Source organism: Pseudarthrobacter chlorophenolicus (assembly GCF_000962805.1).
GTDB lineage: Bacteria > Actinomycetota > Actinomycetes > Actinomycetales > Micrococcaceae > Arthrobacter > Arthrobacter chlorophenolicus_A.
The window spans coordinates 1-47,762 of record NZ_JZTW01000026.1 but is presented as its reverse complement, the minus strand read 5'-3'; the positions used below and the strand labels follow the sequence as shown (position 1 = coordinate 47,762).

The 47,762-nt window shown below is 67.0% G+C and carries 41 protein-coding genes and 1 pseudogene; 15 read left to right on the top strand and 27 right to left on the bottom strand.

The genetic code is table 11. The features are described from left to right. Positions 1-213 precede the first annotated feature (213 nt). The gene (locus tag UC32_RS18960; RefSeq protein ID WP_082072223.1) at positions 214-1,449 is read right to left on the bottom strand and encodes an MFS transporter; all 1,236 of its coding nucleotides are present in this window, start codon (positions 1,447-1,449) and stop codon (positions 214-216) included. A 105-nt stretch (positions 1,450-1,554) separates the two neighbouring features. Between UC32_RS18960 and UC32_RS18955 the strand changes: the two genes are divergently transcribed. Together UC32_RS18955 and UC32_RS18950 are read left to right on the top strand one after the other, a co-directional pair. Next, positions 1,555-2,130: a TetR/AcrR family transcriptional regulator gene (locus UC32_RS18955; RefSeq protein ID WP_045732723.1), complete on the top strand. Its 576-nt coding sequence runs from the start codon at positions 1,555-1,557 to the stop codon at positions 2,128-2,130. A 412-nt stretch (positions 2,131-2,542) separates the two neighbouring features. After that, positions 2,543-3,295 carry a lytic transglycosylase domain-containing protein gene (locus UC32_RS18950; RefSeq protein WP_045732722.1) on the top strand — a complete coding sequence of 251 codons (753 nt, stop codon included), beginning with the start codon at positions 2,543-2,545 and terminating at the stop codon, positions 3,293-3,295. A 40-nt stretch (positions 3,296-3,335) separates the two neighbouring features. Here UC32_RS18950 and UC32_RS18945 read toward each other — a convergent pair whose 3' ends face one another. From UC32_RS18945 to UC32_RS18920, 6 genes are all read right to left on the bottom strand, one after another. Continuing rightward, positions 3,336-4,913 carry an ATP-binding cassette domain-containing protein gene (locus UC32_RS18945; protein WP_045732721.1) on the bottom strand — a complete coding sequence of 526 codons (1,578 nt, stop codon included), beginning with the start codon at positions 4,911-4,913 and terminating at the stop codon, positions 3,336-3,338. Then, positions 4,906-5,742 carry an ABC transporter permease gene (locus tag UC32_RS18940; protein ID WP_045732720.1) on the bottom strand — a complete coding sequence of 279 codons (837 nt, stop codon included), beginning with the start codon at positions 5,740-5,742 and terminating at the stop codon, positions 4,906-4,908. The genes UC32_RS18945 and UC32_RS18940 overlap by 8 nt, the downstream gene beginning before the upstream one ends. Next, complete coding sequence (locus UC32_RS18935; RefSeq protein WP_045732719.1) at positions 5,735-6,676, bottom strand: ABC transporter permease; 942 nt, start codon at positions 6,674-6,676, stop codon at positions 5,735-5,737. The genes UC32_RS18940 and UC32_RS18935 overlap by 8 nt, the downstream gene beginning before the upstream one ends. A gap of 30 nt (positions 6,677-6,706) precedes the next feature. After that, on the bottom strand, positions 6,707-8,251 hold the full coding sequence (locus UC32_RS18930) for an ABC transporter substrate-binding protein (RefSeq protein WP_045732718.1): 1,545 nt from the start codon (positions 8,249-8,251) through the stop codon (positions 6,707-6,709). A 152-nt stretch (positions 8,252-8,403) separates the two neighbouring features. Continuing rightward, on the bottom strand, positions 8,404-9,375 hold the full coding sequence (locus UC32_RS18925; RefSeq protein ID WP_045732717.1) for a D-2-hydroxyacid dehydrogenase: 972 nt from the start codon (positions 9,373-9,375) through the stop codon (positions 8,404-8,406). 3 nt (positions 9,376-9,378) lie between these two features. Continuing rightward, entirely contained in the window at positions 9,379-10,053 is a 675-nt protein-coding gene (locus UC32_RS18920; RefSeq protein WP_045732716.1) for a haloacid dehalogenase type II, read from the bottom strand. 103 nt (positions 10,054-10,156) lie between these two features. Between UC32_RS18920 and UC32_RS18915 the strand changes: the two genes are divergently transcribed. Then, the gene (locus UC32_RS18915) at positions 10,157-10,459 is read left to right on the top strand and encodes a DUF4193 domain-containing protein (RefSeq protein WP_045732715.1); all 303 of its coding nucleotides are present in this window, start codon (positions 10,157-10,159) and stop codon (positions 10,457-10,459) included. A gap of 36 nt (positions 10,460-10,495) precedes the next feature. Here UC32_RS18915 and UC32_RS18910 read toward each other — a convergent pair whose 3' ends face one another. The 12 genes and pseudogenes from UC32_RS18910 to UC32_RS18855 all read right to left on the bottom strand — a co-directional run bounded on the left by UC32_RS18910 (position 10,496) and on the right by UC32_RS18855 (position 23,212). Continuing rightward, complete coding sequence (locus UC32_RS18910) at positions 10,496-11,821, bottom strand: flavin monoamine oxidase family protein (protein WP_045732714.1); 1,326 nt, start codon at positions 11,819-11,821, stop codon at positions 10,496-10,498. A 34-nt stretch (positions 11,822-11,855) separates the two neighbouring features. Further along, positions 11,856-12,122 (bottom strand): annotated as a pseudogene (locus UC32_RS20645) (universal stress protein); the annotation flags it as partial. Further along, positions 12,118-12,978, bottom strand: coding sequence for a substrate-binding periplasmic protein (locus tag UC32_RS18900; RefSeq protein ID WP_412178036.1), 861 nt, complete (start codon positions 12,976-12,978; stop codon positions 12,118-12,120). The gene UC32_RS18900 and the pseudogene UC32_RS20645, both read right to left, overlap by 5 nt. A gap of 78 nt (positions 12,979-13,056) precedes the next feature. Further along, the gene (locus tag UC32_RS18895) at positions 13,057-13,719 is read right to left on the bottom strand and encodes an amino acid ABC transporter permease (RefSeq protein WP_045732712.1); all 663 of its coding nucleotides are present in this window, start codon (positions 13,717-13,719) and stop codon (positions 13,057-13,059) included. Beyond that, on the bottom strand, positions 13,719-14,366 hold the full coding sequence (locus UC32_RS18890) for an amino acid ABC transporter permease (RefSeq protein ID WP_045732711.1): 648 nt from the start codon (positions 14,364-14,366) through the stop codon (positions 13,719-13,721). Before UC32_RS18890 ends, UC32_RS18895 begins: the two co-directional genes overlap by 1 nt. Positions 14,367-14,373: 7 nt before the next feature. Beyond that, positions 14,374-15,165 (bottom strand): amino acid ABC transporter ATP-binding protein, encoded by a 792-nt coding sequence (locus UC32_RS18885; RefSeq protein ID WP_045732710.1) that lies wholly within the window; start codon positions 15,163-15,165, stop codon positions 14,374-14,376. Between the two features lie 356 nt (positions 15,166-15,521). Continuing rightward, complete coding sequence (locus UC32_RS18880) at positions 15,522-17,591, bottom strand: acyltransferase family protein (RefSeq protein ID WP_045732709.1); 2,070 nt, start codon at positions 17,589-17,591, stop codon at positions 15,522-15,524. A gap of 102 nt (positions 17,592-17,693) precedes the next feature. Continuing rightward, on the bottom strand, positions 17,694-17,936 hold the full coding sequence (locus tag UC32_RS18875) for a hypothetical protein (RefSeq protein WP_015936959.1): 243 nt from the start codon (positions 17,934-17,936) through the stop codon (positions 17,694-17,696). A 7-nt stretch (positions 17,937-17,943) separates the two neighbouring features. Next, entirely contained in the window at positions 17,944-19,386 is a 1,443-nt protein-coding gene (locus UC32_RS18870) for a flotillin family protein (protein ID WP_045732708.1), read from the bottom strand. A gap of 317 nt (positions 19,387-19,703) precedes the next feature. Next, positions 19,704-21,203, bottom strand: a complete 1,500-nt coding sequence (locus UC32_RS18865; RefSeq protein WP_045732707.1) for an FAD-binding oxidoreductase — start codon at positions 21,201-21,203, stop codon at positions 19,704-19,706. A gap of 106 nt (positions 21,204-21,309) precedes the next feature. Beyond that, positions 21,310-22,530, bottom strand: a complete 1,221-nt coding sequence (locus tag UC32_RS18860) for a cation:proton antiporter (protein ID WP_045732706.1) — start codon at positions 22,528-22,530, stop codon at positions 21,310-21,312. Positions 22,531-22,540: 10 nt separating this feature from the next. Further along, positions 22,541-23,212 carry a DedA family protein gene (locus tag UC32_RS18855; RefSeq protein WP_045732705.1) on the bottom strand — a complete coding sequence of 224 codons (672 nt, stop codon included), beginning with the start codon at positions 23,210-23,212 and terminating at the stop codon, positions 22,541-22,543. Positions 23,213-23,371: 159 nt separating this feature from the next. Between UC32_RS18855 and UC32_RS18850 the strand changes: the two genes are divergently transcribed. Beyond that, positions 23,372-24,196 carry a DUF1206 domain-containing protein gene (locus UC32_RS18850; protein ID WP_045732704.1) on the top strand — a complete coding sequence of 275 codons (825 nt, stop codon included), beginning with the start codon at positions 23,372-23,374 and terminating at the stop codon, positions 24,194-24,196. Between the two features lie 33 nt (positions 24,197-24,229). Here the strand turns inward: UC32_RS18850 and UC32_RS18845 are convergent, their stop codons facing one another. Next, complete coding sequence (locus UC32_RS18845) at positions 24,230-24,847, bottom strand: TetR family transcriptional regulator (RefSeq protein ID WP_045732703.1); 618 nt, start codon at positions 24,845-24,847, stop codon at positions 24,230-24,232. Positions 24,848-24,993: 146 nt separating this feature from the next. Between UC32_RS18845 and UC32_RS18840 the strand changes: the two genes are divergently transcribed. The 4 genes from UC32_RS18840 to UC32_RS18825 all read left to right on the top strand — a co-directional run bounded on the left by UC32_RS18840 (position 24,994) and on the right by UC32_RS18825 (position 30,394). Continuing rightward, complete coding sequence (locus tag UC32_RS18840; protein ID WP_045732702.1) at positions 24,994-25,734, top strand: SDR family NAD(P)-dependent oxidoreductase; 741 nt, start codon at positions 24,994-24,996, stop codon at positions 25,732-25,734. Positions 25,735-25,792: 58 nt separating this feature from the next. Further along, on the top strand, positions 25,793-26,839 hold the full coding sequence (locus UC32_RS18835; RefSeq protein WP_045732701.1) for an NAD(P)-dependent alcohol dehydrogenase: 1,047 nt from the start codon (positions 25,793-25,795) through the stop codon (positions 26,837-26,839). A 134-nt stretch (positions 26,840-26,973) separates the two neighbouring features. After that, a complete protein-coding gene (locus UC32_RS18830; RefSeq protein WP_045732700.1) occupies positions 26,974-28,362 on the top strand; it encodes a sigma 54-interacting transcriptional regulator in 1,389 nt (462 codons plus the stop codon). A gap of 31 nt (positions 28,363-28,393) precedes the next feature. Further along, positions 28,394-30,394 carry a vWA domain-containing protein gene (locus UC32_RS18825; protein ID WP_045732699.1) on the top strand — a complete coding sequence of 667 codons (2,001 nt, stop codon included), beginning with the start codon at positions 28,394-28,396 and terminating at the stop codon, positions 30,392-30,394. Here the strand turns inward: UC32_RS18825 and UC32_RS18820 are convergent. Continuing rightward, positions 30,391-32,547, bottom strand: coding sequence for an amylo-alpha-1,6-glucosidase (locus tag UC32_RS18820; protein ID WP_045732698.1), 2,157 nt, complete (start codon positions 32,545-32,547; stop codon positions 30,391-30,393). The two genes, UC32_RS18825 and UC32_RS18820, sit on opposite strands and share 4 nt — an antisense overlap. 150 nt (positions 32,548-32,697) lie before the next feature. Between UC32_RS18820 and UC32_RS18815 the strand changes: the two genes are divergently transcribed. The 3 genes from UC32_RS18815 to UC32_RS18805 all read left to right on the top strand — a co-directional run bounded on the left by UC32_RS18815 (position 32,698) and on the right by UC32_RS18805 (position 36,365). Next, on the top strand, positions 32,698-33,327 hold the full coding sequence (locus UC32_RS18815; protein ID WP_045732697.1) for a dihydrofolate reductase family protein: 630 nt from the start codon (positions 32,698-32,700) through the stop codon (positions 33,325-33,327). 121 nt (positions 33,328-33,448) lie between these two features. After that, positions 33,449-35,353 carry a GTP cyclohydrolase II RibA gene (gene ribA / locus UC32_RS18810; RefSeq protein ID WP_045732696.1) on the top strand — a complete coding sequence of 635 codons (1,905 nt, stop codon included), beginning with the start codon at positions 33,449-33,451 and terminating at the stop codon, positions 35,351-35,353. A 64-nt stretch (positions 35,354-35,417) separates the two neighbouring features. Next, the gene (locus tag UC32_RS18805) at positions 35,418-36,365 is read left to right on the top strand and encodes a 5'-3' exonuclease (protein WP_200896418.1); all 948 of its coding nucleotides are present in this window, start codon (positions 35,418-35,420) and stop codon (positions 36,363-36,365) included. A gap of 30 nt (positions 36,366-36,395) precedes the next feature. Here the strand turns inward: UC32_RS18805 and UC32_RS18800 are convergent, their stop codons facing one another. The 6 genes from UC32_RS18800 to UC32_RS18775 are packed head-to-tail and all read right to left on the bottom strand — an operon-like array spanning position 36,396 to position 44,281. Beyond that, positions 36,396-37,607 (bottom strand): aminotransferase-like domain-containing protein, encoded by a 1,212-nt coding sequence (locus UC32_RS18800; protein ID WP_045732694.1) that lies wholly within the window; start codon positions 37,605-37,607, stop codon positions 36,396-36,398. Further along, positions 37,604-39,367: a dipeptide ABC transporter ATP-binding protein gene (locus UC32_RS18795; RefSeq protein WP_045732693.1), complete on the bottom strand. Its 1,764-nt coding sequence runs from the start codon at positions 39,365-39,367 to the stop codon at positions 37,604-37,606. Before UC32_RS18795 ends, UC32_RS18800 begins: the two co-directional genes overlap by 4 nt. Further along, complete coding sequence (locus UC32_RS18790; protein WP_152642666.1) at positions 39,364-40,215, bottom strand: ABC transporter permease; 852 nt, start codon at positions 40,213-40,215, stop codon at positions 39,364-39,366. Before UC32_RS18790 ends, UC32_RS18795 begins: the two co-directional genes overlap by 4 nt. Next, positions 40,212-41,165, bottom strand: coding sequence for an ABC transporter permease (locus tag UC32_RS18785; RefSeq protein ID WP_045732692.1), 954 nt, complete (start codon positions 41,163-41,165; stop codon positions 40,212-40,214). The genes UC32_RS18790 and UC32_RS18785 overlap by 4 nt, the downstream gene beginning before the upstream one ends. Continuing rightward, positions 41,162-42,805, bottom strand: coding sequence for an ABC transporter substrate-binding protein (locus tag UC32_RS18780; RefSeq protein ID WP_045732691.1), 1,644 nt, complete (start codon positions 42,803-42,805; stop codon positions 41,162-41,164). The genes UC32_RS18785 and UC32_RS18780 overlap by 4 nt, the downstream gene beginning before the upstream one ends. A 39-nt stretch (positions 42,806-42,844) precedes the next feature. Continuing rightward, a complete protein-coding gene (locus UC32_RS18775; RefSeq protein ID WP_045732690.1) occupies positions 42,845-44,281 on the bottom strand; it encodes an FAD-binding oxidoreductase in 1,437 nt (478 codons plus the stop codon). A gap of 347 nt (positions 44,282-44,628) precedes the next feature. Between UC32_RS18775 and UC32_RS18770 the strand changes: the two genes are divergently transcribed. From UC32_RS18770 to UC32_RS18755, 4 genes are all read left to right on the top strand, one after another. Then, positions 44,629-45,141 (top strand): flavin reductase family protein, encoded by a 513-nt coding sequence (locus UC32_RS18770; RefSeq protein ID WP_045732689.1) that lies wholly within the window; start codon positions 44,629-44,631, stop codon positions 45,139-45,141. 166 nt (positions 45,142-45,307) lie between these two features. Then, entirely contained in the window at positions 45,308-45,649 is a 342-nt protein-coding gene (locus UC32_RS18765; RefSeq protein WP_045732688.1) for a hypothetical protein, read from the top strand. Next, a complete protein-coding gene (locus UC32_RS18760) occupies positions 45,639-46,271 on the top strand; it encodes a hypothetical protein (protein ID WP_045732687.1) in 633 nt (210 codons plus the stop codon). Before UC32_RS18765 ends, UC32_RS18760 begins: the two co-directional genes overlap by 11 nt. Positions 46,272-46,340: 69 nt before the next feature. Further along, the coding region (locus tag UC32_RS18755) for a helicase-related protein (protein ID WP_045732724.1) at positions 46,341-47,762 on the top strand (1,422 nt) is incomplete at its 3' end.

The following is a 47,762-nucleotide window of genomic DNA, read 5'->3' as shown; positions in this document are numbered from 1 at the left end:
TCATCGGCACGGGCCGGGGCAACACCCCCGAGCACCTCATCTTCCCCGCCGACCTTCAGGTCCGGCAATCCTGCGGCTGTCGCCGGGAATGATCCCGCCGGTCGGGAGGTTCCGGAACGTCATGACCCACGCCTCCGAAAACCTGGGCGCGCGGACGCGGACCCTTCCGCCGCCGTCGTGCGTTCTCTTCCAGGCATCCTGGCCAGGCAATCGCTACAGGCTGTGGTTCGACTGCCCTGCCGGTTGGGGCTCCTCATCGCGCGCGCTCCGGCCGTGCGGCCGGCCTGCATCCGTTGCGCGCCCCACGCGGGGAGCAACCAGTGCGGCGGCGACGACAAACACGAGGGGGATAATCAGCGCGTTCCGCAGGCCGTGCTCCTCGCCCACGAGTCCAAGGACTGGCGGTCCAACGAGGAATGCGACGTATCCCATTGTTGCCACGAATGCCACCCTGGCGCTGGCATCCGGGTGGTCGCCGCCCGCCGCGGAGATTGCCAACGGGAAGCCCATTGATGCGCCGAACCCCCACAGCAGCACGGCGGCCGCCGCCACAATCTGGCTGTCACTGAAGGCAACCAGCCCCAGTCCGGCAGCTCCGAAGAGTGCGCTGGCTGTGAGGACCTTGGCCTGGCCGAATCGGTTGACGAAGCTTCCGCCCAGGAACCGGCCGGCGGTCATGGCCGCGGCGAAGGCGGCAAAAACGGCCGAGCCAAACGCCGGATCAAGGCCGTGACCGTCAACCATCACGAGGGGCAGCCAGTCGTTCGCCGTTCCTTCGGCCAGTGCCATGGCGAGGATAACGATTCCGATAGGCAGCAGTGACCTGTCGAGCCCGGCCCATCTCCGGCGGGTCCCTGCACTGGCTGTGGGTTGGCGGATGCCTGTTCCCCTGGCGACGTGCGGCATCGCCAACGCCCAGGCGAGGATGGATACCGCTCCGATAATGATCAAGTGCCACAGGACGGGGAAGTCCGTCGCGGTGAAGGCGATGCCCGCCAGCGCCCCCACTACCGTGCCCAGGCTGAAGAACCCGTGCAGGAGGGGGAGGAACGATCGTCCCAGAAGTTGCTCAACCTCGGCACCTTCGATGTTCATGGCCACTTCGCTTGAGCCCATGCCAACGCCGAACAGGAACAGCCCTGCCGCCACCAATACAGCGCTGCCCAGGGCCGCTCCCACCCCAATGGTCGGCATGCTGGCAATAACCCCGCCGATGCCCGCGAAGATGACAGGCCGGGTACTGAAACGGGCCACGAGGGTCCCGGAGGCCAGGATGCCGATCATCGAACCGACGGAGAGGCCAAACAGGACCAGGCCCATCTGGGCCGTGGTGGCATCGACCAAGTCGCGGATGGCAGGGGTCCGCGTGACCCAGGACGCAATCGTGAGGCCGGGGAGGAAGAACAGAAGTCCAAGGGCGAACCGTCGTCTATTCACGGGAATCGTCACGGGATTGTCTCCAAAATGCTTCCAGCCTCATTCATGTACATATGTACATGACTACTTCAACTAGGCTACACGGTTGTTGACCATTGCCTATCAGGGAGGCATCCCGTGGGAAAGCCCGCGTCGCGCAGCGAATCAGGCCGCAGGGAAGCGATAGTTGTTGCTGCCCTTGACGTCATCCTTGAACATGGCACCCATCAGACGACGCACCGCCTCATCGCCGAACGCGCCGGGGTGCCGCTGGGGTCGCTGACTTACTACTTCGACGGGCTGACCCGGATCATCGAGGAAGCCTTCGAGCTGCTTTCGGGAAGAATGGCCGCCCTTTACCGCGACAAGGTGCAGGCCGTCAGTACCCGCGAAGGTGCCATTGATGCAGTGGTGGACCTCATTTGCGGAGGCAACTACGCCGCGCCCCGGGACATCACAGGCCTTTTCGAGATGTACGCGTTCGGCAATCACAACGCCAAGGTGTGGAATCTGTGCCGGGATTGGCTTGCCACAAGCCGGGAGAGCCTTTCCCTCCACTTCCAGGAATCCACCACACTGGCCCTTGATGCACTGATCGAGGGTTGGCCCATGCACCAGGCCTGGGAAGCCCGCGCCGCCGACCCGCAACTCGTCAGAACGGTTGTCTCCGCCATCGTCGATCGGCTGGAACCGCCGGAACCTGGCCGGCCCTAGCTGCGCCCGGCGCAACAAGCGAAACCTATTGCGTTGCGGAACGGCCGGAAGGCCGGAGCGCACCGTCCATAGCCTTCTTGCGGGTGGACCGTGGGCCGGCCCCCAATTCTGGTACCGGCCCACGGCGGGGGCCGCTACTGCCTTGGGCCACCCTCACCTGTTACCGCATCCTCGGTGCAACAGGTGGTCCTTAGCCCGATTCCGGGGCAAACCTGCGGAGGGGAGCGTGGTGGACCGCTGAACCTTTGGTGGTTGGCGTAGAACTCACGGGGGCTCCCTTGCGCGCACTGTGCGGGCTGGCTGCTCAACCACGAGTAGGTACAAGATACCCCACCCGACGCCCTCAGGCCACGGTGACGCCACCGCCATGCAGAGGTGAACTGATCGGGGCGGTGAGTGGTTTGATTGGTCAGTGCTCCGTATTCGACGTTATGTGGTCCTCTGCCTGTTCCTGATCTGCGTGGGCACCGCATTCTCGTTCTGGATTGCCGGGCAGTCCGGTGCGGAGGGCAGCGGCAAGCTCCTCCCGCCACCTCCGTTGGCGGGCGTGAAACTCGATGCAGGGCGTACCGGCATGTCAACCGCTGTGAACGTCACGGCCAGCCCGGATGCCCGGTGGCTCACGGATGCAGCCGCGCAGACCGGCATCCCCTCCAGGGCCCTGCGCGCCTACGTTGCCGCATCCTCCTCAGCCAATGCGTCGTCCCCGGCCTGCGGGATCGGCTGGAACACGCTGGCGGCCATTGGTTTTGTGGAATCGGGGAACGGGACCCACGGCGGCGGCAGCCTGGACGCAGCAGGGCAGGCGGGTGGAGCCATTGTGGGGCCCAGCCTCAACGGTCAAGGATTCGCCGCCATTCCGGACACCGACGGCGGCGCGCTGGACGGAGATGCGCAGTGGGACCGGGCCGTCGGCCCCATGCAGTTTATCCCTTCTACCTGGCGGCTGGTGGGCCGCGACGGCAACGGTGATGGAACGGCGGACCCCTTCAATATCGACGATGCCGCCCTCAGTGCTGCCACCTACCTCTGCCTCCACGGCCGTGACCTTCGAACCGCCCAGGGGTGGACGCAGGCCATCTACTCGTACAACCAGTCCGATGCCTACCTCCGCCGGGTCAAGGACAAAGCGGTAACGTACGCCACGGTGACCGGCAGCCTCTGAGCGGATGGGGCTGGCCCGGACGCTGCCCCTGCCGCGCGGGTCAGGCTGAAGCTGCCCTCATCCGCTTCAGGTGCAGTCCGCGGCAGGGGATGGCGGCTGATACGAGGTCCTGGCTGTGCGGATGCCGGGGGTCCGCGAAGAACCGGTGGGTGTCCGTGAGTTCAACGAGACGCCCCTGGAAGAGGACCGCCACGCGCTGGCACATATGCCGCACCACATCCATGTCATGGGTAATGACCATCAGGGACAGCCCCCGTTTGCGGTTGAGCCGCTGCAGCAGGTCCAGGATGGTCCGCTGCGTCAACGCGTCCAGCGCCGACGTCGCTTCGTCGCAGATGAGCACCTCGGGTTCCATCAGCAGGGCCCTCGCGATTGTGACGCGTTGCAGCTGTCCGCCTGAACAGTCGGCGGGGCGCCGGTCCAGCAAGGCCGGATCAAGCTCGACGTCCTCCATTGCCTCCCTAAGCCGGCGGCTGCGCTCCGAGGGATCCAGCCAGCGCCGCAGAGGCGCCTCAAGACTCGCCCGGAGGGTCATCCTCGGATCAAAGGAGTCATGCGGTTCCTGGAACACCATTTGAACGGCTGTAGGTGCTTCGCCGGCGCCAGGCGATAGCTTTCGGGCCATGGTTCCGCTGCTGATGGTTTCGAGCCCCACGATGGCCCGGGCAAGCGTGCTTTTCCCGGAGCCCGACTGGCCCAGCACGCCAAGGATCTCGCCGCGCTTCAGGGTGAGCGAGACATCGTCCAGGGCCGGACGGCCGCGGCGCCGCCCTGTCCCGAATTGCTTACAGACATTGGCCAGGGTCAGCACGTCGCTCTGGCCGGCGGCGGTGTCCAACGTGCCGGACGGTGCCAAGTTGGATGCCTCCAGGAGTTCGCGGGTATAGCCGGTCCGGGGGTTTCGCAGGACGGACTCCGTAGTTCCTGACTCCACGATCTTCCCGTCCTGCATCACCAGGACCCTATCTGCGAAAGCCGCCACCGAGGCGAGGTTATGGGTGATGTAGAGGATTCCCAGTCCGCGCTGCGTCCTCTCCCGGTCGAGCAGTTCCAGGATCTGCTGCTCCAGGACTTTGTCCAGGGCCGACGTCGGCTCATCTGCCAGGAGGATCTCCGGCTGGCCGGCAAGGGCCATGGCGGTCATGGCCCGCTGGGCCATGCCACCCGAGAGCTGGTGGGGGTAGGCGCGGGCGCCCCAGTCCGGGTTTTCGAAGCCGACCTCCGCCAGGAGCTCCAGGACTTTCGCCTCGGCCACCCTGCCGCGAAGTCCGCCATGAAGTTTCAGGGGCTCCAGGAGATGCTTGCGGATGGTCCTGTTCGGGTTGAACATTTTCTTGGGCTGTTGGAAGAGCATTCCCAACCGACCCCCACGGACGCTGTTCAGCTCCGTCTCGGACGCCGTCGTGATCTCCAGCGTGCCGAGCCGTACGGTGCCGTGCTGCACGCTCAGGGCTGGCGGCAGCAGCTGAAGTACTGATCGGGCTGTCATGGTCTTGCCGGAACCCGATCCGCCCACCAGCGCCACGAATTCACCTGGCCTGACGGTCAGGCTGACACCGGACAGCACTGTGCGTCCGGGACCTCCAACTGACAGGTCCTCGATGACAAGCTCAGGCATGCTGGCCCTCCGTCACGATTGCGTCGATGGGGTCTGCTGCCCGGCGGGCGGCTCGCTGCCCAATGAGGGTAACGCACAGGGCGATGACGAAGATGGCGAGGCCGGGTGCCAGGATTCCCCAAGGGGCACGTTCCGCATACGGCTGGGCAGCTGCCAGCATGGAGCCCCAGTCGGACTGCGGCGGCTGCACGCCAAGCCCCAGGTAGGACAGCGCACCGACGCTGATGAGCAGCTGCCCGAACCGAAGCGTCGCCTGCCCCAGCATGGGAGCAGCCAGGTGGGGGAGGACATGGCGGAAGATAATGAACGACGGCGGGCAGCCCACCACGCGTGCGGCTTCAACGAAGCCCCGTGCCGACACGTCGTAGGCCAGGGTGCGGGCCAGCCGGGCGAACGGCGTCCACCCGGTCACCGTCAGGGCCACCAGCAGAGACATAAAGCCAGTACCCATGGCAGCCACGATGAACAGTGCCACCACCATTTCCGGGAGGGCGAGGAGCACGTCGTTGGTGCGGGTAAAGAACTCATCCAGCCAGCCTTTGCGCCGCGCGCTGAGGACGCCGATGGTCAGTCCGATGACTCCGGTGAGCACCGTGGCCAGCGCCGCCACCAGCATGGAGAAGCGCCCGCCGTCGAGCAGCCTGCTCAGTGTGTCCCGCCCCAGGTGGTCAGTTCCCAGGAGGTGGGCGCCGCCAGGAGGGGCCAGCCGTGCGGCCAGGTTCTGCTCGTCGGGGGGAAAGGGCGCCAGCCAGGGGGCCGCCGCCACTGCAGCGACCGCGAGGATGAGGATCACGACGGCGGCAGCGTCTGTCGCAGGCCATTTACGCAAGGGTGCCTCCCACCTTGGGGCTGAGGATCCGGTGCAGGAAATCGGCGAGGGTGGTGATGGCCACGGCAAGTCCCACCACCACCACTACGCCGCCCTGCGCCAGGGGGATGTCGCTGTTGATGACTGCGTCGTAGAGCAACCGCCCCATGCCGGGGATGGCAAAGATGACCTCAACAATGACTGAACCGCCCAGGAGCCCGGCAAACCAGACGGCAAAAAGCGTGGACAGCGGGACGAGCCCGTTGGGCACCACGTGGTGGAGGATGGTCTGCGTCCGGCTCAGGCCACGGGCCCTGGCGGCCGGAATGTGGTCGGCCTCAAGGGCGTCGATCACCCCGGCACGCACGGCCGACGTGAAGAAGCTGATGGGCCGCAGCGCCAAGGTGGCCGCCGGCAGCACCATCGAGGCAGGCGTACTCCAGCCTGCAGACGGAAGCAGCGATAGCTTCAGTGCAAAGACGAGGACCAGGAGCGGCGCCAGCCAGTACTCCGGCATGGCAATGAAGGACTGGGTGATGGTGGTGATCAACTTGTCCGTCCTGCCACCCTGCCTGAGCGCTGCGGTGATTCCCAGCGGCAGCGAGACCACCACGGCCGTGCCCAGCGCAACGATCACCAGGCTGAGGGTGATGCCCAATGCGGGAATGACCTGGTCCGCAACGGGCGTGCGGCTGACATGGGACAGGCCCATGTCACCGGTGAAGAAGTCACCGAGCCACCGAAGGTATTGGACGGGCAACGGATCCTGGAGCCCCAGGCTTTCGCCCAGGGCCTTGACGGTGGAATCATCCACCACGTCCCCGGCGACGCGGGAACGGATGATCTTCCGGACCGGATCGCCAGGGGTCACATACGGGATAAGGAAGACGGCGTAGGACGACAGCAGGACGGCGGCCACGAGGGTCGCCGTCCGCTTAGCGAGAAAGGTGAGCATGCTGCTGGTCCGAAAGTTTGTGACCGGGCCTCAGGACCCGGACTTCGCGGTCTGGGCGGTCAGCACGTACCGGGACAGGGGATCCTGAACGTAGTTCATGACGCTGCTGCGCAAGGCGTCGGTTGCCTGCTCGTTGACCAGCCAGAGGTTGACCGCCTCCGCGTCCAGGATTTTACCGGCCTTTGCGTACAGCTTGTAGCGGTCTTCGGTGCTTGATGTCCGTGCCGCCTGCGCGATGACGTCGTCGTACTCCTGGTTGCAGAAGTGGCTCAGGTTGTAGGTGCCTTTGCACGTGTAGTCGGCGGTGAGGAAGCCAATGGGATCGGCAATATCGATCAGCCGGTTCCGCTGGCTGAGGATCATGTCGTAGTTGCCGGCCAGGACGTCAGGCTCCGCGGAAGCGTATTCCTTGGCCTGGATGCTGACCGGGACGCCGATCGCTTTGAGGTTGTCCTGGATGACGGTGGCGACGTCCGCGAATTCGGCCCGTTCCACGATGGCGATGATCTCCAGTGGCCGGTCTGCCGTGTAGCCCGCGGACTGGAGCAGTTTCTTGGCCTCCTCGACATTTTGCTGTGGTGCACTGGCCGTGCCTGCCCAGGGCTCGGACGGCGCGAAGGGGCCGGCGGCGGGCAGCGCGGCGCCTTCGTAGACACTGGCTGCCAGGGCCTCAAGGTCCAGGGCGGACCGGAGTGCCTTGCGGAAGCCGACGTTGTTGAATGGGGCTCTGCCGTTGTTCATGTAGAGCGTGGCAGTCCGTGGAGAGTCCGCCTTGAGGACTGATACGTCGGGGGCGTTTTCCAGGGATGACAGTGCTGACGCCGGGATGGACAGGGAGATGTCCGCCTCACCGGTCTGGACCTGGGTAGCCCTGGTGGCGCCGTTGGTGATGAAGCGTACTTCGGCGCCTGCCAGCTGGACGTCCCCGCCCCAGTAGTCGCTGTTGCGGTCAAGCGTCAGCGATTGTTTTGCTTTCTCGGATACCGGAGTGAAGGGGCCGGTGCAGTGCCCAAACGGGTCAACGGTGGCTCCTTGGTAGGCGGCGGGAGCAAGGACGCCGGTGTTGACGCTCGCCAGGCGGTACGGCACCAGCGGGCTCTCCGCGGGGGTGGTGACCCGTACGGTGCGGGCGTCCGTAGCTTCCACCTTGCTGACGATGCTGGGGTTGAACGCCCGGGCAGGTACTTTCGCCTTGAGGACGGAAGTGAGAGCCGCCGCCACCGATTCGGCTGTGAAGTCCGTGCCGTCCTGGAATTTGACCCCTTCGCGGATGGTGAAGTCCCACTCCAGGGGAGAGGCCTGCTTCCACTCCGTGGCCAGGAAGGGAACAACCTTTCCCTGGGCGGAGTCGTACTTCGTGAGTGTCTCCAGGCAGCCCGAGAGGGAGAGGATGTAGGCGGCGTCCGACTCCAGCGCCCAGTTGGCCACGGGCGCCCGGAAGTTATCCACCACGATCCGCTGGTTGGGGTCGGCCGCCTTGCTGGCTGCACTGGTCCCGCCGCCGCTGAGTCCGCAGCCCGTAAGGGCCGTAAGGGCGGCAAGCCCTATCGCTGAAAGTTGGCCGAGTTTACGCACTGGAACCGCCTGAAGATGTGCCCGAACGGGTTGGGCAGAAGAAACTAAGACGGTTTAGGTTAGCCTAACCTTTCGCGCGGAAGGAAACCGGCGTCCCTGATGGGAGTAACACTGCAGGGAGTTGCAGGCTTTAGTGCCGCAGGGAAAACCCGTCAGCGGACGAAGCCCAGCGACTTGTCCACGATATTGACCAGGGGTTCGCCTTGGACGAACCGTTGCAGGTTATGGACGAACAGTTCTGCCAACTCGTCCAGGTACGACTCGGTGTCTCCGCTCATATGCGGCGTCAGGACCACATTCCGCATGCTCCACAGCGGATGTCCCAAGGAGAGTGGCTCCGGATGGACCACGTCGAGGGCGGCGCCGGCGATGTCCCCGCCGGTCAGGGCGTGCACCAGGGCGTCCGTCTGGATGAGTTCGCCGCGTCCGACGTTGATGACATGGGCCGAAGGCTTCATCGCGGCGAATACCTCCGCACCGATCATCCCGCGGGTGTCTGGGGTCAGCGGGGCGGCAAGCACCACGAAATCGAAGCTGCCCACCACACCCGCCAGGTCTGCGGAGCTGTGGATATCGGTGAAATCCGCATCGCCGGGGCGGCTGGTGCGCCCGGCCCCGCTCACGTCCATCCCCACGGCCCTGAAGAGCCTGGCGATCTCGCGGCCGATGGAACCGGTGCCCACCACCAGCACGCGCCTGCCGTGAATTCTCCGGGTGACCCGGTGCTGCCATTGCTGCTGCTGTTGCAGCAGGAACGAACCCTGCGCATCCTTGGCGATGTCCAGGACGAAGCCCAGGGCAAACTCTGCGATGGCGCGGCTGAGCACCCCCCTGGAATTCGTCAGGACGACGTCGCTGTGAGCCAGTTCCGCAAACAGCAGCTTGTCCACGCCGGCGGCGGAAACATGGATCCATTGCAGGGAGGACGCTGCGTGCCAGTTGTCCCGCAGCGCCGGTGCGAACGAGTGCCACTGGTACAGGACGTCAGCTCCCGCTAAGGCGCCGGCCAGATTTTCCGCCGTCACGGGGCGGACCTCGGCCAACCGTTCAATGTCCCGGAGCCGGGGCGGAAGCTCCTCCCGGTACAGGACGGCAACGACCGGCCGTTCGCGGTTGCCGGACACTGCCTACAGGCCCAGCTGCCGGTTGAGCTCATCCAGCGAGCGGACGGTGGCGTAGTTGTAACCGGGGCTGTGCGGGTCGTAGCCGCGGTCCAGGTAGACCGTGCTGGTGAAGCCGAGGTCGTGGGCGGGCATCAGGTCATACCGGGTATGGGAGGAGATGTGCAGGAAGTCCTCCGGTGAGGCGGCCAGCGAGTCAAGCATGTACTCGAATGCCTGGTATCTGGGCTTGTAGGCGCCGGCCTGTTCTGCGGAATACACCGCGTGGAAGGTGGCACCCAGGCGCGGAACGCTGGTTTCGAGGAAACTTTGATCGGCGTTGGAGAGGATGACCAGGGGGTAGTTCCGGCCCATGATCTCAAGGGGGCCGGGAACGTCCCCGTGCGCGCCCCAGCTTCGAACGGCGTCGCCGAACTCTGCGCCGGCCCCCTCTGTGGCCGCCAGCCCCCACCTCCTGCAGACGCGGTTGAAGGCATCCTCCAGGACCTGCTGGTACGCGTAGTACTCCCCGCAGACCTGGTCATACCGGTAAGCCCGGAACATCGCCTTGAAGGCGGGCCACTGCTCTTCCGTAAGGCGGCCGGCGAGGAGGCGCCGGGTGGTTGCATCGAGTTGGAAGTTGATCAGGGTGCCGTAGCAGTCAAAGGAGATGTACTGCGGACGGAAATTCGTGGAAGGCATGACTTGAACTCTAGGTGTCTTGGCCTGTCCGGGAACAATGGCGCAACGGCGCACGTTGGAGACACGTCAAGAGAGCAGCCGGCAAGAGAAATGAGATGCACCCGTGGCAACCGATTATGACGAGGTCCGCTCCGACGTTAAGGAGTCGCAGGACCGTTCCCTGGAGGCGCTGCAATCCGCCAACGCCCCCGACGCCCGCAGCGTTGTCACCCAGCTGGACGAGGCGGACGCACTGGATGAAGGCCTCACCCCGGGCGGAGAAATTGTCTCCGAGGAACTGACGGTGCAGGTCATTCCCCAGGGCGCTGACGAATTCACCTGCTACTCGTGCTTCCTGGTCCGGCACCGGTCCCAGCTGGCGCGCGAAAGCAACGGCCACGCATACTGCCGTGAGTGCGAGGGTTAGAAGCAGTGTGAGCAGGCCTGGCCCGCCCTGGCACCACTAGCAATCAGGCTTCAGGGCAGCCCGGATCTGCGCCGCCACCCGCTCCGCCTCGGCGTAAGCTCCATGCGTTCCGGCGGTCTCCGACGTGTAGTCGCCGGCGAAATGCAGTGAGCCGATGGAACGCTGGAGTTCGGGCAGGGCTCCGGCCCGCTCCGGGCTGAGCAGGGCAAAGCAATGTTGCCAGGTTTGGGCATGCACGCCGATTACCCGGCCGCGGAGCTCAGGGGCCACCGTGTAGACGTGCTCCATCCATTCGGCGATCCTTTCCCGGTCGTCACCGAAGCCTGGCAGGTAGCCCGAGGAATTGCCGTAGCAAGTGAGCTGGAGGATGTTCTTTTCGGAGCCGCCGTCGCCGCCTGGCACGGGGTTGATGATGGCGTCGAATGGCATCCCGACTGTCACCACGAAAGCCCAGTCCCGGAATTCGGGGAGCCCCTCTATGTTGGCCACAATGTTCAGGGTGGTGCTCCCCGGGCAGGCCACCCTTTCCAGTGCAGCCACCTTCCATTCCGGCAAATTCCCGACGACGTGGGGCACCACCGGGGCGGGCACGGCCAGAACCACGTGTTTGGCAGTCAGTTCCTGCCCACCGGCCCCGCCCGCAACGGACACTGCGTAACCGTCCCGGTCCTGGAGCGGAGCCACGCCCGTTACCCGTGCATCGCAACGGACCGTGCCGGCGGGCAGTTGGCGAAGCATCGCCCGTGGAATCTCCTGCATTCCTTTTACCGCGTACAGGCGGTTGTCCCTTTCCCTGGCCAGGTAGCTGGCAAAGTAGCGCATCGCGTATTTTGCCGACAGATTCGCGGGGTCGCCCACGGCGCCGCCCCGGATGGCCGTGGCGATGATGTCGCGGACAGCCGGCAGGAGTCCGGCAATTCTTTCGGCCACCGTCTCATCCGAAAGACGGTGGAGCTCGCTGGGGGTGGTCCGGTCACTGACATAGTCCTGGTACTCGGTGAGGGAGTCATCGATGAACTTCGTCAGCTCGGTTTTTTCCGGGCCGGTGAGGTTCAGGCCGGCCACCACATCCTCATTGGTGCGGGACACAACGGTCTTGCCGTTGACGTGGATACCGTACGTTGTGGGGAGGAACGGAACAGTTTCGATGCCCAGCTCATGGACCAGCTTTTCTGAGTTCGTCCCCTTGTACACGAACATCGCCCCGGAATTTGCCGGTGTTCCCGAGAGCTGGACGGTGTGGGACCGTCCGCCGATATCCTGCCCGGACTCAAGGACCAGGACGTCCAGGCCCGAGTCCCGGAGGTAGTACGCGGTTCCGAGCCCGGCGGCGCCGGCGCCAACAATGATTACGTCGTGCAAGGTTCGCTCCTTCTGGGAAATTCAGTGGTCCACATCAGACGGCTTCGTAGGTATTGGCGATGTAGACGTCGCAGGGGGCATTGCGGGCCACGCTGTTGGCGACGCTTCCGAGGACGCGTCCGATGCCGTGCATCCTGCGGTTGCCCACCACGATGGGCCGGGCTTCCTTGCTGACCGCTTCACGGATCAGCGCATCTGCGGGCCGGCCCCGGACCGGGGACCTTTTGGGCCCCGGGATAGCGGCAGTGCGGCGCCGGACAGGTTGGCCGGCGCCGCACTGAGGGATAACGACGGCGTCAGAGCTCGCTGGGTGCGCCCGGTTCACCCACTGAGGGGTCAATTCCGTATTTGTCCAGGATCTTCTTGATGGTGCCGTTCTCGCGGAGCGTCTGGATGTCTTCGTCCAGGGCCTTTCCGAGCGCGTCGTTCTCAAGGCTGGACGGCAGCATTACCTGGCCCACGGCAGCGAACTGGGGAACGTTGGCGTTGGGTTTGACGTCGATGACCTTGGCGCCTTCGATGGGTGCGTCCTTGAAACGGTATTTGGCGGATGCCGACGATGCCACCAGGGCATCGATCCGGCCGGCCTTGAGGTCGGAGTAGATGGACTCGTCATCCTGGTAGATCTTGAACTTGTCGCCCAGCCATTTGCTCATGCTGTCGTTCCAGAGGTTGCCGGCCACCGAGCCGACCATCTTGCCCTCCAGGTCGTCGCTGGTGATGCCCGTGGTCGAAACAATCGCCTGCGGGTCACTCCACAGCGGGGTGCTCATGTAGACGATCTTGGTCCGTTCCTTGGTGCGCAGCCAGTTGCCCGAACCGATGTCCACACGCTTGGTCTGCACTGACGGGATCACCGCACCGGCGCCGCCTGAGGTGCTGACAGTGACTTTGAGGCATTCGAGCTTGGCGATCTCGGCGATCAGGTCGCCCTCCATGCCGGTGACACTGTCACCGTCGAGGATCGTGGCCGGTGCGTAGTCGTAGCTTGCAACCGTGAGCTCGCCGTCGTTGAGGGTCTTGAGCTCGTGGGCCGGCTTGCAGTCGGAGCTGCCGCCGGCTGATTCAGTACCGCCACAGGCGCTGAGCGAAATGGCGAGCAGGCCGGCGGCGGTGCCCGCCGAAAGTGCGCGCACGAGGGTACGGGATGGTCGCATCATGGTTTTCCTTTGTTATGGGACGGGGCTGGTGGCCCGGGGTGTGTGGTGAAGCGGGATGGTTTTTGCGCGGTTGGGTCAGTTGCGTTGCAGGTGGCGTCCGAGTCGCCATTCGAGCACCCGGACGAGTGCGAGGAAGACGAGGGTGATGGATCCGTAGACCACTGCGGTGAGGACATAGACGCTGAGGTATTCGAAGGTGATGGATCCGATTTCGAAGGCCTTTGACATAAGTTCCGGCACAGCGATCACGAAGGCGAGGGCGCTGCCCTGGAAGACCAGGACGGCGAGCCCGGCCAGGGGCGGGGTGGAGATGCGCAGTGCCTGCGGCAGGATGATGAGCCGGAATCCCGACCAGCCACGGAGCCCGGAGGTTAGCGCCGCTTCCTTTTGGCCCAGCGGGACGGCAGCAAGTCCGGCGCGGAAGTACTCCGAGGCGTAGGCGCCGGTGTTCCAGGTCAAGGCGATGATCGCCGTCATCAGCGAGGTCAGCGTGATTCCGGCGTCGGGGAGGCTGAAGTACAGCAGGTACAGCAGCACCAGTGCGGGCAGGCCGCGGCCGATCTCCACGAACAGGAACGAGATCCACTGCAGCGGTGCAAGTTTCGATGCCGCCATGACGGCGAACAGCAACCCGAGGGGGAAGCCGAAGAGCAGGGAAAGGCCGGTCAGTTGGAGGCTGACGCCCAGTCCGGGAGCGAGGTCCGGCAGCCAGCCGAGCCATTGTGTGAGCAGGTCCATCACGCCACTCCGATCTTCCGGCGCAGCGTCAGGTCAACCCGGCGCGAAACCAGGGCCACCGCGAGGCTGATCACGATGTAGAGGAGCCCGGCAACCACGAACGACAGGAGGCCTTCGTGGGTTTGCTTGGCGCATTGCTGGGCGTAATAAGTGATTTCGCGGACGCCGATGGTGGAGGCCAGGGCTGAATCCTTCAACAGGCCGATGCCATAGGTGGCGATGGCCGGCAACGCCACCCGGAATGCCTGCGGGGTAATGATGTGCCCCACCGTGGTGACTGTGCTGAGCCCCAGCGCATGGGCGGCTTCACGCTGGCCATCAGGGATGCTCAACAGCCCCGAGCGGTAGATCTCGGCCATGAACGCCGAGGCGATGATGGAAAAGCCGATGATGGCGGCCTGGATGGTAGTGAGCCTCAGTGCGAACTGGGGGAGGCCGAAGTAGATGAGGAACAGCCAGGTGATCGGCGGGATCACCCTGACGATGTTGATGTACAGGGTGGCGATGCTGCGGATGATGGCGATGGGGGAGCGGGCGGCGCCGACCAGGACCAGGCCGATCACGCCGCCGATGATCAGGGAGGCGGCCGTAACGTACAGGGTGAGTCCGACGCCCTGGGCAATCGAGGACAGTAGTTGGGTGATCATCGACGCCTCACCGGTCCAGTACGGCCTTGAGAAACTGGCGGGTGCGTTCGTTCTGCGGCTGGGACATGACCTGTTCGCTGGGCCCGATCTCCAGAACGCCCCCGTTGCCCATCACCATGATCCGGTCCGATACGTCCCGGGCGAAGTGCATTTCGTGGGTGACCACCAGCATGGTCATACCTTCGTCTGCGAGGTCGCGCATGACTGCCAGGACCTCGAGGCCGATCTCGGGATCGAGGGCTGAGGTGGGCTCGTCGAACAGCATGACCTTTGGGGAGAGCGCCAGGGCCCGGGCAATGGCGATGCGCTGTTGCTGTCCTCCGGAGAGGCGGGCGGGATAGGCCTTGGCCTTGTCCGGAAGTCCAACACGCTTGAGCAACCGTTCGGCAACCGCCTGCGCCTGTTCCTTGCTGGATCCGAGGACCTTGCGTTGCGGCAGGGTGATGTTCTCCATCACAGTCAGGTGCGGGAACAGGTTGAAGCTCTGGAAGACCATGCCGGTCACGCGCCGGAGGTGGTCGAGGCTCGCCTTGTCCGGCAGCTTCCCGCCGGCCACCACATGGGCGCCGCCGATGGAGATCTTGCCCTCAGTTGGCACCTCAAGGTAGTTGAGGCACCGCAGGAAAGTGCTCTTGCCCGCACCGGACGGTCCGATGATCGAGACAACTTCGCCCTCATTCATTGCAAGATTCACGTCCGACAACACGCGGGCGGCGCCGTAACTCTTACCGAGACCGGTAACAACCACCTCACCGGAGAGCGCGGTTGGAGGAGCTTTTGTGCCGAAGCTTAGGCCCATTGTTTCTTCCTTTTGCTAGCGGACGCATCCGCCCTGGGGGCGCGTACAGCGTTGGCTGTGACGCGGAGGAGATGCGGGATTGCTTGATGCCGGCACCGGCTGCGGGGTGATTCGCGCCATGTGCTGCACGTCACTTTAGTAAGCAAATCAAGCGCTGTCTAGATATGTGATCACAGATCACGAAATTATTTTTTTGATGACGCCCACTACCGGGAAACCAAAGACGCGGGCTGGGGAAGGAGTCGGGTTCGCGAGGAGTATTCCCTCCGGACGGTCCCGATGACGTCCAGACGTGGCTGGGCGCAACCATCGTCGATGAAGGCGACCAGGGGGACTGGCCTGCCGGCTTCCGGGCCTTAGCCCAGGCGCAGTGCAACGGCGAGGTCCGGGGCCAGCGACTTCGCGAACGTGTTCGTCATGTGGTTGTCGCGGTAGACAAGGACGTTGCCGATAACCACCGGGCAGACGCCGTCGCGGCAGAAATGGCGGGACAGGTCGATGGTTTCAACCCCGGGAACTTTGCCGGCGGCGGCCACCAGGGTGTCCGTTCCGGCGAGGGCCTCTGCGGCGGCCGTTGCGCATTGATCCTGTTTGCTGCGCTTCTGCAGGCATTCCACTGGATTTCCGCCGGGGTACGGCGGATCGGCGATCACGGCGACGCGCAGGCCTGCCCCGCGCAGCCGTGACAGGGACTGGACGTACCCGTCAACCAGCGGGGACTCCGGAGCCCAGTGCCAGCCGAGCGCCTTGCGGTAGCCGTCCTCGCGCATCCCCGCCACCAGGACCAGATCCGGCTTCTGCGCGATAATCTTCTCCGCCGTTACGGCGTTCTGCGCCGAGCAATTGGCATACACGGTGTCCGCGGAGCGGGGCGGAGTCAGCGCGAACGGGCATCCGTTGCGCACCATCGCATGGATCCGGAGCGGAATCTTCTTCGACACCGCAACGAGCGGATCCACGAACTGGCCGGCGTGCGAATCGCCCACCACAACCACCACCGGGGCCTCCTGGTCCTGTGACCCGAACCAGCAGTCAGTATCAGGCACGGAGGCAGGATCGTAGACACCGCACGCGCCGGCACTCGTGGCCGGAACGTCCTGCATCGCCACGGACGGATCCGGGCGGACGGGCAGGCCCGCGGGTACGGCGGCGGGACGCTCGGACCACGCCTGGGCGCCGGGGTAGTCCCGGTCCGACAGTGCAGTGGACAGTTGGGCCCGCTTGACCTCTACCACCTGCCACGGTGCCCACGCCGCCACGGTCACCAGCACAGCGCTGCACATGGCAAGGACATACACCTTCCGGTGGCCGCCCCACCCGGTGTTCCGGCTGGAAGGGTGCCGGAAGCGCTGCTCCACCCAGTAGTAGGATGCGGCAGCCAGCGCAAGGCTCAGCACGGCCAAAAGGATGGCCTCCCGGATCCGTGGCGCGCGGCCCAGCAGGGCGACGGCGAACACGATGACTGGCCAGTGCCACAAATAGAGCGAGTAGGACACGTCGCCGATGAAGGTCAGCGGCCGGAGGCTGAGCACCCTGGACGCTGACCACGGAACGGCTGCCGCCGCACTGCCGGACCTCAGGAGCAGCGCCGTGCCGAGTACGGGTATGGCGGCGATGCTGCCGGGGAACGGCATATCGGTGGTCAGGAAGAAGACGGGGATGACGACGGCGGCGACGCCCACCCAGCCGGCAAGGGCGGCGCGGCGCCCTGTGAGGATGCCCATGGTCGGGACCAGGGCCGCCAGCCCGCCGACAGCCAACTCCCACACGCGGGTGCCTGTCACGAAGTAGGCCAGGGTGTGTTCGTGGTTGCTGAGGTAGACGCTGTAGGCAAAGGAGGCCAGTGCCACCGCAGACAGTGCGGGGACGATAAACCTGTCTGGCGCCCGGTTCATCCGGCGGGCGGCAAGCACAAGGCCCAGGAAGAAGAACGGGATCACCAGGTAGAACTGCTCCTCGACGGCGAGGGACCAGAAGTGTTGCAGCGGTGAGACTTCCCCGGTGGCTCCCGCGTAGGACACCGCGGACAACGCCTGATGCCAGTTCTGGACTTGTAGGAGCGAAAAAAGCACATCGGCCGAGATGCCCTGCCAGCGGCTCTGCGGAAGCAGCAGCACGGTGCCCAGCAGGACCGTCACCAGGACGGCTGCAGACGCCGGAAAAAGCCTGCGGATCCGCCTGGCATAGAAGGCGGGGACGGAGATCGACGAGTGCTTGGCAGCTTCCCGTGCAAGGGAGCCAATGATCAGGAAGCCTGAGATGACGAAGAAGACGTCTACTCCGATGAACCCGCCCGCCAGGGCTTCGGGCCGGAGGTGGTAGATGACTACGAGGCCGACGGCCAGCGCGCGGAGCCCCTGGATGTCGAGCCGCGGGGTGTGCCCGGTTCCGTTGTTGGCGCGCTTGACCGCGGAGGCATGCCTCATTGCGTCCCCTCTGTGTACTTCTTCAGTCCCGCGCCGTGCGCAGGGAAAATCCGGGGCGAGCGGAGGCTCGCCGACAGGAGATTCTATCGGATGCCGGGTGGGTTACTCCGCGTGCCGGAGCACGTCCGGGAGTTCCTCGACGTACACCGTTTGGGGCGGTTCAAAGTAGATCACCAGCACTTCCTCGCCCACTGCGAATCCGCTGGCCTTGTCGAAGGGGTGGGCATGGAAGGCCATGGTCCCGCCGAGGTAGGGCAACATGACCTCGCCGATGGTGCCGGGCCCGATCCGTCCCGTTACCCGTGCAATCTTGCCTGTCAGGCTGCGGTCGGCATTCCTGTGCATGGCCGTCCTAGGCGCCGGGAGCCGTTGGTGTCCGCGTGGCGTCCTTGGCGTCCTTGCCGTTGCGGAGCGCGGTGCGCAATGCCGGCAGGTAGTCGCCGGCCTGGGCGAGGATCCCGCCCAGCATCTTGTTGACGCCCTCGCCACCGTTCAGGACTGTCATTTGGCCCACGTGCGAGAAGGGTTCGGCGGCTGCTGCGATGATGGCGGGCATGTTTTCGGCCAGCTGCTGGGAAATCACCGCATCCTGGTTGCTGGCCAAAGCTTCGGCACGCGCCTTGATGCCGTCCGCCTCGGCCAGGGCCTTGGCCTTGATGGCGGAGGCGGCAGCGTCGCCCTTGGCCTTGGTTGCCGCCGCCTCGGCCTCACCGGTCACCTTGGTGGCGCCCGCGGCGGCAGCCGCTGCGGTGGCGTTGGCCTGTGCCGTCACTTCCGTCCGGCGGGCGTTGGCCTGGGCTTCGAGTTCGGTGCGCCGCGCCAAAGCTTCTGCGGCGCTGATGTCCGCGGCTTTTTGGCCCTCTGCATCGGTGCGCTTGGCGTAGGCCTTGGCGTCCGCGGGTTTGCGGATGGTTGTCTGGAGCTTTTGTTCCTCACGGTCCGCCTCGAGTTTGGCGACTTCGGTTTCCTGGACCACCACCTGCTGGCGTGCCGTGGCTTCCGCCAACGGACCGGCCTGGGCGGCGTTGGCCCGGGCACGTTCCGCGTTGGCCTGCGCCACCGACTGCCGGATGGCGGAAACGCTTTGGGCGTCGGCGATGAGGGCTGCCGCTTCGGCTTCCTTTTCGGCCGCCTCCCGGTTGCGGGTGGCCTCGGCGATCCGGGCTTCCATCTTCACCTGGGCAATGTGCGGCTTCGCGATGTTCTGGATGTACCCCGTGGGATCCTGCAGGTCCTTGATCTGCAGCGAATCCACTACGAGGCCGAGTTTCTCCATTTCCACACCGCTGGCGCTGCGGACCTGCGAGGCGAGCTTGTCCCGTTCCCGGATGATTTCCTCGACCGTCATGCTGCCAATGATGGAGCGGAGATGGCCCTCGAAAACGTTATAGACCTGGCTTTCCATCTTGGGCTGCTGGCCGAGGAACCGGCGGGCGGCATTGGCAATAAACGGCGGTGCATCCCCGATCTTGTAAATGACCACGCCTTCCACCACTACCTGGATGCCCTGCGAGGTGACGCAGGAAACTTTGAGTTCGGTTTCGTTCAGGGTGAGTGAGAGCGGGCGCACAGTCTGCAGCCCGGGAAGTACCAGCGCCCCCTTGCCCGTCACGATCTTGAAGTCCATGCCGGCACGGGTATCCAGGGTGCCCCGGGTCAGCCCGGAAATGATCAGTGCCTCGTTGGGTTCTGCCACTTTCCACATCAGTTTCGTGGCTACCCACATGAAGCCAACGGCAAAAAGTACTCCCAGGATGATCGCAATGAGCGGGAAGAATGGTGAGAAGTCCGGCATGATCAGGTCCTTTCACGGGTTCGGAACCCGCCTCGGATAACGCGCCAATAATGCAGCTGCCCGTTCCCGGCCGATCAATTGTGCCCGTAACTGCCCATCCGCTGGCCAACTGTTGTAGCAAGTCTGATTGCGGCCTGCCGAAGAGTCCATAGCCCGGCGCCCGCTATTTGCCCGCGGCAACAAAACAGCGCACGACGGCGGCATCCGCGCCACGCAGGCAGGCCCGCCCCGCCACCGTGGCGGCACGGCGGGCCTGGTTCCCACCCGGCCGAGGACGCACCCCGGACCCGGGCCGGTGGCAACGGCCTTCCAGGTGTTCAGGATGCCGAAGTGGTTTCCGGAGGTGCAGCGTCGGAGCCTGCCCCGGGCTGCAGGTCAGCTGCCTCCCGCTGCAGGGATGCCGGTGCTTGGGCCGCAGGGGCTCCAGCAGCGGCGCCCCGGGCCGGTGCCGGCACGATGTTCTGGTTGATGTGGAAGAAGTTATCGGGATCGTACTTGGCCTTGAGTTCGGCAAGCCGCGCGTAGTTCGAACCCAGCGTCTCCTCGATGCGCGATTGGTCGTCCGAGTCCTGGAAGTTGAGGTAGCCGCCAGGTTCGGAGAACTCATGCAAGGCGTTCCAGTAGCCGCGGACCCACGCGATGTTCCCCTCGTTCTCGGAGGCATCAGGCCACTGTGCCGCGATCACCGGGGCAAAATTGACGTTCCTGTACGCGAAGGCCGTGGCTTCGGGTGCCACCCGCTGCACAGCCCCGTCTATGGGGTAGAAGTGGTTGGCTGTGTGGATGCTCGGAATGCCGGGCGAATTTTCGACCGCGACGCGCAGCGCATCATCGCTGAGGGTGCGCAGGAAGTCGGCTTTCCAGTAGCCCTGGAGTCCGGGAACATTCAGTCCGTCAAACATCATGTTGAGTGCGGGGTAGGGCATCGGCGCGAAGAAGCTGCCCAAGGGCTCTCCTGCATCCAGCATTGGCTGCCAATGGGCCGGCCCCGCGTCGGTATCGCCGGTCCACATGCCCACAATGACGGCAACGGGCCGTCCGTGCCATTCCTCGGGCAGGAACGGGACCGGCGGCCCCTGATGGAAGGCCAGGAACGCGCCCATTTCCTCGGGTTCGGCTGCAATCCAGTCGCGGTAGGCGGCCCCCACACTGGCACCGGTGGACGCATCAAAGAAGATGATGCCCACATGGACCATGTCCACAGGGTGCAGCCGGAACTCAAGGGAGGTGACCACGCCGAAGTTGCCGCTGCCGCCGCGCAAGGCCCAGAACAGGTCGACGTTCTCGGCGTCGCTGGCTGTCAGGAACGAACCGTCCGCCAGCACGACGTCGGCCCCGATGAGGTTGTCGCAGGACAGGCCGTACTTGCGGGCGAGGTAGCCGATGCCGCCGCCCAGGGTCAGTCCACTGACCCCTGTGGTGCCGACGATGCCGCCCGTACTGGCCAGCCCGAAGGCGTGCGTGGCGTGGTTGTAGTCTGCCCAGGTGGCACCGGCTTCGACCCGGGCTGTCCTTGCCGCCGGGTCGACCCGCACGCCGCGGCGCGCCGAGAAATCCAGGACCAGGCCGTCGTCGACCGTTCCGAATCCTGGGGCGCTGTGCCCGCCTCCGCGCACCGCGACGTCAATGCCGAGGCCGCGGGCGAAGCGCACGGCGGCCATGACGTCTGCCGCCTGGGAGACCTGCAGTACCGCGGCCGGCCTGCGGTCGATCATGCCGTTGTAGACGTGCCGCGCTTCCTCGTAACCGGCGTCCCCCTCTTCGAGGACCTGACCGCGGACCTGTTCGCGGAGCACGTCGAAACGATCGCTACCCATGACAACTCCAGATGTGTACCAAGACCAGGGGGCAGCCGGCCCCATACGGGGCCCAGCGGGGGCCAGCGCGCTGACCATTTCGGTATACGCCCGGCCACCACCGCCGTCAAGGCTCAGGGACCCGCCCGTGCCCCCTGTGTTCCGCCGCTGTGGAACCCTTCGATTTGCGGGGCAATTGTCGCAGCGCCAGAAGGGGAAAGACGAGGACCGAGAGCATGCCCGCGCCCACCAAAGCCGCCGAAACGGCACTGGAAATCAGCTCATGGTCCCTGCCGATGGACGTCACCGCCACGATTATCGGCAGGCCTGTGGCGCCGAAGAGCATAATGGCCCGCTTGGTTGCTGAGGAAGACCGCGGGGGAACGGCCAGCAGCGACGGCAGTCCCCGGATCACCAGCAACAGGACCAGGAACAGGGGAACGAGGGCCAGGGCAGCCGGCGAGTCAGTGAGCGCGTGCAGCTCGTAGTCGATACCGGTGTCAATGAAGAAGACCGGCACCAGGAAACCAAACGCAACGGCATCGATCTTCGCCTCGATCACCGTGCGGTCCCGTTCCGGCGCACGGGCGATGGCAACCTTCCACAGGACTCCGGCGGCGAAAGCCCCCAGCAGCATGTCCAGTCCCAGCACCATGCTCAGCACCACCAGCACCGTGAGGATGAACATGATGGACCGCACCGCGAACTGTCCGCTGGTGTGGAGGGTCCTGGTGACCTGGGAATGCAGCAGGGTATGCCTGGCACGTGAAGCCAGGAAGACCGCCAGGGCCGCGAGGAGCACAAATCCGAGCAGCACCGCCGTGGCGGGGCCCAGCTGCCTCCCGCTGAAAAACAGCGAGATGGCGATGAGCGGGCCGAATTCGCCGGCGGCTCCCAACGCGGTCACGGCCACGCCCGCGGCGGAGCGTGACTCGCCGGCGTCGCGCAGGATGGGCAGCAGGGTGCCCAACGCGGTGGAGCTCAGGGCCACGCCGATGATGATGGCCGACGTGGGCGTGGGAGCCAGCAGGAAACCTGCGCCTACACCGGCAGCCAGGGAGATCAGCCAGCCGCCACTGGCACGCAGCACCGGCCGCCCCCGGATCAGGGCAAAGTCGATTTCGTTACCGGCAACGAAGAAGAGCATGGCCAGCCCGAAGTCCGCCAAAGTGTCCGTAAAGTCCGTGGACTGGATCCACCCCAGGACGCTGGGGCCAAGTGCCATGCCGAGGACGATTTCGAAGACGACGATCGGGATCTTCACCACCCGCTCCAGGGAGCGCGCCGCAAGGGGTGCCGCGATCGCCAGGAAGGCGATCAGGACCAGCGATATGGACAGCTCCTGCATCGGCGGTGCCTCACTTTTCGGCTGGCGGCGGCCCGGACGGCTGCCGCTTCCTGTTGCGGGCACGCCGCACCCGCCAGATCACCAGGGCAGCGAGGCCAATGACCACGACGGCGGCAGTCACGTCCTCGCCCGCCGCCTTGGCTACGGCGCCGTAGGAGTTGCCGGCCAGGTAGCCGAGCAGCACGAAGCCGGCACCCCAGATGAGTCCGCCCGCGGCGTTGAAGGCCAAAAAGCGCGGGTAGTGCATGCCGGAGACACCGGCCAGGGCCGGCATCAGGGCCCGGAACAGCGCCACGAATCTGCCGAGGAAGACCGCCGACCCGCCGCGGCGCCGCAGGAAGTCCTGGGTCTTGGCGAGGTTGTCGCTGTGCCGGAGCAGGAACCGGTTCTCCAGCAGCCTGGGGCCCATGTGCTTGCCCACCTCGTATCCCACACTGTCGCCGATGATGGCGGCCAGCACCACCACGGCCATCATGACGCCCAACTGCACTTCGCCGCGGCTGGCCACCACCCCGCCCAGCACGGCGGCCGTCTCGCCGGGGATGACGAAGCCGATGAACAATGCGTCCTCAGCGAAGACAAGCAGGGCCACCAGCGTGTAGGCGAGCGCCGGGCTGACGCTGAGGATCCCGTCCACCAGGCCGCTCACGGGGGCTCCGCCGTCACGGCCTGCTGCCCTCATTGATCTCCATGATTGCCATTGTGTACCCGCGCCGGCGGAACCCGGCAGGGTGGGTACTGTCCGCACGGCATTTACGGCTCTACACTGAAGCATTCCCACCGCGGCCAGGGCACGGACGCTGCGGAACAGATGATCAGCGTCAGATCGAAAGGGCCGGCCATGGGCAACGCCTCGGAGAAGGCAAACCGTGCAGTTTCCGGAGCGGCGTCCGCGAGCCGGAGCCCCGCGCTGCGGGTGCTGGCCCGCGGCGGCTTCGTCTTCATTGGGCTGCTCCACATCCTGATTGGCGTGATTGCCCTGCAAATCGCCGGCGGGCAGGGCGGCGAGGCCGACCAGACCGGCGCCATCGGGGCGGTGGCCTCAAAACCCGGCGGCGTCTTCCTGCTGTGGGCGGGTGCTGTCGCCTGCGCCGCGCTCGCCCTGTGGATGGTCAGCGAGGCCGTTTTTGAGGCGCGATCCCAATCAGAGTCCAAGAAGAAGCTGCAAAAGGCCGGCACCGCCGGTGGGAAGGCGCTGGTGTTCGGGGTCCTTGCCTTCACGTTCGCGGTGTTTGCCACCGGCGGAAGCAAGAGTTCGAGCCAGTCCGCCACCGACTTCACCGCGAAACTGATGGCGGCTCCTGCCGGCGTTGTGCTTTTGGTTGCCGTGGGGCTCGCCATCATCGGCGCCGGCGGGTACTACGCCTACAAGGGCTTCACCCGGAACTTCATGGAAGACCTGCAGGACCCCGGCAACGCCCGGACCGCGGTTGAATGGACCGGCAGCGTCGGGTATGTGGCCAAGGGCGTGGTGCTTGCCGTCGTCGGCGTCCTGGTGATCGCCGCCGCCGTCACCGCCGATCCGTCAAAGTCCACCGGCCTGGACGGGGGGCTGAAGACGCTCGGCTCGCAGCCCTACGGCACCGTCCTGCTGGCTGTCATCGCGGTGGGGCTGGCCTGCTACGGGGTCTACTCGATGGCGCGGGCGCGGTACGGACGCTTCTAGCCCCCTGGTGGCCGCCCGGGGGGCGATGCATGCTCAGCCGATCGGCCACCATTCGGGAAGCAGTTCACGGAGGTCCGCCAGGAATTCGTCTACGGGGCGGGGCGAGGCCTCCACCAGGCGGGACTCCAAGGCCCCCACCACTCCGTAGGCGATGAACCGGGCCACCATGGGTGGCGGGACTTCCCGGCCGTCCGGTGCCGGTACTGCGATGGCACGGCGCTCAAGCAGTTGGCGGACGGAAACCTCGAAGTGTGCTCCGAGCATGGCATGCAGGCCGCCGGTGCCCGGCTCGGTGACCAGTCCCCGGCGGTAGATGGCGCGGTGCCGGTCCAGGTGCCGGACCACGCCGGCCGTTACCGCGCCGATGGCCGGGCCGATGTCGCCGCCGGCCGCGCTGAGGTGTTCCGTGCGGAGCACGTCCAGTTCGTCGGAAAGGACCTTCCGCAGCAGGGCCGCAGGGGAGGCGGCGTGCTGGTAGAAGGTGGACCTGTTGACCCCGGCGGCGGCCGCGACCTGCCCTGCAGCGAGTGCTCCGGCGTCGTGCTCCCCGGCGAGGTCCAGGATGGCCGCGGCCAGCTTTTCACGGCTGCGAACGGCCCGCGGGTCGCGAAGCGCAGGTGCTTCGGGGTCCTGCTTCGGTTGCGATGTCATGCAGGTCACACTCCCGGGTGATCTTGGCCGCCGGCGGTGGATAAACCGCCACGTCGAGCGTACCGTTCTAACTATCCAACAAATGTCGGATAAATGTTTTGGGCCGCTTCGTTGACAACCCGGCCCGCTGTGGAAAGGAAGCACCCATGTCCCGTTTTGACGGACGAGTCGCCATCATCACCGGAGGAGCCAGCGGCATTGGTCGGGCAACTGCTGTCCGCTTTGCCGGCGAAGGCGGGTCCGTAGTCGTTGCGGACATCCAGGACGAACTCGCCGCCCAGGTGGCCGCAGAGATCGGCGCCGCCGGGGGCCATGCGCGGGCCTTCCACCTGGACGTGACCAGCGAGACCGGCTGGGCCGGCGTCGTGGCCTTCGCCCTCGAGGAATTCGGCCGGCTGGACGTACTGGTCAACAACGCGGGCATCGGCGACAACCAGTCCATCGAGGACACCAGCGTTGAGACCTACACCAAGGTGGTGGCCGTGACGCAGACCAGCGTGTTCCTCGGCGAAAAGGCCGCAGCGGCCGCCCTGAAGGAGTCCGGCAACGGCGCCGTGGTCAACGTGTCCTCCATGTTCGGCATCGTGGGTGGCTTCGGGACCTCGCCCGCTTACGCAGCGGCCAAGGGTGCCGTCCGCACCCTGACCAAGAACACCGCACTCGGCTGGGCCACCCAGGGAATCCGCGTGAACTCCGTCCACCCCGGCTTCATCGACACCCCCATCCTCGGAGACACGGACCGGAGGCTCCTGACGGACACCACGCCCATGGCCCGGCTGGGCCGGCCCGAAGACGTTGCCGCAGTCATTCTCTTCGCCGCCAGCGACGACGCCGCGTTCATGACCGGGTCCGAGCTGGTAGTCGACGGCGGCTACACCGCACGCTGACCGGACCACCTCCGGGCAGCCAACCGAACATAATTCAGCACAACAGGAAGGGCATCGCATGCGCGCGATCGTATTCAAGGAATGGCAGCAGTTTCCCGCACTCGAGGACGTGGACCGGCCAACTCCGGGTCCGGGCGAGGTGCTGCTGAAGGTGGCCGGTGCCGGAGCCTGCCACTCTGACGTCAGCATCTTCGAGGACTTCACGGCCGAAGTCCCCGGGAACATGACCAAGGGCTTCGTGCTGGGCCACGAGAACTCGGGGTGGGTGGAGGAACTGGGCGCGGGCGTGGAAGGCATCGAGGTGGGAGCCGCCTACCTGGTCTACGGTCCCATCGGCTGCGGCCATTGCAAGGCCTGCTCCCGCGGGCAGGACACCTACTGCGAAAACGCAGCAACCAACCCCTACCTGGGCATCGGCCTGGGCCGTGACGGCGGCATGGCGGAGTACGTCACCGTCCCCGTCCGCAACCTGATCCCGCTCGGGGATGCGGATCCCATCGCGGCGGCACCGCTGGCCGACGCCGCCCTGACTCCGTACCACGCCATCAAGACGGCCCTGCCGAACCTGAACGGCGGTGGTCGCTATGCGCTGGTGGTGGGGCTCGGCGGCCTGGGACAGATTGCCGTCCAGATCCTCAAGGCACTGACCGGAGCCACCGTCATTGCAACGGACATGAAGCCCGAGGCGATGGCCAAGGCAGAAGCCGCAGGGGCCATCACGGTTCCCGGCGGCCCGGACCAGGTGGCACGGATCCGGGAAATCACCGGCGGCCGCGGCGTGGACGCCGCGTTCGACTTCGTCGGCGTCACCCCGACAATCGCCACCGCCACCGGTTCGATGGCCGTGGGTGGGCGGCTGACCGTCGTCGGCATTGCAGGCGGCGTCCACGAATGGACGTTCTTCAACACCCCCTACGAGTCCACCATCACCAACACCTACTGGGGAACCATTGAGGAACTCCACGAGGTGGTGGACATGTACCGGGCAGGGCAGATCCTCCCGGAGATTGAAACCTTTTCCCTAACGGACGGACTCACCGCCTACCGGAAGCTGGCAAGCGGGCAGCTGAGCGCCCGCGCCGTGGTGGTTCCGCACCAGGCATAAGCTGTGGTGGCCCGGCTGGGCGGCCCGGCCACCCCTTCAGCCGGGGCCGTGCCGTGCATGTCCCGGCGCGTTCCCTGGCGGGGAATATGGTGGAATCCCTCGATTAGGGGGAGGACGGGGATTACCGTAGAGGGGTGACTGACCGTCCCGAAATCTCCACTGTTGGCGAACTGCGTGCTGCGGGTCATGTCCTGAAGGACCTGCGGCACGAAATCCGAGACAACCTGCTGGCCGCGCTCGCGGACGGGCGGGATCCCTGGCCCGGGCTTTACGGGTTTGGACGGACCGTCCTGCCCCAGTTGGAGCGGGCGCTGATCGCCGGGCATGACCTGGTGCTGCTGGGCGAGCGGGGACAGGGCAAGACCCGGGTGCTGCGTACGCTGGCCGGGCTGCTCGACGAATGGTCGCCGGTCATCGAGGGCTCGGAGCTGAACGAACACCCCTATGAACCCATTACGGAAGCCACTCGGGCCCTGGCCGCCTCGGAGGGGGACCGTCTGCGCGTTGCCTGGCGGCACCGTTCGGAGCGGTACGTGGAAAAGCTCGCCACTCCAGACACCTCCGTGGCGGACCTCATCGGCGACGTCGACCCCATGCGCGTGGCCGAGGGCCGACGACTTGGGGACCCCGAAACCATCCATTACGGACTGATTCCGCGCTCCAACCGCGGCATCGTCGCCATCAACGAACTTCCGGACCTTGCCGAGCGGATCCAGGTGGCCATGCTCAACGTGATGGAGGAACGGGACATCCAGATCCGCGGCTACGTGCTGCGGCTGCCGCTGGACGTCCTGGTGGTGGCATCGGCGAACCCCGAGGACTACACCAACCGCGGCCGGATCATCACCCCGCTGAAGGACCGCTTCGGAGCCGAGATCCGTACCCATTACCCCATCGAGCTGGAAGACGAGGTTGCCGTCATCCGGCAGGAAGGGCGGCTTGTGGCGGACGTGCCCGCCGTCATCCTGGAGATCCTCGCCCGGTACACACGAGCCTTGCGGCATTCGCCGGCCATTAACCAGACATCCGGGGTCTCTGCGCGGTTCGCCATTGCCGGCGCGGAAACGGTGGCCGCCGCGGCCCTGCGCAGGGCCAGCCTCCGCGGCGAAGACGAGGCCGTGGCCCGGATCATCGACCTGGAACCGGCAGTGGAAGTCCTCAGCGGCAAGCTGGAATTTGAATCCGGAGAGGAAGGCCGCGAACAGGGCATCCTTGACCACCTCCTGCGCACCGCCACCGCAGAAGCCGTCAGGGCCCATTTCCAGGGCATCGACATGGGGCCGCTCGTGGCAGCCTTCGACGGCCACAGGACAGTTACCACCGGCGGGCAGGTCACGGCGAAGGAGTTCCTTGACAACCTCCCCTCGCTGAACGGATCAGGTTTGTACGACCTGATTGGCAAGCGCATGGGTGCGCAGAACGACGGACAGCGCGCCGCCGCCGTCGAACTTGCCCTCGAAGGGCTCTACCTCGGCCGGCGGATCTCCAAAGAGGCCGACGACGACGAAACGGTCTACGGCTGAGCGCACGCCTGCAGCCATAACAGGAGGCAGCATGACCCTTCACGACAGGTCACGGTACGGCCGGTACTCCGGCGGACCGGACCCGCTCGCCCCGCCCGTTGACCTCGCCGAGGCACTCGACGCCGTGGCTGAAGACGTGATGGACGGCTACTCGCCCCGCCACGCCCTGCAGGAGTTCCTCCGGCGCGGCGGCCGGAACCGGGACGGCCTGGACAACCTGGCCCGGCGCGTGCGGGAACGGCGCAAGGACCTGCTGAGCCGGCACCGGCTGGATGGCACCCTCGATTACGTCCGCAAACTGCTGGACACGGCAGTGCTGGAAGAGCGCAAGCAGCTGGCCAGGGACGCCATGATGGACAACACTGACCGTGCCTTCCGCGAGATGCAGCTACAGAACCTGCCGCCGTCCACGGCAGCAGCGGTCAACGAGCTCGCCTCTTACGACTGGCAGTCGGGCACCGCCAGGGAAGCCTACGAACGCATCAAGGACCTCCTGGGACGCGAAGTCCTGGACCAGAGGTTCGCCGGCATGAAACAGGCTTTGGAGAACGCCACCGACGAGGACCGCGAAGCCGTCAGCGACATGCTCCGCGACCTGAACGGACTCCTGGGCAAGCACCGCCGGGGCGAGGACACTGACGCCGACTTCCAGGAGTTCATGGCCAAGCACGGGCAGCACTTTCCCGAAAACCCGCAGTCGGTCGAAGAGCTGGTGGACGCGCTGGCCAAACGGTCCGCCGCCGCGCAGCGGCTCCTGCAGTCCATGTCGCCGGAACAGCGCGAGGAGCTGATGCGCCTGTCCGCCCAGGCGTTCGGCTCGCCCGGGCTGATGGACCAGCTCAGCGAGCTCGACGGGAACCTGCAGGCGCTGCGGCCCGGCGAAGACTGGAACGGGTCGGAGGCGTTCGACGGGCAGGACGGCCTGGGCCTGGGTGACGGCACGGGGGTCCTGCAGGACCTGGCCGAGCTGGATGAATTGTCGGAGCAGCTTTCGCAGTCCTACAACGGCTCGCGCCTGGACGACCTCGACCTCGACGCCCTCAGCCGCCAGCTGGGCCCGGACGCCGCCGTCAGCGCCCGCACCCTGGCCGAGATCGAGCGGGCCATGGAGGACGGCGGCTACTTGCGCCGGGGGCCCGACGGTGACCTCCGCCTGTCCCCGCAGGCTATGCGGCGCCTTGGCAAGTCCCTGCTGCAGGACACCGCACGGCAGCTGTCCGGGCGGCAGGGGCAGCGGGACACCCGACTGGCCGGCGCGGCCGGAGAGCAGACCGGCTCCAGCCGTCCCTGGGAGTTCGGGGACGCGGAACCCTGGGACGTTACCCGCGCCATGACGAACGCTATCCGGCGCACCATGGCCGACGGCGGTGCTCCCGGCCGGGGACTCCGGCTCACCCCGGAAGACATCGAGGTGGCCGAAACCGAAGCCCGTACCCAGGCCGCCGTTGTCCTCCTCGTTGACGTGTCCTTTTCCATGGCCGCCGAGGGGCGGTGGGTGCCGATGAAACGGACCGCGCTGGCGCTGCACCACCTCGTCTCCACCCGTTTCCGCGGCGACCGCCTGCAGCTGGTCACGTTTGGCCGCTATGCGCAGTCCATGGACATCGGTGAACTCACCGCCCTGCCGGCGCTGCGGGAGCAGGGGACCAACCTGCATCACGGGCTGCTGCTGGCCGGGCGGTTCTTCCGCCGGCACCCGTCCATGCAGCATGTCCTGCTGATGGTGACCGATGGCGAGCCCACCGCGCACCTGCTCCCGGACGGCGACTCCTGGTTCAACTGGCCGCCGGACACCGAAACCATCCGTGTCACCGTGGCCGAGCTGGACCGGCTGGGGCGCTCCGGCGTGCAGGCCACGTTCTTCCGGCTCGGTGACGACCCGGGGCTGGAGCGCTTCGTTCAGCGGATGGCCCGCCGGATCGACGCGCGGGTGGTGGCGCCGGACGTCGGTGGCCTGGGGGCCGCGGTGGTGGGGGAGTACCTCCGCGCCCACGTCCGCAGCTCCTACAGCGACACCGACTGGGACCTCTAGCCCACGTCCCGGTCGCCGCGGGTATCCAGGCCCGCCTCCGAGATGAGCTCGGTCAGCCAGGGGCGGTGCTCGCGGTGGAACGTGAGGCCCTCCGGCAATCCCTGGACGGTGGGCTCGGAGCCCGTGATGTCGATGGTGATCCGGCTGCCGGCCAGGGGCGCGTTGGTGATGTGCAGGTTTCCGTAGGACTCCGGCAGGGCAGGGTCCATCCAGAAACCGCCGCGGGAGACGTGGGCGTCATACCGCATGAGGCTGGTGATGAGCATGATCGGCGTGGTGGCAGCCCACGCCTGCGGCGAGCAGGCGGTGGGGTACGGAACCGGCTCGGCCACCTGCTCCCGGCTGAAGCCGCAGAACAGCTCCGGGAGCCGCCCGCCGGAAAACTCCGCCGCTTCGAGCAGGGCCGTAGCGATCCGCTGGGCCTCCGCTACGAAGCCGTAGCGCATCAGGCCCGCGGCGATGATGGCATTGTCGTGCGGCCAGACGGAACCGTTGTGGTAGCTGGCGGGGTTGTAGGCGCCCATGTCCGTGCCCAGCGTGCGGACGCCCCAGCCGCTGAACATCTCCGGGGACATTAGCCGCTCTGCCACCAACGGCACCTTGTCGTCGTCCACGATGCCGTGCCACAGGCACTGACCCATGTTGGATGCGCAGGCATCGACCGGACGCTTCTGCCCGTCCAGGGCGATGGCGAAGTAGCCCCGCTCCGGGAGCCAGAAATCCTCGTTGAACTTTTTCTTCAGCCGCGCCGCCTCTGCGGTGAGCTGCGCCGCCAGCGGCGCGTCCCCGGCGTCGTACGCCATCCATGCCCGCGACAGGAACGCGCTGTACACCAGGGCCTGGACCTCGCACAGGGCGATAGGCGGCTCCGCGAGGGTCCCGTCGGCGAAATTGATGCCGTCCCAGGAGTCCTTCCAGCCCTGGTTGATCAGGCCCTGGTCATTGAGCCGTGAGTACTCGACGAAGCCGTCGCCGTCCTTGTCGCCGTAGGTCCGGACCCAGTCCAGCGCCCGGTCAGCGTGCGGCAGAAGGGAGGCGATGGTGTCCCTGGCGACGCCCCAGCGGCTCACCGAACCCAGGGTCATGACGAACTGCGGGGTGGCGTCCACGCTGCCGTAGTACACCGACTTGCCGCCCAGGGCCAGGCCGCTGGAGACACCCAGCCGGACCTCGTGCAGGATCTTCCCGGGCTCCTCCTCGCTCATAAGGTCCACCACTTTGCCCTGGCGCTCGGCCAGGGTCTGCAGGGTGCCCAGGGCCAGCGACGGGTCAACGGGCAGGGCCATTTCAGATGCCCACAGGGAGTCGCGCCCGAACAGGGTCATGAACCAGGGCGCTCCGGCTGCCACCACGATCCGTTCCGGATGGTCAGGGTCCGTGATCCGGAGTGCGCCGAGATCGTCATAGCTGCGCCGGAGGGTCCGTTCGATGGAGCGGTTGGTCATCTGCAGCCTGGGAATCCGCGAAACCCATTCCTGATGCCGAAGGTCGCTCGGCGACGGTCCGTGCCCGGCCGGCCGCCGGATGTCCTGCCTGCCGGTGGGGGCAACACTCAGCCGGGTGGTCCAGAGGCCGTGGCCCGGGACCACAAGCTGGTACGTCAGACCGCCTTCGGTGGCTGTGCCGCCGCGCCCCCGCACCAGGACCGCCTTCCGGAGGTCCTGCCAGGCAGCGCTGATGATGAGGGAATCGCCGTCGGCCCCGCGCGCCTCCTGCCACCGCCGCTGGACCCTTGCTTCCTTCACCTCGAAGAGGTCGGCGAAGTCCGCTTCGACGCTGAACGTCACGAGGCAGGGGACAGGTTCGGACGAGTAGTTCCGGACGGTCACCTCCTCCACCATTCCGGCAGCCACTTCCCGCAGCCGCTCCACAACCAGGGGGCTGTCCGCGTACCCGTCCTCGCGCGGAACACGGCCTATGAACAGGGCCCGGTAGGGTTCCTTGGTTTCGGCCGTCAGCGGCTCCAGGGGCAGTCCGTTCACCGCCAGGGTCCAGCCGGAAAGGATGCGGGTGTCTTCGTGGAAAACCCCATGCGGAAGGTCCGGGCGGATATCGCCGTTGGCGGCGGAGATGCAGAAAGTTGAGCCCTCCACCAGGGTAACGGTGCCCGCCCCCACAGGCCCCGCCGCTGTGTCTGCGTTCCATCCAGCCATGTCCGCTCCTTTGACGGCGACGACGGTCTCCCGGCCACATAGACGCTACGCCTCGCGCAGGGCAGGCAAAAGGGGTGGACCCTTGAACCTGTTCCCGTCCGGGCATACCATGGCGGCCACATCCACGCCGATCAGTCCTAGGAGCCGGCCATGGGCGCCACACCTGCCGAAACGTCACCATCAACCCTGATGGTGGACCTGATCATCTCGCTGGACGGGTATGCCTCCGCTGAGGGATGGCCCGGCTGGTGGGGACTGGAGGGGCCGGAGTACCTGGCCTGGCTGGACGAAGAGGCAACAAAGAACTACACGTTCCTGCTGGGCGCCAACACGTACCGGCTGATGTACGGCATGTCTGCCCAGGCAGCGGCCGACCGCGCCGGGTTCTCCGCGGAGGAGGGCGCGAGCCTCACGGGCCTGGCAGCCGTCCCAAAGATGGTGTTCTCGTCCACGCTGCAGGCGCCCCTGGACTGGCCGAACTCCACCCTGGTCACCGGGGACGCTGTGGCGGCGGTCCGGGAGTTGAAGCGGACCGGAACAGGGCCGCTGAGCACCCTCGGCAGCCTGAAGCTGACCAGGTCCTTGCTGGCCGCCGGCCTGGTGGACCGATTCCGGCTGGTTGTCTTTCCGGTGATCACCGGCGCCACCGGCAGGGAACGGATCTACGACGGTTATCCGGACGTCATGCTGGAAATGGTGCAAAGCAGGACCTTTGACGGCAGGCTGCAGTTGCTGGAGTACGTCCCCACGGTGCTTACGGCCCCGCCCGGCAGCAGGTGATCGGAACATTCTCGGTGGAAGTGTCACCGGAAGACGCAAATGCTTGAACATTGAACTAACCAGGCGTAGGATTTAGTTAAAGCTTCAAGTATTGATCGTTTCCGATAGCCGAGGACTCCCCATGACCGCTGTTGCCCACGCCCCGCTGCCGCACGCCGCCCTCCCCGCGGCCACGGTGCGCAGCCGTGTCACCGTCCCGCTTCGTTTCCCGGACGGCTATTCCACGACGGCGGAGATCCTCACCTTCCACGGTCTGGCAGACGGGAAGGAGCACCTGTTGCTTGCTCTTGGGCCGTGGGAGCAGGCCCTCCTGGGCGGGGAACCGATGGTCCGCCTCCACAGCGAATGCATGACCGGCGATGTGTTCGGCAGCGAGCGCTGCGACTGCGGCCCGCAGCTGCGGGAAGCTGCCGAATCCATCACGGATGCCGGCGGATTCCTCCTCTATCTCCGGCAGGAGGGCCGCGGCATCGGCCTGTACGCGAAGCTCGACGCCTACGAACTGCAGGACCAGGGCCTGGACACCTACGATGCCAACCTCGCACTGGGCCACGGCGAAGACGAGCGGGACTACTCCGCCGCGGCCCAGATGCTGGAAGCCTTGGGCGCCACCAGCATCCGGCTCCTGAGCAACAACCCGGACAAAGCCGGGCAGCTGATCGCTCTTGGCATTGGCGTCGGCGAGAAGGTTCCCACAGGTGTCCACCTGTCCGCCGCGAACAGCCGCTACCTGGCCGCCAAACGTGACCGTACCGCCCATACCCTGGACCTTGACCCGCGCGTGGCGCCGGGCCCTGGCGCAGGTGCCGGACCTGCCGCCGTCGTACGCAACACGGCGAAGGATGCCGGGGAGGTGCCCGGCCACGAAGAAATGCTCACCCGTGTGGCGGCGCTGGTTCCCGCCCTGCGGGCGGCGGCCGAAGAAACCGAAGGGTTGCGCCGCCTGCCGGATGCCACCGTTGCCAGTCTCAACGCCGCGGGGGTTTTCCGGATCCTGGCGCCTGCTGCGGTGGGCGGTTATGGACTGGGCGCGGAGACGTACGGCGAGGCGGTCCGACACCTGGCCCGGGGATGCGCCTCCACGGCCTGGACTGCGGGCCATCTGGCCGAGCATGTCTGGATGCTGGCGCGCTGGCCGCAGCGGGTGCAGGATGAGGTCTTTGCGGGCGGCAGGATGCCGCTTGCGGCCGCCACCGCCGCGCCGGTGGGTACTGCCCGAAAGGTACCCGGCGGCTACGCGGTCTTGGGCCACTGGAGTTTCGCCTCCGGCATCATGCATTCAGAGTGGGCGCTGCTGGCTGTCCAGCAGGACGGCCAGAGGCTGCAGGCGCTGGTTCCCCTCGCGGACCTGGAACTGGTTGATGCCTGGCACACGGACGGGCTCCGGGGCACGGGCAGCAACGATCTGCGCGCCACGGATCTGTTCGTCCCGGAATACCGGGTCATGGACTGGGCGCTCCTCAGCTCGGCGGACAACCCCGGCAGCCTGATCCATTCAGATCCCCTGATCCGCACCCCGATGGCCACACTGCTGAACCTGGTGGCCCCGGCAGCGGCACTGGGCTCCGCCGAATATGCGGTGGAACTGTTCCGTGGGCAACTGCTCGCGCCGAAGGTGAAGAACGGCGTCGAATTCCGCCAGGCCGAGTCCCCGCTGGCGCAGGCACGCTACGCCCGGGCCGCCGGACTGGTGGCCTCGGCGCAACTGCACTGGGAAGCGGGGCTCTCCGTCGTGGCGGCTACGGTCCAGCCGGAGTCCGGTGGCCTCCCGGTGTCAGGCCTGCCGGAAGGGGAAAGGGCGGCGTTCCGGCTCTCACTCGCCCTGAGCGCCGAGGCAGCGCAGGAAGCCGTCCGGGTGGTCCTCGCCGGCTCGGGCGGCAGCGCCCACCGGCTCAGCCATCCTCTGCAGCGCATCCAGCGCGACGTCGGCGTGCTGCTGAACCATCCCACCCTGGGCCTCGATCCCATCCTGGAACAGGCCGGCCGGGGATTGCTGGGGCTGGGCTTCACGGCTCCGTCCTTCTAGGCGCGGGCAGCGGCCGCCTCCCGCCGCTGCCACCATCCCGGGCGGTTCCATGGCAGGATCAGGTATGCCCCAGCGCCTGATGCTGCTCGACACTGCCTCACTGTACTTCCGTGCCTTCTACGGCCTTCCCGACACCATCCGGCGTGCAGACGGAACGCCGGTCAACGCCGTCCGGGGCCTGCTGGACATGATTGCCCGGCTCACCTCCGATTACCACGCCACCCACCTGGTGGCCTGCTGGGACGATGACTGGCGCCCGCAGTGGCGCGTGGACCTGGTCCCCACCTATAAGGCGCACCGGGTGGCTGAGGCCAACCCCGGCGGCACCGACGTTGAAGTGGTGCCCGATGCGCTGGAGGCGCAGCTGCCGATGATCCGGGAGGCCCTGGAGCTCGCCGGCATCGCCATCGTGGGCGCAGCAGAGCATGAGGCCGACGACGTCATCGGCACCTACGCCACCCACGCGTCCATGCCCGTGGACGTTGTCACCGGGGACCGGGACCTTTTCCAGGTGTGCGACGACGATCGGCAGGTCCGGGTGATCTACACGGCGCGCGGCATGCGGAACCTGGAGGTCTGCACGGAGGAAACCATCGTGGCCAAGTACAAGGTCCTGCCGCAGCAGTACGCCGATTACGCCACCCTGCGCGGTGATGCGTCCGACGGCCTGCCGGGCGTTGCAGGCATCGGCGAGAAGACGGCGGCGTCGCTGCTGCTCAAGTACGGCACCCTGGATGCCCTCCTGGCGGCGGCGGAAAGTCCCGACGGCGGCGTGTCCGGACCGGTGAAGGCGCGGCTGTCCGCCGCGGCCGCGTACCTCGAAGCAGCCCCCGCCGTCGTCCGCCTGGTGCGGGACCTGCAGCTGCCCGCCGTGGAGGAAGCCGGCGCCATGCTGGAACCGGTGGCCGGGGAACGGCGCGAGGAACTGGAACGTATCGCCACCGACTGGAACCTGGGCGGATCGGTCCGCCGGCTCCTGGAAGCCCTGGACCTGCGGGGGCAGCCGGACTGACCCGCGTCGCAGGCCCGTGTTGTTACGTGTTCAGAGGCTCTTCAGCGCCCGTCCCAGCCGGGCTGCGGCCTCCTCGAGCCGGGGAACGGACACGTCGCCGAACGCAAAACGCAGGTGGCGGTCGGAGCCGGTGCCCGGCCCTGAGGCGAAGAACGAACCCCGCTGGTACTCCACGCCTTCGGCGCTGGCCGCTGCCGCCAGGAGGTCCGGATCGATGCCGGCGTCGCGCAGCCGCGGCCACAGGAAGAGCCCGCCGCCGGGGAGCACGCTGCTGAACGCTCCGGGAGCCTCCCTCTCCAGTGCCGCAATCAGTGCTTCGGCCCGGGTGCGGTACAGCCCGCGTGCCCGGCCCAGCGTCGCATCGAAGAGGCCCGGGTCCGCCGTCAGGGCTTCGCCCACCACCGCCTGCACCAGGGTGGAACTGTGTGAATCCTGGCGGCTCCGCAGTGCCACGAGGTCCGGCAGCAGGCGCTCCGGTGCCACCAGCCAGCCCAGCCGCAGGCCCGGTCCCAGGGTCTTGGTGAAGGTGTTGATGTGGATGACGTGGTCCGAGTGGTTGAAGGCATCCACGCTCACCGGCCCGCCTGAATACCAGAGCTCGCGGTAGGGGTTGTCGGCCAGGACCACGAATCCGTAGTGCTCCGCGAGCCCGGCCAGCCTGGTGCGCTCCTTAGCGGGGAGTGTGCCCTGGGAAGGGTTGTGGAAGTCCGGCACCGTGTACAGGGCTGAGGGCCGGGCGCCCCGGCGCAGTTTGTCTTCCAGCTCGTCCACGTCGATGCCGTGGGCACCCACTGTCACGGGCAGGGTCCGGGCTCCGGAGAGCTGCAGCCCGCGCAGGAACAGCGGAAAGATCGGGTTGTCCACGGCTACGAGGTCGCCGCGCTCCACGACGGTCTGGATCCCGAGGGACAGGCCGTGGAATCCGCCGTTGGTGATGATGATCCGCTCGACGGGCACGCCCTCGCGGTCTGCGATCCACTCGCGCAGGGGCGAAATGCCTTCGGTGCGCGAGTACTGCAGGGACGGCAGCCCGGGCTTCGAGAGGATCCTTGCCGTGGCGGCGGCCAGCTCCGCCGCCGGAAGGACGCCGGGGTCCGGGACGCCGCCCAGCAACTCGATGGCGTCCTCCCGCTTGTCCCGCAGGGTGGCATCCCCGAAGCCCTTGGGGGCGGTGAACCCGGCGATCAGGGCGGGCTTCCGCAGGGAGTCCGGGCGGGCGGCTGTGGTGGGGGTCAAAGTCATAATGCTGCCTCTGCTAGTTTCTGGATGTTGTCGTGTTCCGGGGAAGCCTCCGCCACGGCGGGCAGCGCCAATCCGGAGGTGCCCGGGATGGCGTCCAGGAGCGCCCGGGTGTAGGGGTGCTGCGGCCGGTCGAAGACCTGGTCCACCGTGCCGTGCTCCACCACCTGGCCGCGGCGCAGCACTGAGACGGTATCCGCCACCTGCCGCACCAGGGCAAGGTTATGGGAGACGAACACGTAGGTCAGTCCAAGGTCCCGCTGGAGCCGGGCCAGCAGCTCCAGGATGCCGGCCTGCACGCTGACGTCCAGGGCCGACGTCGGCTCGTCGAGGACCACGACGTCAGGACGGACCACCAGTGCGCGGGCGATGGCCACGCGCTGCCGCTGGCCTCCGGAGAGCTGGGCGGGGCGGCGGTCCACCACGTCCGCCGGCAGGCCCACCGACTGCAGGGCATCCCGCACGCGGTCCGCGCGGTCAGCCGTGCTGCCCACACCGAACCGGTCCAGCGGCTCCCGGATAATCCTGCCCACCCGCCACGTGGGGTCCAGCGATGTGAACGGGTTCTGGTAAACCAGCTGCAGGTGGCGGCGCACGTCGCGCAGGCCGGCCCGGGAAAGGCCGGCAGTGGCGTGGCCGCCCACCGTGATGCTGCCGCTGTCCGGCTGTTCCAGTCCGAGCAGCAGCCGGACAGCTGTGGTCTTGCCGGAGCCCGATTCGCCCACCAGGGCGTGGGTTCTACCCCGTTCGACGGCGAAGGAGACTCCATCGACGGCGCGCACCTCCTTGCCGCGCGTCCGGAAGCTCTTGGTGACTTTGGTGACCGCGATCTGCGCCGGCCTTTCCGCGGTGGTGGCGTCCGCCGTCGTGCCGTCCAGCAGCTCGTCCCGGGGCCCGCCGGGGCGTTGGCTGCGGTACCGGTCCGGATTCAGCGCGGGAACGTCTGCCTGCAGGTCACGGGCGTAGGCCGTGCGGGGTGCGGCGAACACATGCGCCGAGGGGCCCTGTTCATGGACGGCCCCGTCTTTGAGCACCACCAGGGTATCGGCGCGTTCGGCCGCGATGGCGAGGTCGTGCGTGATGAGCAGCAGGCCGATGTCCAGCTCTTTCCGCAGATCGCCCAGCAGGTCCAGGATGAGCTTCTGCACTGTGACATCGAGGGCCGAAGTCGGTTCGTCCGCCACGATCAGGGACGGCCGAGGCAGAACCGTCAGGGCGATAAGCACCCGCTGGAGCATCCCGCCGGACAGCTGGTGGGGGTAGGAATCGTAGACGCGGACAGGATCGGGCAGGCCCACCTGGTCAAAAACCTCCAGGATCATCCGGCGGCGGGCGGCGGCGTCCCGTTCGCCGGCCAGTGCGGCGGCCTCGTGGGCCTGGGCGCCGATGCTGCGCACCGGATTCAGCGCCGAGCCGGGGTCCTGCGGGATGAACCCGAGCTGCCGGCCGCGCAGGGGGCGGAACTGCCGCTCCGCCAGGGACAGGACTTCAGTCCCGGCCAGCCGTACGCTGCCGTCCACGGTCGCTTCGGCGGGCTGCAGCAGCCGCAGCACGGCCTTGGCGATGGTGGACTTCCCGGACCCGGATTCGCCGATCAGGGCCAGGCTTCCGCCGCGGGCAAGCGTGAACCCGACGTCGTGGACCACTTTCCGGCGGCCGTAGGCGACGTGCAGGCCCTCGACACTGAGCAGGGGGGATGCCTTGGTTTCCGGCACTGTCGTGTCCTTTCCTCTGGTGGTTCCACCGGGGTTGGAGGTGCTCATTTGCTGTTCCTGAGCCACCGGCTGATGCGGTTGATGGAGAGGACCGTGGCCACAATCACCAGGGCCGGGGCGTAGACCAGCCACGGCGCGGTGACGTAGGTTTTGCCCGAGGCCACCAGCAGGCCCCAGTCCGAGGATGGGGGCGGATCACCGTAGCCCAGGAAGGCCAGGGAGGCGATGACGAGGATGGACGTTCCAAACTGCAGCACCGCCAGCACCAGCACCGAACGGTAGGCATTGGGCAGGACATGGGTCAGCAATGCCTGGAGCCTGTTGCCGCCCTCCAGGTAGGACGCTTCCACGAACGCCGAGCGGCGGACCCGGATGACCTCCGCCCGCATGAGCCGGGCGAACACGGCCACGGCGGATACCCCGGTGGCGATCGCGGCGTTGATGGTCTGGAAGCCCAGCGAACTGACGATCACCACGGCCAGCAGGAAACCGGGGATGGCCAGGAGCATGTCCACAAGCCTGCCAAGGGTCGAATCCAGCCAGCCGCCGCGGAACCCGCTGGCCAGGCCGATGGCGCTGCCCACCAGCAGGCCAATGGCCACCGCGACGAGGGCGCTGGTAACCGAGGAGGCCGTTCCGTAGACCACCCGGGCGTACTGGTCCCGCCCCAGGTAGTCGGTGCCGAACCAGTGCTGCAGGCTTGGCGCGTCGAGCTTGCTGCCGGTGTCACCGTTGACGGGACTGTAACCGGTAAACAGTGACGGGAAGAGCGACCACAGCACCACCACCAGTACCACAAGGAAGGACACGAGCACCGTGGGTGGAACGCCGGCCCGGGTGCGGAGGGAGGCGGCCCCGGCGCTGCGGAGCCGGGCGAAGTTCAGGTCCGCGCTCATGCGTTGGCTTCCTCTCTGACGTTGACCCGCGGGTCGAGCAACGGGGTAAGGAGGTCCGCGGCGAGGTTCACGGCCACGAAGACCACGGCGGACAGGGACACCACCGCCTGCAGGACCGGCTGGTCCTCGCCCGTGACGGCTTTCTGGACCACGGTGCCGATGCCGTCGCGGCCGAAGATGGTCTCGGTGATGACGGACCCGCCCAGCAGCTCACCCATGATGAGGGCCACCATGGCCACCGAAGGCAACGCCGACGGCTTCACAAGGTGACGGGCGAACAGCTGTGTTTCAGCCAGGCCCCGGGAGCGTGCCACGAGTGCATACTCCTGGCGGGATTCGTGGTCCAGGCTGGCGATCAGCACTTCAGCAAGCGGAGCGGAGACCGGGATGGCGAGGGTGACGGCCGCGAACAGGGTTGCCGTGGCGCTGTTCGGGTCGGTGGTGGTGAAGGCGTGCAGCCGGAACGCGAAGAGCTCGATCAGGACCAGCCCGATCACGAAATTGGGAACGGACAGGAAGAAGGATGGGATGGAACGCAGGACGCCGGCCCATCTGGGCGGAGCGTAGTGCGCGCCGTAGGCGATGCCGATGGCGAAGACCACGGCGATGGCAAGGGCAGTACTGGCCAGGGTGAGCGTGGACGGCAGGGCGTCACCCACGATCTGGGCCACCGGCAGGTTGGACTGCAGCGAGAAGCCAAGCTCGCCGGTCAGGAACCGGCCCAGCGACAACGCCAGCTGGACGAGGACCGGCTGGTCCAAACCGTAGTACTGCACGATCCGCTGGATGTCGGCTTCGCTCAGGCCGGACTGCGGGTCGCGCAGCGAGTTGGTGATGGCGTCACCGGGCAGGACACTGATGACCAGGAACGTCAGCACATAGGCCAGGAGCACCACCACTGCCGCCTGCCCGGCCCGGGCAAGGGCGAAGCGGCCATAGCCGCTGGTCACTTGGCTACCCAGGCAGTGTAGAAGTTGGCGTACGCCAGGCCGTTGTACTGGACGCCCTTGACGGAAGGCGAGATCAGGTACAGGCGCTGAACCAGCTGGTTGAGGGGGATGAAGTAGCCCTGTTCCAGGACGTACTGCTGCAGGTCGCCGGCCACCTTTTTGCGGGATTCCCTGTCAGAAGCGCTGGCGATCGCGGTGGACAGGTCGTTGAGCTTCTGGTCACTGGTGCCCAGGTTGAACCAGTTTTCGCCGTTGTTCTGGCTGGTCAGCACGCCGGCCACCGTTCCCACGTCCACGAAGCTGCGGGAAGTCTGGAACAGCGGCGGACGGCTGGCCTGGATGGCGGCGTAACCGGCTACGTCCACCACCTTGAGGTTGACCTTGATGCCGATGCGCTCCAGCTGCTGGGCGATGAGCTCGTCCTCGGCCTTGGTGGAGGGGACGTACGGGTTGGGCGTGAGCGGGAACTCGAGGACCTTGCCGTCCTTCACGCGGAACCCGTCGGGACCGGGCTTCCAGCCGGCGTCGTCCAGCAGCTTCTTCGCCTTGTCCGCATCGAAGGCGAAGGCACTGCTGTAGTCCCCGGCCTCCGGGACGTTGCCCTGGATGAACGTGGTGGCCGCATCCCAGTCCTCCGTGTAGACGGTGCTGCGGATCTCCTCACGGTCGATGCCGTGCTGGATGGCCTGGCGGACGCTGGGATCGTTGGTGGGGAAGGCCTGGGTGTTGACCTGGAAGCCGTCCACGAAGCCCAGGTACTTGGGTGTTCCCACAGTGAAGCCCTGGGCTTTGAGGGTGTCGATTTCCTGCGGCTCCACGTTGAAGGCGACCTCGGCCTGGCCGGACGCCACAGTGGAGGTCCGCACCGAGGTGTCCTTGATGACCTTGTAGGTGATGGTGTCCAGCCGGGCCGGGCCGGTGTGGCCTAGGGCGGCCGGCCCCCAGTTGTAATCCTTGCGCTTCTCCAGCACATAGGAGTCGCCCTGCTTCCAGGACTTGAGGACGAACGGGCCGCTGCCGATTTCCTGTGCGAGGTCAGCCTGGGCGTCCACCGGCAGGGCGAGGGTCTTGGGGGACAGGAGGATGCAGCCGTGGTAGGCGAGCGTGGCGATGAAGCCCAGGGCGGGGGAGGAGAAGGACACCTTAACCGTCTTGGCGTCCGCGGCTTCCGCACTGACGAAGTTGCTGGACGGGAAGAGGCCCACCTTGCTGACGCCGCGGTCCGGGGCTCCCTTGGCCCAGGCGTTGAGGTTGGCCACGACGGCGGCCGCGTCCAGGGGTGTCCCGTCAGAGAAAGTCACCCCGTCCTTGAGGTGCAGGACGAAGTCCTTGGCCCCGTTGAGTTCCTCCCAGCTTTCGGCGACCCAGGGGCTGAGCTGGCCCTTGTCGTCGACGTAGACCAGCTTGTCCGTGATCTGGCCCCAGAGGTTGCCCTCGTAGCTGGAAATGGACGTCTTGCTCGAGACCCAGCCGGTGTCATAGCCCTGGATGAGGAAGGTGATGTTTCCGCCGTCAACCGGGGTTCCGGCGTCGGCGGAGCTGGTGGCCGCGGGGCCGCCGCATGCGGTGAGGACGGCGGAGCCGGTGATGGCGGTGATGCCGGCGAGGAAGACGCGGCGGCGGAATTCGATGGGGGTCATGGGAGTTCTCCTGGTGGAAGTGGTGGGTGGCCCGCTGGGCTAGATGGCTTTGCCGGGATTGAGCAGTGCGTGCGGGTCCAGCGCTGATTTGATGGCGTGCTGTGCCTGGCGGATCCGCGGGGACAGTTCCAGAGCGGCCCAGTCCTGCTTGATGCTGCCGATGCCGTGTTCGCCGGTGACGGTGCCGCCGAGCGAGAGTGCCACGCGGACCAGTTCGGTGGCGGCCTCCTGCAGTGCCGCCGGTGGGGCGGAGGGGTCGTCGCCGGGGCGCTTGTCCAGGGTGATCAGCGGGTGGAGATTGCCGTCCCCGGCATGCGATACGGCGGAGATGTCCACGCCAAACCGTGCTTCCAGCGCCGGAAAAGCTGCGTAGACCTCGGGGAGCCGGGACTTCGGAACGGCAATGTCCTCGCCGATGTACCACTTGTCCTGCGGAAGGCCGCGTCCGCTGCGGCGCAGTTCCCAGAGCCGCACGCCGTCGTCGTCCGATTCCACGGCGACCCGGCCGCCGGCGGCGGTGAGTGCGGCAGCAAGGTCCGTGGACTGTTCCTCAATGCCGTAGCCGTCGAGTTCGATCAGGATCAGCGCGGCGCCGCGGCCGCGGAGGCCGGTTCCGGAATGGCTGTCGATGTTGTCCAGGCTGGGGGTATCGAAGAACTCGATGGCCGCGGGCCGGACGGGGGAAAGGGTGATGGCGGAGAGGCCCTTGGCCCCGGCTGCCGTGCTGTCAAAGAACGCTGTGACGGTTTTCCGGGCCACCGGGATGGGCCGCAGCCGGACGGTGGCCCTGACCACGATTCCCAGGATCCCCTCCGAGCCGACGAACAGCGACGTCAGGTCCAGCCCGGTCACGCCCTTGATGGACCGGTGCCCCACGCTGACCAGGCTTCCGTCGGCGAGGACGACTTCGAGGGCCAGGACGGATTCACGGGTCACGCCATACTTGGCGCACCTCAGCCCGCCGGCGTTGGTGGCGATGTTGCCGCCAATCGATGAGATGTCGAAGCTGGCGGGATCTGGGGCATAGAACAGTCGGTGCGACGCCAGGCGTGTATTAAGTTCAGCGTTGATGATGCCTGGTTCAACCACTGCCACTTCGTCGAGCGGCGAGATCTCGATGACCTTCGTCAGGCGTTCGGTGGACACCACCACCTGTCCGGCGGCGGCGGTGGCTCCGCCGGACAGCCCGGTGCCGGCGCCGCGGGGAACCACGGTGACGCCCAGTTCAGCGGCAAGCCGCACCACCTGCTGCACCTGGCCGGCGCTGGCGGGGAAGACGACGGCGGGACCGTCAGCCCCGGCGTTGAGCCCTGCCGTCTTAACCGTCGAGGCGTCGTAACGGTAGGGACCGGTTTCCGGCGCCGGGGCCAACGCCTCGATTTCCGGGTGGCGGGCGGACAGTTCCAGGACGAATGAGTCCACGGCCCGTTGCGGATGGGTGGGGCGCGGCCGCGCTTCGGGTTCTGCTGATGTCATGCCGGTATCTCTTTCGGGGCGGGTGCATGGCGGAAGAATATGACGGCAAGGGAAAACGGAATTTCCCCGCAGCGTCATTTTTCAATTCGGTTCTAAGGGAAATTAGCTTTGTTGGCCCCTGCGCCGCGAACCTGGAAGAAACCGGAATAAACAAATCGAAATTGCAGGACACGCGGATCAACGGGCGGTAAGAAACAGTCATGAACGGCGTAACAGTGCCGCTAGATGACGCCGCGGGTACCGGCATGAAGCTGCGTTGCGGTGCGCGTCAGTGCATTGCAGCGGTGCTTGTCGAATTGATTTGGGTAATGGTTTGGTGAGGTAACGATCCACACGAGAGGCCAATAATGACAGCCACATCAGATCTTGCTCCCCGCCGGCTTCGCGATATTTTTGGAACCTTCGCCAGCGGGTTGACGGTAATTACCAGCTCAACACCACAGGGGCCCGCAGGGTTTACCTGCCAGTCCTTCGCGTCCCTGTCGCTGGAGCCCGCCCTGGTCACGTTCAGCCCCGCCCGGACCTCCAGTACGTGGCCCGCCCTGCGTAATGCAGGATCGTTCACGGTGAACATCCTCCCGGCCGAACACCAGCACCTCGCCGGCCAGTTTGCCCGCTCAGGAACGGACAAGTTCGCCGGTGTCAGCCACACGTCCTCGCCCCTGGGCAATCCCATCCTCGACGACGCCCTCGCCTGGATCGACTGCGAACTTCATGCGGAGTACGACGGCGGCGACCACACCATCGTGGTGGCCAGCGTGCGGCACCTGAGCGCACGGACCGATGCGGAGCCGCTGCTGTTCTTCAAGGGGCGGTACGCCGGGCTTTCGCAGGCCCGCCTGCTCGAAGCCGCCAGCTGACACTTCCGCTCCATGATGACGCAGCCCGGGCAGCAACTGCCGCGCGGGCTGCGTCCGCCTCCTGGTCCCGGTTCCCTGCAGGGTTCTTGCATCCGCACAGCCGAGTAGTAAGCTTGCTGAGCATTACCGTAAGCTTGCTGATTAGCGGACGATGGAAGCAGGAGCAATGAGCGCAGTATTCGGCGTTGCCTGGTCACTGATGCTCACTGCCGGCGGAGCAGCCATTGCGGCATCAGCCCCCCACGGCGGTGCAGCACCGGGCGGACAGTACGTGGCCGGCCATGTCCTGCTGGGCGTGGGCATCGGGCAGCTCGCGGCGGTCTTGGTGCGCGCGGCGGTCCAGGGCGTGCTCAGGCATGCCGCCACCAGGCGCAGCCAGCAGGCCGGTGCCCACGCGGACGCCGCTCTGTCCGACATCGCGGCCGCCCCGGTTACGGCAAGGGTTTCCACACTGCCGCTGCGCCCTGCTGCGTCCCTGGCCCCACTCCGGGGCCGGCATGCTGCCTGAACTGCTGCCCGGCGGTGAGGCCCCCGCTGCGTTTCCGGCAGCCGCACCGCTGCCAGGGCGGCGACCCCGCCGCCTGTCACGTTCCACACTGCTCCGCAGCGGTATCGCCGTGCTGATCGCTGCGGCCCTCACAGCCGGCTCCATGGCTGTCTACCAAGGGCAGCAAGCCGGCGACACGGATCAGGCCACCCTGCGGGGCTTCCAGATCCGGGTCCTGGGCATCAGCCAGGCGGCCGCGGAAAACAGGCTTGAGGGCGCTCTGGTTGCCGTGCGCGGGCTCGAGGATGACCTCGACCGTGCCGCCCTCGACGGCCGGATCACCGCCCCGCGGCTGCGCGGCATCGAGAGTGCCCTGGGCGCGGTGCGGGCGGACATCACCGGACAACTGGAGGCCCGGGCGGCGGCGGCCGGCACCGCTGCTGCCGCTGGGACGGCCCCCACAGCGGACGCCGCCCCGTCCGCGGACGGCACGCCATCATCAGGTTCAGCTGGCACCGGGGCCGTACCCGAAGCACCTGCTCCTGCCGTGCCGGCTCCCGCTCCGGCCGTACAGCAGCAACCCGGTCCTCCGCCCGGTGTCACAGCACCCCAGGGCAAAGCCAAGGGCCACAACAAACCTTGACCTGCAGTCCCGGGTTTACGCTGCAAAACGGCGGGGGTCTTTGCAGGGCGGCAGAATGGACGGGTGAGTTTGTCCTCCGGCCCGTCCGCCACCCGTGAGATCCACCCCTTTGACCTCGCCGCCATCGGCGCGGGCCTGGCCTTTGCACGGTCCCTCCCTGAACTCCTGAGGGCCCTCGACGCCGGCGGCCCGTCCGCCGCCGCGGTGGTCCAGGCCCCTCCCGGTACCGGTAAAACGACGCTGCTGCCACCACTGATGGCCAACGTGGCCGCCGGAACAGGCCGCGTTGTGGTGACCCAGCCGCGCCGGGTCGCAGCCCGTGCCGCCGCACGGCGGCTGGCCGCCCTGGATTCCGGCCCACTGGGCGGCAGGGTGGGCTACACCGTCCGCGGCGAGCGCCGGGCTGGAGCGGAAACCCTCGTCGAGTTCGTTACCCCCGGCATCCTGCTTCGCCGCCTGCTGGCGGATCCCGGGCTGGCAGGGGTTGCCGCCGTCGTGCTGGACGAAGTCCATGAACGGGGCCTGGAAACGGACCTGCTGGTGGGAATGCTCGCCGAGGTGCGCCAATTGCGAGGCGACCTGCACGTGGTGGCCATGTCCGCCACGGTGGAGGCCGCCCGGTTCGCGGCCCTGTTGGGGGACCCCGACGGCGCCGCCCCGGCTCCCGTGGTGGACTCGCCGTCGGTCCTCCACGCCCTGGAAGTCCGTTGGCATCCTGCCCCGGGGTCCAGGCTGGATGACCGTGGGGTGACGCGCGCGTTCCTGGACCACGTCGCCACCACCGCAGCAGAAGCCCAGGAGCGGGCCCTGCGCACGGACCCTTCGTCCGATGCCCTGGTCTTCCTCCCCGGCGCCCGCGAGGTGTCCCACGTGGCGGCCGGATTGCGGCACCGGCTGGGCGCCGCCGTGGACGTCCTTGAACTCCATGGCCAGGCCAGCGCCGCCGAACAGGACCGCGCAGTTTCGGGCCGCTTGGCTGGCGGCAAACCAAGGATCATCGTGTCCACGGACCTTGCCGAATCGTCGCTGACGGTGCCGGGGGTCCGCCTGGTGATTGACTCCGGCCTGGCCAGGGAACCCCGGCGCGACGCTGCCCGCGGCATGGCCGGGCTGGTGACCGTGTCCTGCTCACGCGCCTCGGCGGAGCAGCGGGCGGGCCGTGCCGCCCGTCAGGGGCCCGGCGTTGTGGTCCGCTGCTACAGCCAGCAGGCGTTCGGTGCGGCGCCCGCGCATGCCACCCCGGAGATCAGGGTGGCGGACCTTGCCGGCGCCGCCCTGGCGCTGGCCTGCTGGGGTTCCCCCGGAGGCCAGGGCCTGGCGTTGCCGGACGCGCCGCCGCGGCAGGCCATGGACGAGGCAATGGAAGTCTTACGCGAGCTCGGTGCCGTCACTCCGGACGGCCATGCCACCGCCGCCGGAAAGGTACTCGCCGGGATCCCGGCGGATCCCCGTCTGGCCCGCGCCCTCCTCGACGGCGCGGCGGACGTGGGT

Coding starts and splice junctions, on each gene's coding strand:
- UC32_RS18895 (WP_045732712.1), bottom strand. CDS start 13,719: ATGGACCTGCTCACACAATGGCTCGGCTGGCTGCCGGACCTCGCTCCC.
- UC32_RS18865 (WP_045732707.1), bottom strand. CDS start 21,203: ATGGGTAGCGATCGTTTCGACGTGCTCCGCGAACAGGTCCGCGGTCAG.
- UC32_RS18805 (WP_200896418.1), top strand. CDS start 35,418: ATGCCCCAGCGCCTGATGCTGCTCGACACTGCCTCACTGTACTTCCGT.
- UC32_RS18945 (WP_045732721.1), bottom strand. CDS start 4,913: ATGCCTGAGCTTGTCATCGAGGACCTGTCAGTTGGAGGTCCCGGACGC.
- UC32_RS18775 (WP_045732690.1), bottom strand. CDS start 44,281: ATGACATCAGCAGAACCCGAAGCGCGGCCGCGCCCCACCCATCCGCAA.
- UC32_RS18885 (WP_045732710.1), bottom strand. CDS start 15,165: ATGGGCCTAAGCTTCGGCACAAAAGCTCCTCCAACCGCGCTCTCCGGT.
- UC32_RS18875 (WP_015936959.1), bottom strand. CDS start 17,936: ATGCACAGGAATGCCGACCGCAGCCTGACAGGCAAGATTGCACGGGTA.
- UC32_RS18820 (WP_045732698.1), bottom strand. CDS start 32,547: ATGGCTGGATGGAACGCAGACACAGCGGCGGGGCCTGTGGGGGCGGGC.
- UC32_RS18890 (WP_045732711.1), bottom strand. CDS start 14,366: ATGATCACCCAACTACTGTCCTCGATTGCCCAGGGCGTCGGACTCACC.
- UC32_RS18855 (WP_045732705.1), bottom strand. CDS start 23,212: ATGAGGGCAGCAGGCCGTGACGGCGGAGCCCCCGTGAGCGGCCTGGTG.
- UC32_RS18850 (WP_045732704.1), top strand. CDS start 23,372: ATGGGCAACGCCTCGGAGAAGGCAAACCGTGCAGTTTCCGGAGCGGCG.
- ribA (WP_045732696.1), top strand. CDS start 33,449: ATGACCGCTGTTGCCCACGCCCCGCTGCCGCACGCCGCCCTCCCCGCG.
- UC32_RS18880 (WP_045732709.1), bottom strand. CDS start 17,591: ATGAGGCATGCCTCCGCGGTCAAGCGCGCCAACAACGGAACCGGGCAC.
- UC32_RS18765 (WP_045732688.1), top strand. CDS start 45,308: ATGAGCGCAGTATTCGGCGTTGCCTGGTCACTGATGCTCACTGCCGGC.
- UC32_RS18870 (WP_045732708.1), bottom strand. CDS start 19,386: ATGCCGGACTTCTCACCATTCTTCCCGCTCATTGCGATCATCCTGGGA.
- UC32_RS18770 (WP_045732689.1), top strand. CDS start 44,629: ATGACAGCCACATCAGATCTTGCTCCCCGCCGGCTTCGCGATATTTTT.
- UC32_RS18935 (WP_045732719.1), bottom strand. CDS start 6,676: ATGCTCACCTTTCTCGCTAAGCGGACGGCGACCCTCGTGGCCGCCGTC.
- UC32_RS18835 (WP_045732701.1), top strand. CDS start 25,793: ATGCGCGCGATCGTATTCAAGGAATGGCAGCAGTTTCCCGCACTCGAG.
- UC32_RS18790 (WP_152642666.1), bottom strand. CDS start 40,215: ATGAGCGCGGACCTGAACTTCGCCCGGCTCCGCAGCGCCGGGGCCGCC.
- UC32_RS18815 (WP_045732697.1), top strand. CDS start 32,698: ATGGGCGCCACACCTGCCGAAACGTCACCATCAACCCTGATGGTGGAC.
- UC32_RS18795 (WP_045732693.1), bottom strand. CDS start 39,367: ATGAGCACCTCCAACCCCGGTGGAACCACCAGAGGAAAGGACACGACA.
- UC32_RS18920 (WP_045732716.1), bottom strand. CDS start 10,053: ATGCCTTCCACGAATTTCCGTCCGCAGTACATCTCCTTTGACTGCTAC.
- UC32_RS18860 (WP_045732706.1), bottom strand. CDS start 22,530: ATGCAGGAGCTGTCCATATCGCTGGTCCTGATCGCCTTCCTGGCGATC.
- UC32_RS18840 (WP_045732702.1), top strand. CDS start 24,994: ATGTCCCGTTTTGACGGACGAGTCGCCATCATCACCGGAGGAGCCAGC.
- UC32_RS18780 (WP_045732691.1), bottom strand. CDS start 42,805: ATGACCCCCATCGAATTCCGCCGCCGCGTCTTCCTCGCCGGCATCACC.
- UC32_RS18845 (WP_045732703.1), bottom strand. CDS start 24,847: ATGACATCGCAACCGAAGCAGGACCCCGAAGCACCTGCGCTTCGCGAC.
- UC32_RS18825 (WP_045732699.1), top strand. CDS start 28,394: ATGACCCTTCACGACAGGTCACGGTACGGCCGGTACTCCGGCGGACCG.
- UC32_RS18760 (WP_045732687.1), top strand. CDS start 45,639: ATGCTGCCTGAACTGCTGCCCGGCGGTGAGGCCCCCGCTGCGTTTCCG.
- UC32_RS18900 (WP_412178036.1), bottom strand. CDS start 12,978: ATGCGACCATCCCGTACCCTCGTGCGCGCACTTTCGGCGGGCACCGCC.
- UC32_RS18800 (WP_045732694.1), bottom strand. CDS start 37,607: ATGACTTTGACCCCCACCACAGCCGCCCGCCCGGACTCCCTGCGGAAG.